This is a genomic window from Sphaerotilus sulfidivorans, assembly GCF_013426975.1.
Lineage (GTDB): Bacteria > Pseudomonadota > Gammaproteobacteria > Burkholderiales > Burkholderiaceae_C > Sphaerotilus > Sphaerotilus sulfidivorans.
In genome coordinates this window covers 1-55,710 of sequence record NZ_JACCPY010000008.1, presented here as the reverse complement: position 1 = coordinate 55,710, position 55,710 = coordinate 1, and the positions used below count along the sequence as shown (strand labels likewise).

The 55,710-nt window shown below is 72.0% G+C and carries 51 protein-coding genes, 1 tRNA gene, 1 pseudogene and 1 riboswitch (1 of these 54 only partly in view); of the genes and pseudogenes, 33 read left to right on the top strand and 20 right to left on the bottom strand.

The features are described from left to right. Positions 1-1,384: the end of a pilus assembly protein gene (locus HZU84_RS07385; protein WP_149503208.1), read on the top strand. It extends 2,072 nt beyond the left edge of the window; the window shows 1,384 of its 3,456 coding nt (coding positions 2,073-3,456); the start codon falls outside the window, past its left edge; it ends in the stop codon at positions 1,382-1,384. After that, positions 1,366-2,073, top strand: a complete 708-nt coding sequence (locus tag HZU84_RS07380) for an energy transducer TonB (RefSeq protein ID WP_149503207.1) — start codon at positions 1,366-1,368, stop codon at positions 2,071-2,073. The genes HZU84_RS07385 and HZU84_RS07380 overlap by 19 nt, the downstream gene beginning before the upstream one ends. A 107-nt stretch (positions 2,074-2,180) precedes the next feature. Here HZU84_RS07380 and HZU84_RS07375 read toward each other — a convergent pair whose 3' ends face one another. Then, the gene (locus HZU84_RS07375; RefSeq protein ID WP_149503206.1) at positions 2,181-3,119 is read right to left on the bottom strand and encodes a histone deacetylase family protein; all 939 of its coding nucleotides are present in this window, start codon (positions 3,117-3,119) and stop codon (positions 2,181-2,183) included. 90 nt (positions 3,120-3,209) lie between these two features. Here HZU84_RS07375 and HZU84_RS07370 point away from each other — a divergent pair, with 90 nt between their 5' ends. The 5 genes from HZU84_RS07370 to HZU84_RS07350 are packed head-to-tail and all read left to right on the top strand — an operon-like array spanning position 3,210 to position 12,047. Continuing rightward, on the top strand, positions 3,210-4,148 hold the full coding sequence (locus HZU84_RS07370; RefSeq protein ID WP_244954454.1) for an AAA family ATPase: 939 nt from the start codon (positions 3,210-3,212) through the stop codon (positions 4,146-4,148). Between the two features lies 1 nt (position 4,149). After that, positions 4,150-5,196: a DUF58 domain-containing protein gene (locus tag HZU84_RS07365; RefSeq protein ID WP_149503204.1), complete on the top strand. Its 1,047-nt coding sequence runs from the start codon at positions 4,150-4,152 to the stop codon at positions 5,194-5,196. Next, positions 5,193-7,271 carry a transglutaminase TgpA family protein gene (locus HZU84_RS07360; RefSeq protein WP_149503203.1) on the top strand — a complete coding sequence of 693 codons (2,079 nt, stop codon included), beginning with the start codon at positions 5,193-5,195 and terminating at the stop codon, positions 7,269-7,271. Before HZU84_RS07365 ends, HZU84_RS07360 begins: the two co-directional genes overlap by 4 nt. A gap of 16 nt (positions 7,272-7,287) precedes the next feature. Next, entirely contained in the window at positions 7,288-7,686 is a 399-nt protein-coding gene (gene gloA / locus HZU84_RS07355) for a lactoylglutathione lyase (RefSeq protein ID WP_149503202.1), read from the top strand. Positions 7,687-7,733: 47 nt separating this feature from the next. Further along, positions 7,734-12,047 (top strand): DEAD/DEAH box helicase, encoded by a 4,314-nt coding sequence (locus tag HZU84_RS07350; protein WP_149503201.1) that lies wholly within the window; start codon positions 7,734-7,736, stop codon positions 12,045-12,047. 122 nt (positions 12,048-12,169) lie between these two features. Here the strand turns inward: HZU84_RS07350 and HZU84_RS07345 are convergent, their stop codons facing one another. The 4 genes from HZU84_RS07345 to HZU84_RS07330 form a co-directional block, all read right to left on the bottom strand. Next, positions 12,170-13,576 carry a chemotaxis protein CheW gene (locus tag HZU84_RS07345; RefSeq protein ID WP_149503200.1) on the bottom strand — a complete coding sequence of 469 codons (1,407 nt, stop codon included), beginning with the start codon at positions 13,574-13,576 and terminating at the stop codon, positions 12,170-12,172. Further along, positions 13,573-15,228 carry a methyl-accepting chemotaxis protein gene (locus tag HZU84_RS07340; protein ID WP_219340884.1) on the bottom strand — a complete coding sequence of 552 codons (1,656 nt, stop codon included), beginning with the start codon at positions 15,226-15,228 and terminating at the stop codon, positions 13,573-13,575. The genes HZU84_RS07345 and HZU84_RS07340 overlap by 4 nt, the downstream gene beginning before the upstream one ends. 2 nt (positions 15,229-15,230) lie before the next feature. Beyond that, complete coding sequence (locus tag HZU84_RS07335; protein WP_149503198.1) at positions 15,231-15,989, bottom strand: PAS domain-containing protein; 759 nt, start codon at positions 15,987-15,989, stop codon at positions 15,231-15,233. Between the two features lie 107 nt (positions 15,990-16,096). Then, a complete protein-coding gene (locus tag HZU84_RS07330; RefSeq protein WP_149503197.1) occupies positions 16,097-17,416 on the bottom strand; it encodes an acetyl-CoA hydrolase/transferase family protein in 1,320 nt (439 codons plus the stop codon). A 140-nt stretch (positions 17,417-17,556) separates the two neighbouring features. Here HZU84_RS07330 and HZU84_RS07325 point away from each other — a divergent pair, with 140 nt between their 5' ends. After that, positions 17,557-18,414, top strand: coding sequence for a 23S rRNA (adenine(2030)-N(6))-methyltransferase RlmJ (locus HZU84_RS07325; RefSeq protein ID WP_149503196.1), 858 nt, complete (start codon positions 17,557-17,559; stop codon positions 18,412-18,414). Between the two features lie 36 nt (positions 18,415-18,450). Here HZU84_RS07325 and HZU84_RS07320 read toward each other — a convergent pair whose 3' ends face one another. Further along, positions 18,451-19,002 carry a cytochrome b/b6 domain-containing protein gene (locus tag HZU84_RS07320; RefSeq protein WP_244954453.1) on the bottom strand — a complete coding sequence of 184 codons (552 nt, stop codon included), beginning with the start codon at positions 19,000-19,002 and terminating at the stop codon, positions 18,451-18,453. A 7-nt stretch (positions 19,003-19,009) separates the two neighbouring features. Beyond that, on the bottom strand, positions 19,010-19,279 hold the full coding sequence (locus HZU84_RS07315; RefSeq protein WP_375139024.1) for a PepSY domain-containing protein: 270 nt from the start codon (positions 19,277-19,279) through the stop codon (positions 19,010-19,012). Positions 19,280-19,559: 280 nt separating this feature from the next. Between HZU84_RS07315 and HZU84_RS07310 the strand changes: the two genes are divergently transcribed. Next, a complete protein-coding gene (locus HZU84_RS07310) occupies positions 19,560-19,859 on the top strand; it encodes a hypothetical protein (RefSeq protein ID WP_149503195.1) in 300 nt (99 codons plus the stop codon). Between the two features lie 13 nt (positions 19,860-19,872). Here the strand turns inward: HZU84_RS07310 and HZU84_RS07305 are convergent, their stop codons facing one another. From HZU84_RS07305 to HZU84_RS07290, 4 genes are all read right to left on the bottom strand, one after another. Continuing rightward, positions 19,873-20,829, bottom strand: coding sequence for a cation diffusion facilitator family transporter (locus tag HZU84_RS07305; protein ID WP_149503194.1), 957 nt, complete (start codon positions 20,827-20,829; stop codon positions 19,873-19,875). A gap of 117 nt (positions 20,830-20,946) precedes the next feature. Next, the gene (locus HZU84_RS07300; RefSeq protein WP_149503193.1) at positions 20,947-21,570 is read right to left on the bottom strand and encodes a bifunctional 4-hydroxy-2-oxoglutarate aldolase/2-dehydro-3-deoxy-phosphogluconate aldolase; all 624 of its coding nucleotides are present in this window, start codon (positions 21,568-21,570) and stop codon (positions 20,947-20,949) included. Positions 21,571-21,601: 31 nt separating this feature from the next. Beyond that, positions 21,602-23,422: a phosphogluconate dehydratase gene (gene edd, locus HZU84_RS07295; RefSeq protein ID WP_149503192.1), complete on the bottom strand. Its 1,821-nt coding sequence runs from the start codon at positions 23,420-23,422 to the stop codon at positions 21,602-21,604. Positions 23,423-23,607: 185 nt separating this feature from the next. Then, complete coding sequence (locus tag HZU84_RS07290) at positions 23,608-24,138, bottom strand: OmpA family protein (RefSeq protein ID WP_149503191.1); 531 nt, start codon at positions 24,136-24,138, stop codon at positions 23,608-23,610. A 14-nt stretch (positions 24,139-24,152) separates the two neighbouring features. Here HZU84_RS07290 and HZU84_RS07285 point away from each other — a divergent pair. Continuing rightward, positions 24,153-24,758: pseudogene (locus HZU84_RS07285) on the top strand (gamma-glutamylcyclotransferase); the annotation flags it as partial. Positions 24,759-24,797: 39 nt separating this feature from the next. On the opposite strand, the gene HZU84_RS20260 reads toward HZU84_RS07285, so the two are convergent. Next, positions 24,798-25,460, bottom strand: coding sequence for a nucleotidyltransferase family protein (locus HZU84_RS20260; protein ID WP_149503189.1), 663 nt, complete (start codon positions 25,458-25,460; stop codon positions 24,798-24,800). Positions 25,461-25,621: 161 nt separating this feature from the next. Here HZU84_RS20260 and pdxH point away from each other — a divergent pair, with 161 nt between their 5' ends. Beyond that, positions 25,622-26,260: a pyridoxamine 5'-phosphate oxidase gene (gene pdxH / locus HZU84_RS07280; protein ID WP_149503188.1), complete on the top strand. Its 639-nt coding sequence runs from the start codon at positions 25,622-25,624 to the stop codon at positions 26,258-26,260. Positions 26,261-26,423: 163 nt separating this feature from the next. Then, positions 26,424-27,218: a YdcF family protein gene (locus tag HZU84_RS07275; RefSeq protein WP_244954452.1), complete on the top strand. Its 795-nt coding sequence runs from the start codon at positions 26,424-26,426 to the stop codon at positions 27,216-27,218. Here the strand turns inward: HZU84_RS07275 and HZU84_RS07270 are convergent. Further along, positions 27,215-28,810 carry a UbiD family decarboxylase domain-containing protein gene (locus HZU84_RS07270; protein WP_149503187.1) on the bottom strand — a complete coding sequence of 532 codons (1,596 nt, stop codon included), beginning with the start codon at positions 28,808-28,810 and terminating at the stop codon, positions 27,215-27,217. The two genes, HZU84_RS07275 and HZU84_RS07270, sit on opposite strands and share 4 nt — an antisense overlap. Positions 28,811-29,090: 280 nt before the next feature. Here HZU84_RS07270 and HZU84_RS07265 point away from each other — a divergent pair, with 280 nt between their 5' ends. The 19 genes from HZU84_RS07265 (at position 29,091) to HZU84_RS07175 (ending at position 45,481) form a co-directional block, all read left to right on the top strand. Next, a complete protein-coding gene (locus tag HZU84_RS07265) occupies positions 29,091-30,029 on the top strand; it encodes a lytic transglycosylase domain-containing protein (RefSeq protein WP_149503186.1) in 939 nt (312 codons plus the stop codon). A gap of 49 nt (positions 30,030-30,078) precedes the next feature. After that, positions 30,079-30,201, top strand: a riboswitch (ZMP/ZTP riboswitch). Positions 30,202-30,259: 58 nt separating this feature from the next. Beyond that, positions 30,260-31,513 carry a serine hydroxymethyltransferase gene (gene glyA / locus HZU84_RS07260; RefSeq protein ID WP_149503185.1) on the top strand — a complete coding sequence of 418 codons (1,254 nt, stop codon included), beginning with the start codon at positions 30,260-30,262 and terminating at the stop codon, positions 31,511-31,513. A gap of 23 nt (positions 31,514-31,536) precedes the next feature. After that, positions 31,537-31,980: a transcriptional regulator NrdR gene (gene nrdR, locus HZU84_RS07255; protein ID WP_037481268.1), complete on the top strand. Its 444-nt coding sequence runs from the start codon at positions 31,537-31,539 to the stop codon at positions 31,978-31,980. 114 nt (positions 31,981-32,094) lie between these two features. Further along, a complete protein-coding gene (locus HZU84_RS07250; protein WP_149503184.1) occupies positions 32,095-32,640 on the top strand; it encodes a prepilin-type N-terminal cleavage/methylation domain-containing protein in 546 nt (181 codons plus the stop codon). Then, positions 32,634-33,107, top strand: coding sequence for a type IV pilin protein (locus HZU84_RS07245; protein WP_180692843.1), 474 nt, complete (start codon positions 32,634-32,636; stop codon positions 33,105-33,107). The genes HZU84_RS07250 and HZU84_RS07245 overlap by 7 nt, the downstream gene beginning before the upstream one ends. 3 nt (positions 33,108-33,110) lie before the next feature. After that, entirely contained in the window at positions 33,111-33,818 is a 708-nt protein-coding gene (locus HZU84_RS07240; RefSeq protein WP_149503182.1) for a hypothetical protein, read from the top strand. Further along, positions 33,802-35,067: a hypothetical protein gene (locus HZU84_RS07235; protein WP_149503181.1), complete on the top strand. Its 1,266-nt coding sequence runs from the start codon at positions 33,802-33,804 to the stop codon at positions 35,065-35,067. Before HZU84_RS07240 ends, HZU84_RS07235 begins: the two co-directional genes overlap by 17 nt. Further along, positions 35,064-36,266, top strand: coding sequence for a hypothetical protein (locus HZU84_RS07230; RefSeq protein ID WP_149503180.1), 1,203 nt, complete (start codon positions 35,064-35,066; stop codon positions 36,264-36,266). Before HZU84_RS07235 ends, HZU84_RS07230 begins: the two co-directional genes overlap by 4 nt. A 57-nt stretch (positions 36,267-36,323) precedes the next feature. Next, positions 36,324-37,505: a bifunctional diaminohydroxyphosphoribosylaminopyrimidine deaminase/5-amino-6-(5-phosphoribosylamino)uracil reductase RibD gene (gene ribD, locus HZU84_RS07225; RefSeq protein WP_338054792.1), complete on the top strand. Its 1,182-nt coding sequence runs from the start codon at positions 36,324-36,326 to the stop codon at positions 37,503-37,505. Positions 37,506-37,562: 57 nt separating this feature from the next. Then, positions 37,563-38,660, top strand: a complete 1,098-nt coding sequence (ribBA, locus tag HZU84_RS07220; RefSeq protein WP_149503179.1) for a bifunctional 3,4-dihydroxy-2-butanone-4-phosphate synthase/GTP cyclohydrolase II — start codon at positions 37,563-37,565, stop codon at positions 38,658-38,660. Between the two features lie 45 nt (positions 38,661-38,705). After that, positions 38,706-39,170, top strand: a complete 465-nt coding sequence (gene ribH, locus HZU84_RS07215) for a 6,7-dimethyl-8-ribityllumazine synthase (RefSeq protein ID WP_149503178.1) — start codon at positions 38,706-38,708, stop codon at positions 39,168-39,170. Next, positions 39,167-39,685: a transcription antitermination factor NusB gene (nusB, locus tag HZU84_RS07210; protein WP_149503177.1), complete on the top strand. Its 519-nt coding sequence runs from the start codon at positions 39,167-39,169 to the stop codon at positions 39,683-39,685. Before ribH ends, nusB begins: the two co-directional genes overlap by 4 nt. A gap of 41 nt (positions 39,686-39,726) precedes the next feature. Beyond that, on the top strand, positions 39,727-40,941 hold the full coding sequence (locus tag HZU84_RS07205; protein ID WP_149503176.1) for a pyridoxal phosphate-dependent aminotransferase: 1,215 nt from the start codon (positions 39,727-39,729) through the stop codon (positions 40,939-40,941). A 32-nt stretch (positions 40,942-40,973) separates the two neighbouring features. Continuing rightward, entirely contained in the window at positions 40,974-42,266 is a 1,293-nt protein-coding gene (locus tag HZU84_RS07200; protein ID WP_149503175.1) for a serine/threonine-protein kinase, read from the top strand. 10 nt (positions 42,267-42,276) lie between these two features. Continuing rightward, positions 42,277-42,708, top strand: a complete 432-nt coding sequence (gene ybgC, locus HZU84_RS07195; RefSeq protein WP_149503174.1) for a tol-pal system-associated acyl-CoA thioesterase — start codon at positions 42,277-42,279, stop codon at positions 42,706-42,708. 31 nt (positions 42,709-42,739) lie between these two features. Next, positions 42,740-43,453 (top strand): protein TolQ, encoded by a 714-nt coding sequence (gene tolQ, locus HZU84_RS07190; protein ID WP_149503173.1) that lies wholly within the window; start codon positions 42,740-42,742, stop codon positions 43,451-43,453. Positions 43,454-43,466: 13 nt separating this feature from the next. Continuing rightward, positions 43,467-43,916 carry an ExbD/TolR family protein gene (locus tag HZU84_RS07185; RefSeq protein WP_037481243.1) on the top strand — a complete coding sequence of 150 codons (450 nt, stop codon included), beginning with the start codon at positions 43,467-43,469 and terminating at the stop codon, positions 43,914-43,916. 13 nt (positions 43,917-43,929) lie between these two features. After that, entirely contained in the window at positions 43,930-45,177 is a 1,248-nt protein-coding gene (gene tolA, locus HZU84_RS07180) for a cell envelope integrity protein TolA (protein WP_149503172.1), read from the top strand. Between the two features lie 13 nt (positions 45,178-45,190). Beyond that, positions 45,191-45,481, top strand: coding sequence for a GNAT family N-acetyltransferase (locus HZU84_RS07175; RefSeq protein WP_180692840.1), 291 nt, complete (start codon positions 45,191-45,193; stop codon positions 45,479-45,481). A 28-nt stretch (positions 45,482-45,509) separates the two neighbouring features. Here the strand turns inward: HZU84_RS07175 and HZU84_RS07170 are convergent, their stop codons facing one another. The 5 genes from HZU84_RS07170 to surE form a co-directional block, all read right to left on the bottom strand. Further along, a complete protein-coding gene (locus HZU84_RS07170; RefSeq protein WP_149503171.1) occupies positions 45,510-46,394 on the bottom strand; it encodes a transglutaminase-like domain-containing protein in 885 nt (294 codons plus the stop codon). A gap of 44 nt (positions 46,395-46,438) precedes the next feature. Then, positions 46,439-47,893, bottom strand: a complete 1,455-nt coding sequence (gene rlmD / locus HZU84_RS07165) for a 23S rRNA (uracil(1939)-C(5))-methyltransferase RlmD (RefSeq protein ID WP_149503170.1) — start codon at positions 47,891-47,893, stop codon at positions 46,439-46,441. Positions 47,894-47,989: 96 nt separating this feature from the next. Beyond that, positions 47,990-48,913, bottom strand: a complete 924-nt coding sequence (locus HZU84_RS07160) for a peptidoglycan DD-metalloendopeptidase family protein (protein ID WP_149503169.1) — start codon at positions 48,911-48,913, stop codon at positions 47,990-47,992. Between the two features lie 59 nt (positions 48,914-48,972). Beyond that, positions 48,973-49,830 carry a protein-L-isoaspartate(D-aspartate) O-methyltransferase gene (locus tag HZU84_RS07155; RefSeq protein ID WP_149503168.1) on the bottom strand — a complete coding sequence of 286 codons (858 nt, stop codon included), beginning with the start codon at positions 49,828-49,830 and terminating at the stop codon, positions 48,973-48,975. A 5-nt stretch (positions 49,831-49,835) separates the two neighbouring features. After that, complete coding sequence (surE, locus tag HZU84_RS07150; protein WP_149503167.1) at positions 49,836-50,591, bottom strand: 5'/3'-nucleotidase SurE; 756 nt, start codon at positions 50,589-50,591, stop codon at positions 49,836-49,838. Between the two features lie 156 nt (positions 50,592-50,747). Between surE and HZU84_RS07145 the strand changes: the two genes are divergently transcribed. Both HZU84_RS07145 and HZU84_RS07140 read left to right on the top strand, forming a co-directional pair. Next, the gene (locus HZU84_RS07145; RefSeq protein WP_149503166.1) at positions 50,748-51,395 is read left to right on the top strand and encodes a response regulator; all 648 of its coding nucleotides are present in this window, start codon (positions 50,748-50,750) and stop codon (positions 51,393-51,395) included. A 112-nt stretch (positions 51,396-51,507) separates the two neighbouring features. Continuing rightward, complete coding sequence (locus HZU84_RS07140) at positions 51,508-54,213, top strand: cation-translocating P-type ATPase (protein WP_149503165.1); 2,706 nt, start codon at positions 51,508-51,510, stop codon at positions 54,211-54,213. A 39-nt stretch (positions 54,214-54,252) separates the two neighbouring features. On the opposite strand, the gene HZU84_RS07135 is transcribed toward HZU84_RS07140, so the two are convergent. Then, a tRNA-His gene (locus HZU84_RS07135) sits at positions 54,253-54,328 on the bottom strand. Between the two features lie 76 nt (positions 54,329-54,404). Further along, positions 54,405-55,710 (bottom strand): peptidylprolyl isomerase (locus tag HZU84_RS07130; RefSeq protein WP_180692839.1); only part of this gene is annotated, 1,306 nt, incomplete at its 5' end.

Sequence of the window (55,710 nt, the reverse complement as noted above, 5' to 3'; positions counted from 1 at the left end):
GGACGCCGGCTACAGCGCCTTTGCCACCGCGCAGGCAAGCCGGCTGAAGATGATCTATGCCGCGGCCAACGACGGCATGCTGCATGCCTTCCGCGTCGGCGAGAGCACCACCGACAGCACCGGCGGCGAGGAGGCCTGGGCCTTCGTGCCGCGCGGCGTGATCAATGGCGAGTCGATGTGGCGCCTGGCCGACACCACCTACGAGGCCAACCACCGCAACCTGCTCGACGCCACCCCGGTGATCGGCGATGTGTACGACAGCACCACGAAGCAGTGGCGCACGATCCTGGTCGGCGGCATGGGCGCGGGCGGGCGCTACTACTACGCGCTGGACATCACCTCGCCGCTGCAGCCGCAGCTGCTGTGGGAGTTCACCGACGGCAATCTCGGTCTGACCTTCGGCAATCCGGTCATCACCAAGAACGCGGCCGGACGCTGGGTGGTGGCCTTCACCTCCGGCCTCAACAATGTCGGCGACGGCATCGGGCGCCTCTTCGTGCTCGATGCGGTCGACGGCCGGCTGCTGCAAAGGGTAGCCACCCCGGCCGGCAACGCCACCGCGCCGAACAATCTCGGCCGCCTGAATGCCTGGGTCGCCAGCGAGACCGACAACACCGCGCTGCGCTACTACGCCGGCGACATGCAGGGCAGCCTGTGGCGCTTCGATGCGGACGACCGGGTCGCGCCCTCGGGCACCGAGGCGGTGCGGCTGGGCCGCGCGCTCGACGCCAATGGCACGCCCCAGCCGATCGTCGGCATGCCGCTGCTGACCGAGACCACCACCAACGGCGTGGCCACCGCGATCATCAGCTTCGGCACCGGCCGCCTGACCAACATCGGCGATCTCGCCAGCACCGGCGTGCAGAGCATCTACGCCATCAAGGACACACTGCAGGCCACCGGCATCGGTGGCAGCGGCGACACCCAGGTCGCGCTGCGCCACAGGGACGCGAACCTGGTGCAGCAGACGCTGGTCACCAGCACCGGCACCCGCCGGGTCGATCCGGTCAATCCGGTCGACTGGTCGCTGCAGAACGGCTGGTACGTCGACCTGAGCCTGAGCAGCGGCGAGCGGGTGGTGCTCGACGGCGTGCCGCTGGGCTCGGGCGTGCTGGCCTATGCCTCGTCGATCCCGAACAGCGACCCGTGCAGCAGCGGCGGCAGCGCCTGGCTCTACCAGTTCGACATCGGCAAGGGCTCGGTGCTGGCAGCGACCAGCTATTCCTCGCTGCTGGTGGGCATCGGGCGAACCGTCGACAGCAAGGGCAACATCAGCGTGGTGGCCACTGCGCGCGACCAGAGCCTGTCGCTGGCTGCCTCCAGCGCCGGTGTCACCACCAAGTCCAACCGGGTGCGCCGCACCGCATGGCGGGAGCTGAACTGAGCCGGGCCGGCACCTGGCTGCCGGTCTCGCTGCTGCTGCATGCGGCGCTGCTGGCGGCCGCGCTCGCGCGTGGCGGCGAGCCGGCGACGTCAGGCGCTGCTGCGACGGCCCGGACGGCTGGCGGGCTGAGCGTGCGTCTCGCGGCCGCGCCGACCGCCCCGGCCCCGGCGCCCGCCACGACGCCGGCCCGATCCGAGCGCACTGCACGCGACAGGCCGCCTTCGATGCCGGAGCCAGCACCTGATGCGGCTCCTGAGGCGGCTCCTGATCCGCTTCCTGATCCGGTACCGCAGCCGCTGCCCCCGCCCGGGGCCGGCCAGCCTCAGGCGGCGGTCGAGCCCATGCCGTCGCCCGGCGAGACCGAACCGGACGACGACAGCACCTACCTCGCGCCCGATCAGCTCGACCGGCGCGCACATGCGGTCGCAGCGATCGATCTGCCCTACCCGGATCTCGCCCCGCCGGGACATTTCCGCGCCGCGCTGACGCTGTTCATCGAGCACGACGGCCGAGTCAGCCGGGTGCGGCTGGAGCCGGATCCGCACGCGCCAGGCGGCGGCGCGCTGCCGCCGGTGCTGGAGGACAGCGCCCGCCAGGCCTTCCTGGCCAGCCTGTTCGCGCCGGGCGAGCTTGGCGGCCGTGCGGTGCGCAGCCGGCTGCGGATCGAGGTGGAGTTCCGGGACGACTGAGCGGCCCGCCTGGATGCAGGAACGGTGGCGGCTGCGTGGGTGCCCGCCTGCGCGGGCATGACGAAGCCCCCCCGTCACCCTCGCGAAGGCGAGGGCCCACGCACCACTCAGACCCCGGCCAGCACCCGCAGATGCGCCGCGACGCTGCGCGCCAGCGAACTCAGCACATAGCCGCCTTCCAGGCAGGAGACGATGCGCCCCTTGGCATGGCGCTCAGCCAGATCGACCAGGCGCTGGGTGATCCAGGCGTAGTCGGCCTCGACCAGGCCGAGCTGGCCCAGATCGTCCTCGCGGTGGGCGTCGAAGCCGGCGGAGATGAAGATCATCTGCGGCCGGAAGGCCTCCAGCCGCGGCATCCAGTGCAGGTCGATCAGCTCGCGCACCTCCATGCCGCGGGTGTAGGCCGGCACCGGCACGTTGACCATGTTGTCGCCCATCGGCACGCCGCCGCTGTAGGGGTAGATCTGGTCCTGGAAGAAGCTCGCCATCAGGATGCGATCGTCGCCGGCGACGATGTCCTCGGTGCCGTTGCCGTGGTGCACATCGAAGTCGATGATCGCCACCCGCTCCAGACCGCGCATGTCCAGCGCATGGCGCGCCGCGATCGCGATGTTGTTGTAGAAGCAGAAGCCCATCGCCTCCGAGCGGGTCGCATGGTGGCCGGGCGGGCGGATCGCGCAGAAGGCGTTGGCATAGGTGCCGTCGATGACCGCGTCGGTGGCGGCGATCGCCGCGCCCACCGAACGCAGCATCGCCTGGCGGGTGGCCGGGCAGACGCTGGTGTCGGGATCGAGCGCGCGGTGCTCGCCGGTCTCGGCCGCCTGGCGCAGGAACTCGTCGAGCTCGACCAGATAGCGCTCGCTGTGCGCCAGCATCAGGTCTTCGTGGCGCGCCAGCGGCACCTCGTCGGGGCGGTGCAGCGCGATGTCCAGGCCGGTGGCCAGCAGATGGTCCTCGATCGCGTCGAGGCGCTGCGGACATTCGGGGTGTCCCGGGCCCATGTCATGGCCGCGACAGTCGGTATGCGTGTAGAAGGCGGTGCTCATGGTCTGTGTTCGCGTCAGTGCGACGGCTGTCCGCACTGCGTTGTCCCTCTCGCTTCAGGTATGGTGTTGATGATGACAAGCCCACATCACATGCAGCTGACGCAGCCGGCCGTCCTGTCCCGGCTGCTCGAGCGCCTGCTCGGACAGATCGGATCGGTGGTGGTCGGCAAGCCGGTCCAGATCCTCGACAGTGTCGCCTGTCTTCTCGCCGGGGGCCACCTGCTGATCGAGGACGTGCCCGGCGTCGGCAAGACCACGCTGGCGCACGCCCTGGCCGCCGCGCTCGGACTGCGCTTCGCCCGGGTGCAGTTCACCGCCGACCTCACGCCCAGCGACCTGATCGGAGTCAGTGTCTACGAGCGAAACCGCGAGAGCTTTGTCTTCCATCAAGGCCCGGTCTTCACCCAGGTGCTGCTGGCCGACGAGATCAACCGGGCCGGGCCGCGCACCCAGAGCGCGCTGCTGGAGGCGATGGAGGAGCATCAGGTCAGCGTCGACGGCGAGACGCTGCGCCTGCCCGCGCCCTTCTTCGTCATCGCCACCCAGAATCCGGCCGAGCAGATCGGCACCCATGCGCTGCCGGAGAGCCAGCTCGACCGCTTCCTGATGTGCCTGACGCTGGGCTATCCCGATCCGGCCTCGGAGCGTGCGCTGCTCGAGGGCCATGACCGCCGCGCCGCGGTGCGCGAGCTCGCGGCGGTGATGGGTGCGGCCGAGCTGCAGGCCGCGCAGGCGGCGGTGCAGCAGGTGCATGCGGCACCGGCCTTGCTCGACTACCTGCAGGCGCTGATCGCCGCGACCCGCGACGGGCGCTGGTTCGTGCAGGGCCTGTCGCCGCGCGCGGCGCTGGGGCTGCTGCGCGCGGCGCGGGCACGCGCACTGCTGGCCAGGCGCGACCATGTGATCCCGGAAGACCTGCAGGCGCTGGCGGTGCCGGTGCTGGCACATCGGCTGCAGCCCCGGCCCGGCGCCGGACGCAGCCGTGCCGCGCAGGTGCAGGCGATGATCGAGGCGGTCGGGCTGGTCTGACATGCGCCCTGGCCGCATCGGCGCGACGCTCCAGCGACGGGTGCACGACTGGCGCGAGGCCCGCCAGCCACGCACCGACCGGCTGGCGCTCACCCAGCGCAATCTCTACATCCTGCCGACCGCCTCGGGCTGGCTGTTCGCGCTGCTGCTGCTGGCGCTGCTGCTGGCCTCGATCAACTACCAGCTCAATCTCGGCCATCTGCTGACCTTCTCGCTGGCCAGCGCCGGGCTGGTCGCGCTGCATGCCACCCATGCGGCGCTGCGCGGGCTGGAGCTGGAGCTGGTGAGCGCCGAGCCGGTCTTCGCCGGCGAGCGCCTGGAGCTGCAGATCCGCCTGGACGACCGCCACCCCGCCCGCCGGCCATGGCGCTTCGGCCGCCACGGCATCCTGCTGCGCTGGCGCGAGCCGGCCGGCACCGAAACCGGCACCGACGCAGTGGCCCCGCGCAGCACCGGTGTGCCCGAGGGTGGCTCGGTCACCGTGCGGCTCGAACGCCCGACCCCGCGGCGCGGCGCGCAGACACTGCCGCCGCTGGAGATCGAAAGCCGCTTTCCGCTGGGCCTGTTCCGCGCCTGGGCGGTGTGGCGCATCGCGCGCGAGCCGCTGGTCTGGCCAGCGCCCGAGCCGGATGCGCCGCCGCTGCCCGAGCCGCTCGATCCCGGCGATCCCGGTCCGCGCCGTCTGGCCCGGCCCGGCGCGGAGGACGGCGAGAGCGGCATGCGCGCCTGGCGACGCGGCGACCGGCCCTCGCAGGTGCTGTGGAAGCAGTCGGCGCGCAGCCTGGCCGGCGGCGGCACGCTGCTGGTGCGCGACCCGCCGCCGCGGCCCGAGCCGGGCCGCGAGCTGCGGCTGGAGGCGGCGCAGCTGGCCGGCCTCGACGACGAAGCCCGGCTGCGCCGGCTCTGCGCCTGGGTGCTGGAGGCCGAGCTGCAGCAGCGCCGCTGGGAGCTGGTGCTCGGCGCGCTGCACATCGGCCCGGGCAGCGGCGCGGCGCAGCGGCGCGCCGCGCTCGACGCCCTGGCGCTCTGGCCGGGAACGGGGCGATGAACCTGCTGCCGCCCGCCCTGGCCGTCGCGATCGACAGCCGCCCGCGCGAGACCCGCGACACCCTGTTCCTGCTCGCGGTGCTGGCCTGGACCCTGCTGCCGCAGATCACCCAGGTGCCGGCCTGGTGCTCGGCCCTGGCCTATGCGGCGCTGGCCTGGCGGGCGCGGCTGGCCTGGCGTGGCGCGGCGCTGCCCTCGCGCTGGCTGCTGCTGCTGGCGCTGGTGGGTGCCTCGCTGGGCACGGTGCTCAGCCATCAGACGCTGCTGGGCAAGTCGGCCGGACTGACGCTGCTGGTGGTGCTGGCGGCGCTGAAGACGCTGGAGCTGCGCGCCCGGCGCGATGCCACCGTCGTGTTCTTTCTCGGCTTCTTCCTGGTGCTGGCGAGCTTCCTGCACTCGCAGTCGCTGCTGACCGCGCTGGCGATGGGCATCTCGGTCTGGACCCTGCTGGCCGCCCTGGTGCTGGCGCACATGCCCGAGGACCGCCCGCCGCTGACGCTCGCGCTCGGCCTGGCCGCGCGGCTGCTGCTGACCGGGCTGCCGCTGATCGTGCTGCTCTTCCTGCTCTTCCCGCGGGTCGCGCCGCTGTGGAGCCTGCCTGCGGACGGCAACGGCCGCACCGGCCTGTCCGACCGCATGCAGCTCGGCCAGGTGGCCGAGCTGGCGCAGGACGACAGCCCGGCGCTGCGGGTGCAGTTCGACGGCGAGCCGCCGCCGCCGGAGCTGCGCTATTTTCGCGGCCCGGTGCTGGCCGACCCCGACGGCAGCGGCTGGCGCATGCGGCCGGGCCTGACCGGCGAGCCGGCGCCGGCCCCGGCGCCAGGTGCACCGCTGCTGCGCTACCGCATGACGGTGGAGCCGCTGAACATCAGCACCCTGCCGCTGCTGGAGCGGGCGCGCTTCGCGCCTTTGCCTGCCGAAGGCCATCCCCGCTGGCTGCGCCATCGCGACGGCGCCTGGATGGCCGACCGACCGCTGGCCGGGCGGCTGCAGGTCCAGGCGCAGGCGGTGCTCGACATGCCGCTGCACCGCGCACCGGCCGGTGCGGGCACGGGCGCAGGCGCCGGCACGCCCGGGCCCGCCGAACCGCCCCCCGCGCTGCGCCAGGATCTGGCGCTGCCGGACGGTCGCCATCCGCGCACCCGGGCCTGGGCACAGGCGCAGCTCGATGCGGACGGCCGGGCCCGCCACGAGCCGGCCCGCGCCGCGCAGCAGCTGCTCGAGCACATCCGCCGCCAGCCCTATGTCTACACCCTGGCCCCGGGCGAAAGCGGCCCCGAACCGGTCGACGAGTTCTGGCTCGACCGGCGCAGCGGCTTCTGCGAGCACTACGCCAGCGCCTTCGTCATCGCGATGCGGGCCGTCGGCGTGCCGGCGCGGCTGATCACCGGCTACCAGGGCGGCCGGATCAATCCGGTCAACGGCATGCTGGAGGTGCGCCAGAGCGATGCGCATGCCTGGGCCGAATACCACGACCCGCGCCGCGGCTGGGTGCGCATCGATCCGACCGCAGCGGTGGCGCCCGAGCGCATCCTGCAGCCGGCACGCGCCGGCGGCGGGGGCGGCGCGATCGCCGACACCTTCGCCGCGCTCGATCCGCTGCTGCTCGAGCGCATGCGCGCGCTGTGGAGCGCGGCCGACCACCGCTGGAACCAGTGGGTGCTGGGCTACGGCAGCCAGGGCCAGCGCGAGCTGGCGCGCTCGCTGGGCTGGCAGATGCCCGACGCCACCACGCTGGCGCGGCTGCTGGCCGGGCTAATCGGCGGCTTCGCGCTGGTCGGCGCGCTGATGCTGATCGGCCCGCTGCGCCGGCGCGACCCGGACCGGCTGTGGCGCCAGGGCCAGGCGCAGCTGCGCGAGGGCCTGCGCCGGCGCGGCCTGCCGGTGGCCGATCATCACGGCCCCGACACCCTGGCGCAGCAGGTGCGCCAGCGCTGGGGCACCGCCGGCGAGCCCTTGGCCACACGGCTGCAGGACCTGGGGCAATGGCGCTACGCTCGACACGGCCAGCGCGGCGCCCTGCGTCCGCTGCTGCGACAGGCTCGCCAGGCCCTGCGCCGGCTGCCTCCCTCATGAACCCGGGTCTTTCACGATGAGAATCCTCCACACCATGCTGCGCGTCGGCGACCTGCAGCGCTCGATCGACTTCTACACCCAGGTGATGGGCATGACGCTGCTGCGCACCACGCACCGGCCGGAGCAGAAATACGACCTGGCCTTTCTCGGCTACGGCAGCAACCCCGAGCATGCCGAGCTGGAGCTGACCTACAACCACGGCGTCGACCGCTACGAGCTGGGCAGCGCCTACGGCCACATCGCCGTCGGCGTGGAAGATGCCGCCGCCACCTGCGCGGCGGTGCGCGAGCGCGCGCAGGCGCTGGGCGGCGCGGTCACCCGCGAGGCCGGTCCGGTCCAGGGCGGCAGCACCGTGATCGCCTTCATCACCGATCCGGACGGCTACAAGATCGAGCTGATCCAGCGCGGCACCTGAAGCCCCCGGCGCGACCGTCGCCACCGCAGCGGCACAATCGGTCCCCGATGAATGCCGTGCACCCCACCCCCGTCGCGCTTCCCGAGGATCTGACGCCGCTGCAGCGTGATGTGCTGCAGGCGCTGGCCGTGCTGACCGGCCACCGGCAGCGCGCCGTCATCCACAAGTTCCTGCAGGCCGCCAGCTGGCTCACCGACAAGGGCCGGCCGCCCACCAGTGACGCGGTGCGCCGTGCGGTCGACGAGCTGGCCGAGCAGGGCCGGCTTGCGGGCCATCCGAGCCGCAGCGGCTACTGGGCGGTGCCGCCCGAGCTGCACACCGCCGCCTGGCTGGGCGTGCTGGCGCGCGACACGCCCGAGCGGCTGGCCCGGGCACTGGCCGAGGTCGACGGCCTCGGCGAGGTGCCCCTGCCCTTCGGTGGCCGGGTTCGCATCGTGCCCTTCGTCAACATGGATGCGGCCTGCGCCGCGGTGCGGCTGACGCTGTTCTGCGGTGCCCCGCCTGCGCAGCTCGAGCCGCTGAGGCTGCGCTGTGGCTGGGGGCTGGAATGGCAGGCCGTGCTCGAGCGTGCGCTGTTCGATCGCCTGGACACCACGCTGCTGATGCGGCTGCATCCGCTGATGCGCATGGAGGCGCTGCAGTCCTGCCTGGAGCTGCGCCTGCGCCGCTGGAGCTGCCCGGACGGGCTGCCGATGCGCGAGCTGGTCGACACGCTGCTGAGCGACGCCGGCCGCGATCCGGCCCTGATGGCGCTGCTGTCCGGCCACTCGCTGCCGATGGCCATCGAGGAGTGGCGGCTGCTGGCCGAGTTGCCCGATGACCCGCCGCTGCCCCTGGTCGAGCCGGTCGATCCGGCCACGGATCCGATGCCGGCCCTGCGCGAGGCCCATGCCGGCCTGCGGCGGATGGCGGCCGGCCGCTGGGCCGAGGCGACCGGGCACTACAGCAACGCGCTGGAGGCTCTGCGCCGCGTGACCGGTCAGCGCAAGGCGCTGCTGCCGGCGTGGATCGCGCTCGGCCATGTGCTGGCGCTGATGGCGCAGGGCACGCCGGCGGCGCTGGCGCAGGCGCAGAAGTTCTGCCTGACCGAGAGCGGTCGCCGCCAGGCCGGCACCGACAGCCTCTGGGGCCTGCTGGCGCTGGCGATCCGCATGCGCCAGGGCGAGGAGCGCCGCGATCCCCGCGCGCTGCCGATCCGCAGCCGGCCGCCGCACCTGCACACGGACGATCTGGCCAGCTGGATCGGCCGGGCCTGGCTGCATGACCCGGCCAGCGATCCCGCCCTTGCCCCGGCCGAGCGCACGATCGCGCTGGAAACGATCACCCGCCTGCACCAGTGCGGCCTGACGCTGCTGGCCGGGCTGATGGCCTCGGCGCTGGCGGTGCTGGAGGGCCGCACGCCGGAGCGGCCCTTCATCACCGGCGAGCGTCTGCACCAGCCCGCCTGGCAGCGCGCGCTCGACGAGCTGGCCCGTCTCGGTCAGGACAGCGCAGCCCGCCCCGAGGAGGCCGGGCCGGCCACCCGCCTGATGTGGATGCTGTCGGTCAACCCGCACGGCGCGCTGGAGGCCATCCAGCCGATGGAGCAGCGCCAGGGCCTGCGCGGCTGGGGCAAGCCGCGCGAGCTGCCGCTGTCCCGGCTGCTGCGCGACGACAGCCTGCCGCCGCAGGACCTGCGGCTGGTGCGCTGCATTCGCGCCAGCGTGCATGAGCGCGGCGGCCAGCGCCTCGATCTGGCCCAGGCCATCGTCGCGCTGGTCGGCCATCCGCTGATCGAGTTCGACGACGCGCCGGGCGTGAGCGTGAATCTGGTCGAGGCGCCGGCCGAGATCGACGTGACCGATCTGGGCGCGCGGCTGCGGGTCACGCTGCTGCCGCCGCCGCGCTGGTGCGACCCGCTGGCCGATCGCAGCGAGCCGCAGCTGCCGATCATCAACGCCGCCGACCAGCGCGAGGCCGACCAGCTGCTGCTGACCAGCGTGCTGCGCGACGGGCCCGACCAGGCCCGGGTGGTGCGCTTCAGCGCGGCGCAGAAACGCGCCGCGCAGCTGATCGGCACCGGCCTGGAGGTGCCGCACGAGGCGATGGCGCAGCTCGACCAGGTGCTGCGCGGCCTGGGCGCGCATTTCCGCATCCACAGCGACAGCGCAGGGGCCGGCGCGACCGGTCCGGACGGCACGTCGCCCGCGCAGGTGCAGGAAGTCGAGGCCGAGACGCGGCTGCGCGCCGAACTCACGCCCGAGGGCGACGGACTGGCGCTGCGGCTCGCGGTGGCCCCGCTGGGCGCCGAGGGGCCGCGGCTGGAGCCCGGCCAGGGCCGGGTGCGCTTGATCGCCGCCTCCAGCGGCGGCACGCCGCGCGCGACGCGGCGCGATCTGCCGCGCGAGCGCGATCACCTGGAACGGGTGCTGGAGGCCTGCCCGATGCTCGAGCCGCTGCCCGACGGGACGCCGGCGCGCTGGTCGGTGGCCGAGCCCGAGCTGGCGCTGGCGCTGCTCGAGCGGCTGCACACGCTGCAGGCGGTCGAGGCGCTGGACTGGCCGCGCGGCCGCCCGATCCAGGTCGACAGCGCCGGACTGCAGCAGCTCAAGGTGCGGGTGCGCAGCGGTCAGGACTGGCTGGCGCTCGACGGCGGCGTCGAGATCGACGAGCAGCTGGTCTTCAGCCTCGGGCGGCTGCTCGACTGGAGCCGCACGCGGCGCAGCCGCTTCGTGCCGATGGGCGACGGCCGCTATCTGGCGCTGACCGAGGAGCTGCGCGGCCGGCTCGAGGAGATGGCCGGGGTGGCCGAGATCCGCCAGGATGCCGCACGGCTGACGCCGCTGGCCGCGCCGTGGCTGGAACAGACGCTCGAGGGCAGCCGGCTCGAGACCGATGCGCGCTTTCGCGAGCGCGTCGAGCGGCTGGCGCGGCTCGAGCGCCAGGTGCCGCGCCTGCCCGGCACGCTGCAGGCCGAGCTGCGGCCCTATCAGCAGGAAGGCTTCGAGTGGGCGATGCGCCGCGCCGGCGCCGGTCTGGGCGCGATCCTGGCCGACGACATGGGCCTGGGCAAGACGCTGCAGGCGCTGGCGGTGCTGCTGGCGCGCGGGCGCGGCGGCGCGGCGCTGGTGGTGGCGCCGACCTCGCTGATCGGCAACTGGCTGGCCGAGGCGCACCGCTTCGCGCCGGCGCTGCGCCTGAGCGACTTCGGCGCAACGCCGCCGGCCGAGCGCGAGGCGCTGCGCGCGGCCGCCGGCCCGAACGAGGTGCTGCTGGTGTCGTACACGCTGCTGCAGCTCGACGCCGAGGGCTTCGCCGGCCGCGACTGGCACACGCTGGTGCTCGACGAGGCGCAGGCGGTCAAGAACGCCGCGGCACGGCGCAGCCAGGCGGTGCATGCGCTGCGCGCGGACTTCCGGCTGGCGCTGTCGGGCACGCCGATCGAGAACCGGCTGGCCGAGCTGTGGTCGATCATGCAGATCTGCAATCCCGGCCTGCTGGGCACGCAGGCGCAGTTCTCGGAGCGCTTCGCGGTGCCGATCGAGCGCGACCGCCACCGCGGCCGCCAGCGCACGCTGCGCCGGCTGGTCGGGCCCTTCATCCTGCGCCGCACCAAGTCGCAGGTGCTGGAAGACCTGCCGCCGCGCACCGAGCTGATCCTGCCGGTCGAGGCCGAGCCGGCCGAGCAGGCGCACTACGAGGCCCTGCGCCGCCAGGCGCTGAAGGAGGCCGAGGAGGCGCTGCAGGGCGACGCCGGCAGCGGCAGCGCCCAGCTCCACCTGCTGGCGCAGCTGACCCGGCTGCGCCGCGCCGCCTGCGATCCGCGCCTGGTCACGCCGGAGCTGTCGCTGGCCGGCGCCAAAGTGCGTGCCTTCGGCGAGCTGGCGCGCGAGCTGGCCGCCAACGGCCACCGCACGCTGGTCTTCAGCCAGTTCGTCGATTTCCTGCAGCTGCTGCGCGCCACGCTCGACGAAGCGGGTCTGGGCCATCAGTACCTGGATGGCGCGACACCCGCGGCCGAGCGCAGCCGCCGTGTCGCCGCCTTCCAGGACGGCGAAGGCGACTTCTTCCTGATCAGCCTGAAGGCCGGCGGCTTCGGCCTGAACCTGACCGCGGCCGACTATGTGGTGATCGCCGACCCGTGGTGGAACCCGGCCGCCGAGGACCAGGCCTCGGGCCGCGCGCACCGCATCGGCCAGCAGCGCCCGGTCACCGTCTACCGGCTGGTGCGCCAGGGCACGCTGGAGGAGCGCATCGTCGCGCTGCACCACGACAAGCGCGAGCTGGCCGCGCAGGTGCTCGACGGCGGCGACGGACCGGCCCAGACCCCGCTGGCGCCGCAGGAGCTGCTGGCGCTGATGCGCGGCGACGATCCGCAGTGAGGCGGTTCAGGCCACGCGCTGCTGCAGCGCCCGGGCAATGCGCTGCAGATCGACCACCTGCAGCATGCGGCGTGAATCGCCCTGCCCGACCTGCACCAGCTGGCGCGAGTGGATCGCCTGCGTCAGCGGGTCGCGGCTGTCGCCAGCGCCGGCAGCGCGGGCTCCCAGTCGGCGGGCTCGATGCTGCGCAGCATCGGCACCGCGAAGCCCAGCTGCTCGCCCGCATCGGCCTCGACCACCAGCACGCTGACCGCCGGACCGACCTCCGGCGGTGGCAGGCCATGCAGCCGGCTCAGGCACATCACCGGAATCGATCGGCCGCGGTGCGCGACCAGCCCGAGCATCGCGCCGCCCACCTCGAGCACCGCGATCTCGCAGCCGAAAGGCAGGATCTCGCAGATCTGGCCGATCGGGGTGGCCACCTCGCGGCCGAGCTGGTAGGTCACCATCGCGCGCTGGCCGGCGGCCTGCAGGGCGGCGGTGGCCGCGCCATCCATCGCCAGCGATGTATCGACCCCGCGCAGCGCCGCCACCGGCCGGCCGCTGGCGGCCAGCGCCTGCAGACCGGCATGGCCCTGCAGCCCCTGCGGGCTCAGCACCAGGAACTGCTGCACCGAAGATGGCAGCAGCGCGCGCACCTCGTCGGTCAGCGCCTGGATGGCCAGCCCCCCCTCGAACAGCTCGCGCCGCGGCAGTGCGAACGCCGGCACCGGCAGCACCGCATCGTCATCGACACGCACCACATCGAGCACCCGGTCGATCAGGAAAGCCACCAGCCCCGCCTCGAGCCGCATCAGGAAGGCCTGCTGCAGCGCACCTGCCGGGCGCTCCAGCCGGCCGAGCCCGCACAGCGCCGGCAGATCGACCACCGGCACCTCCTCGCCCGCATGCTCGAGCACGCCGACGCAGGCACCGGATCCGGCCAGCACCGAGGCACACACCTGCGGCGAGGGCAGCGTCGCATGCACCGCCATCGCCGGCAGCGCCAGCGGCACGCGGCCGCACAGCAGCAGCAGCATCGGCAGGCCGGAGGCCAGCGGCTCGTCGCCGATGCTGCCGTCATGCACCCGCTGGCGCTGCGGCTCCGGATCCTCGACGCGCGGCAGCCCCGGCAGCGCCAGCAGCGCCGCCGGCGACAGCACGCTGAGCAGGCTGCCGTCATCGGCGCGGCGCAGGCTGCCGGCCATCAGCCCGTCCTGCGCCGCACGGTTCAGGCGCTGGCCCTCGCTGCGGAACACGCCCGTCACGCCCTCGCACAGCAGGCCCAGGATCAGGCCGTCATGGATCACCAGCACGACGCAGGGCCAGTCGAGCGGATCGGCGGCCAGCCCGATCAGCGGCCGCAGATCCAGCACCGGCACCAGCACGCCACGCAGGTCGATCGCGCCGAGCAGCCCCTCGGCCCGTGCCGGCAGACGCTCGAGCCGGCCGCAGGGCACGACCTCGCGCAGCGCGCTCATCGGCAGCGCCAGCTGCAGCCCGCCGATCCGCAGGCCGCCGAAGTCGCCGGCCGGATCGATGCCGCTCACGACTTGACCGATCCGGTCAGCGAGACGATCAGCCCGGAGACCTCGCCGGCCAGACGCCGCTGGCCCTCGGTGGCCTGCGCGATCTCGGACACGCTGGTGCGGGTGCGCCCGACGCTGCTCATGATGCCCTCGAAGCTGCGTGCAGCCTCCTTGCTGACCTCCGCGCCCAGGCCGACCTGCATCACCGACTCCTCGATCAGCTTGGCGATCTCGCGCGCGGCCACCGAGCTGCGCTCGGCGAGCTTGCGCACCTCGCCGGCCACCACCGAGAAGCCCACGCCGTGCTGGCCGGCGCGCGCCGCCTCGATCGCGGCATTGAAGGCCAGCAGATTGGTCTGGCTGGCGATCTCGCCGATGACACGCACGATCTCGGAGACCCGTACCGAGCTGGCCTGGATGCTGCCGATGGTCTCGATCGACTTCTGCAGCGCCGTGAAGCCGCCCTGGGCGGCACAGGCGGCATCGCCGGCCATCTCGGCGGCAACGCCGGAGTTGCGCGCGATCTCGGTGATGCTGGCGGCCAGGCTGGCCACGCTCTCGCTCATCTCGGCCGACTTGGCGGCGATGCGCTTTTCCAGCTGCACCTCCTTGGTCACGTCGAAGGCGTACTTGACGATCTTCACCACCCGGCCGTTGAGGTCGAGAATCGGGTTGTAGGTCGCCTGGATCCAGACATCGCGGTTGTACTTGCCCACCCGGTGGAAACGGCCGCTGAGGAACTGGCCCTCGCCCAGTCTCAGCCAGAAGTCGCGGTATTCCTCGCCCTGGGTGTATTCCGGCGTGCAGAACATGCTGTGGTGCATGCCCTGGATCTCGCGCAGCGTGTAGCCCATCGCGGCGAGAAAGTTGCGGTTGGCGCCCAGCACCCGGCCGTCGAGATCGAACTCGATCACCGCCTGGCCCAGGTCGATGGCCTGGACCTTGGCGACGAACTCGGCATTGCGCAGCTTGGCCTCGGTCACGTCGCTGGCGAACTTGACCACCTTCACCGGATGGCCGCGCCGGTCGAGGATCGGGTTGTAGGTGGCCTGGATCCAGATCTCGCGCCCGTCCCGGCCGATGCGCTTGTACTCGTCGGCGAAATACTCGCCGCGCGACAGCCGCTCCCAGAAGATCTGGTACTCGCTCGAGCTGACCTCGGCCGGGGCCACGAACATGCGGTGATGGCGCCCGATGATGTCCTCGGCCTTGTAGCCGAACAGGCGCAGGAAGTTGTCGTTGGCCTGCAGCACATGGCCCTGCAGGTCGAACTCGATCACCGCCTGGGCACGATCGATCGCGCCGATCTTGCCCGTGGCATCGAGCCGCGAGAGCTGCTCCTGGGTGATGTCCTGGGCCACGACCAGCACTTTCTGCAAGGTGCCGTCGATGCCGGTGACCGGGCTGCGCGTCGAGGAAAACCAGACCTCGCGCCCACCCGCCGCGCGCCGGCGGAATGCGCCCTGCGCCATGCGTCCGGCCCGCAGGCCCTGCCACATCGCCTCGTAGTCGGCACTGCGGAAGTCCTCCTCGAACAGGATGCAGCTTTCATGTCGTCCGACCAGATCCTCTGACGGGGTGGACAGGGCCCGGCTCATGCCCTCGTTGACCGACAGGATGATGCCCTCCCGGTCCAGCACCAGCACGCAGCTGGTGGCGGAAACCGCCGACATCATCACCTGGGTCTCGACCCCTTGAGCTTGCTCTCGGTGATGTCGCTGCAGTACTTGATGACCTTGGCCGGCTGACCGTCCGGCGAGAGGATCGGGTTGTAGCTGGCCTGGATCCAGAGGCGACGGCCATTGCGCCCAAACCTCAGGTACTCGCCCGAAGCGGTCTCGCCCCGCCCCAGCCGCTGCCAGAACTGCCGGTACTCGGGCGAGCGCTGCTCCTCGCTGTCGACGAAGAGCCGGTGGTGCTGGCCCCGGATCTCGTCGAGCCGGTAGCCGGTCAGCTTCAGGAAGGTCTCGTTGGCATCCAGGATGTTGCCCGACAGATCGAACTCGATGATGCCGTGGGAGCGCGAGATCGCATCGAGCTTGCACTGGTTCTCGACCGACTGGGTCTTGGCCTCGGTCACGTCGCGCGCCAGGATCAGCACGTGGCTGGCGTGGCCGAGCGCGTCCTTCACCGGCAGCATCGACAGCGCCATCCAGGTGGTGCGGGCCTGTGGTCCGACATGCTCGAAGGTGCGCATCACCGGCTCGCCGGCGGCCAGCCGGGCCAGCACACCGTCCACCCCGACCTCGTCGGCCCGGATGCTCGAGCAGAAATGCCGATAGGGCTGGCCCAGCACCTCCTCGCGGCGGCTCTCGAAATGCGCGAGAAAGCAGTCGTTGACGCTGCGGATCGTGCCGTCGAAGTCGATCTCGACCAGCATCAGGCTGGCATCGATCGCGGCAAAGCTGGCTGCGGTGAGGTGGGGGGTGTTCATCGGCGGGGCGGACGGAGTCGTTCGAGGGCTCGAGGATTCTTCGCAGCCCTCGACACCCTCAATCGGTGGATCAGCCCCCGGTTTTTGCCGCTGTCAGGTCAGGGATGTCAAAACAGCGCCATGCGCCGCGCCGCCTCGCGCAGTTCGCTGCGGAAGTCCGGATGCGCGATGGCGATCAGCGCGGCGGCACGCTCGCGCAGCGAGCGCCCGCGCAGCTGCGCCACCCCATGCTCGGTGACGACATGGTTCACATCGTTCTTGCCGGTGGAGACGAAGCTGCCCGGCGAGAGCACCGGCACGATGCGCGAGACGGTGCCCGAGCGGGCGGTCGACGGCAGCACGATGATGCCGCGCCCGCCCTCCGAGCGATTGGCCGCGCGCATGAAGTCGCCCTGCCCGCCGGTGCCGGAAAACGGCGTCGGCCCGAAGCTCTCCGAGCAGCACTGCCCGGCCAGATCGATCTGCAGCGAAGCGTTGATCGCGACCAGGTTGTCGTTGCGCCCGGCGATCGCCGGATCGTTGGTGAAGTCGACCGGGTGCATTTCCAGCATCGGATTGCGGTGCATCGCGCGGTAGAGCCGCGCGGTGCCCATGCCGAAGGTGGCGACGATGCGCCCGGGCATGAAGTTCTTGCGCCGGCAGGTGACCGCACCGCTCTCGACCAGCGACCACAGGCCGTCGCCCATCATCTCGGTGTGGATGCCCAGGTCGCGCTTGTCGTGCAGCTGGGTCACCACCGCGTCCGGGATGCTGCCGTAGCCCAGCTGCAGCGTGTCGCCGTCGCGCACCAGGCCGGCCACATGCGCGCCGATGGTGCGCTGCACCTCGTCGATCTGCGGCAGGCCGACCTCGCGCAGCGGTGCGCTGCTCTCGACGAGCGCGCTCACCTGCGAGATGTGCACATGGCAGGCCCCGAAGGCGAAGGGCACGTTCGGGTTGACCTCCAGAACCACCTCGCGGGCACGCTCGATCGCCGCCATCGTGAAGTCCGGGCTCAGGCTGATCGAGAAGAAGCCGTGCTCGTCCATCGGCGAGGCCAGCGTCATCACCACATCGCAGCGCTGCTCGCCACGGCGGATCAGTCGCGGGATCTCCGAGAAATGGCAGGGCACCTGATCGACCCAGCCGGCGGGAAAGCCGGCGCGGATCGCCGCGCTCAGGAACAGCGAGCGCGCCCGCAGCCGCGACGGATCGGGCTCCTGCATGTAGCCCTGCGGCGCCAGCGGCAGCAGCTGGCTGATCGTCACGTCGGAGAGCCGGTCACGCCGCGCCGACAGCGCGCGCAGCAGCTCGGGCGGCTCGCCGACGGCGGACGCCGCCAGCACGGTGTCGCCATCGCGCACCCGCGCGGCGATCACCTCGTCGGCCCGGCCCAGCCGGTCCCGGTAGAGCGACTGGGGCGATGCAGGGGTGGGGACTCGGTTCATTCGCTGTTTCTCCTGGCTCCGAGGCTGGGCCGTCCGGCCCATTCTAGGAAGCACCTGCCTGCAGCAGGGGGCCGGACAGTCACCCTTGCGTCACCGGTTACATCGGTGTTTCATGCGGCGATCCCGGCGACAATCGCACCATGCTCGCCTATCGCCACGCCTTTCATGCCGGCAACCATGCCGACGTCCTCAAGCACCTCGTCCTGACCCAGGTGCTGCGCTACATGACGCAGAAGGACAAGCCCCTGACCCTGATCGACACCCACGCCGGCGCCGGCGGCTACGGCCTCGACAGCAACCATGCCCGCAAGCATGCCGAATACGACGACGGCATCGGCCGCCTCTGGGGCTGCAACGACCTGCCTGCCGGCCTGGCCGACTATGTGAGCCTGGTGAAGTCCTTCAACCCGGACCCGGCCCGGCTGATGCGCTATCCCGGCTCGCCGACGCTGGCGAAGATGCTGCTGCGCGCCGATGACCGCATGCGCCTGTACGAGCTGCACTCGACCGACTTCCCGCTGCTGCAGGAGACGATGGCCGAGCGGCGCGAGACCGCGGTGATGAACCGCGACGGCTTCGGCGCGCTCAAGGCCGACCTGCCGCCGCCCTCGCGCCGCGCGGTGGTGCTGATCGACCCGTCCTACGAGATCAAGACCGACTACGCCAAGGTGGTCACCGCGGTGCGCGAGGGCCTGGAGCGCTTCGCGGATGCGGTGATCCTGGTCTGGTACCCGCAGCTGCAGCGCCTGGAGCCCCGGGAAATGGTCAGCCGGCTCAAGGCCGCGGCCAACCAGGGCGCTCGCCGCGGCTGGCTGCATGCCAGCCTGACGGTGGCCGCGCCGACCAGCGACGGCTTCGGCATGCTGGGCTCGGGCATGTTCGTGATCAACCCGCCCTTCGTGCTGCAGCAGACGCTGGCCGAGTCGCTGCCGCTGCTCAAGCGCGAGCTGGCCCAGCATGACGGCGCGAGCTTCGCGCTGGAGCACGGCGCGCGCTGAACGCGGCGCGGCACAGGCCGCCCGGGGGGCGGCCGCTCAGTGCGGTCGGCGCCGCTTGATGCCGCTGACCATCGCGGCGACCAGGTTGGTGCGCTCGACCACGCTCATCAGCAGCGCCGCGGCCACATGCACGCCGGCCAGGCCCAGCAGGGCCTCGGCCAGCTCCTCATGCAGCTCCTGCAGCCACTCCTCGCCCCAGAAGGCATCGGTGGTCTGCAGCCAGCCGCTGGCGCCCAGCGCCAGCACCACCGCCAACAGCGCCAGCATCATCAGCGCGCCCAGCGGGTTGTGCCCGGCCTGCGCGCCGTGGCGGCCGGCCAGCAGATCGGCCAGATGGGCGCGCAGCCGCGCCGGCGTCGGCCAGAAGTCGGCGAAGCGCGCATGCCGCGTGCCGACGAAGCCCCAGACGATGCGCGCCAGCACCAGCGCGCTGGCCGCGTAGCCGATCCACTGATGGACCTGCTCGCCATCGTCGATGACGAACTCGTTGAGCGCGATGCAGGCCACCAGGCCCCAGTGGAAGATCCGCACGAACGGATCCCACACCCGGACCTCGCCGGGCTCCAGCTCGGACGGCAGCGTGCTCACCTTGACCTCACTTGGACTCGAGCACCGCGGCCGTGGCCGGGTCGAAGTAGATCTCGACCTTCTTGCCGGCCTTGTCGAAGCCGTAGATCTCGTAGCACTCGCCCTTGGTGACCTTGAAGTTCTTGATCTTGTAGCCCTCGGCCTCGAGCTTGGCGCGGAAGTCGGCCTCCTTCATCCAGGTCTCCTTGGGCACCTTGCAGGTCGGGCCGGCCACGGCAGCGGTGGAGGCAAAGGCGGCCAGCACGGCCAGCAGGGACAGGGAACGCAGCATCGTCATGGAATCGTCCTCGGAAGGAATGAGAGGGTTTCTGGAGCCCTCATTGCATTCGCCCGGGGTGAAGCGGAACTGAAGCTGTCGGAAGAAATGCGAAGCCCTGCCGACACCCCCACACAAGCACGCCGACGGCGCGACGACCCCCATGAACAGAGGGGCTCCCTTTGCTCTTTTTGACAGCCCTGACGCTGGATTCGGCAAATTTACACATTTATCATCAAAGCAACCATGAAATGCGGTTCGGTACCTTACCCGTCCGATCCACACCCCAGAGGAGCCTGTGATGAACCTCGTGCTTGGACCGATCGCCCTGCCCGCCGTGCGCCAGGCCATCTGGCTGCTCGTGCTGCTGCAGGGGGTGGCGATGATGCTGCTGACGCTGCTGATGATCCATCTGCCCGGCCTGAGCCCGGGCGTCGAGAAGTCGCTGTTCGGCGCGTGGGTGATGCTGGTGGGCGTGCCGATCGCCTTCACCCCGCTGCTGCACCCGCATCGGCAGGCCTCTCACCTGCTCGCCTTCGGCCTGGGGCTGCCGCTGCTGCAGGTGCTGGCCTCCTGGCTGGCGCAGATGCTGCTGATCTGAGCCGCCGCGGACCTCAACGCCCGGACAGGGGGCCGGTGTCGTGATCGCGGTCGGGGCGCCGCCACGGATCGACATGGATCATCAGGCTCAGCACCGGATGGGCCTGCATGACACGGCGGCGCGCCTCGACGGCGATGTCGTGGCCCGCCTCGACGCTGAGGGTGGCCTCGACCTCCAGATGCACATCGGCCGCGATCAGGTCGCCCATGCGGCGGGTGCGCAGCTCATGCACCCCGATGACGCCGGGCGTGGCGGCCAGCGTGGCGTGAATGGCCTCGATCTGGTCGGCCTCGACCGCGCGGTCCATCAGATCGTTGATCGCATTCCAGCCGAAGGTCCAGCCCATGCGGGCCACCAGGAAGCCGACGATCAGCGCCGCGACCGGATCGAGCAGGGGATAGCCGGCCAGGTTGCCCGCGATGCCCAGTCCCACGACCAGCGAGGACGCCGCATCCGAGCGCGAATGCCAGGCATTGGCCGCCAGCATGCTCGAGCGCACCCGGCGCGCCACCGCCATCAGGTAGCGGAACAGCGCCTCCTTGGCCACCAGCGTGGCCACCGCGATCCACAGCGCCAGCGGCGCCACCGGCTCGATCGCGGCGGGCTGCTGCAGCCTGGCCGCCGCCGAGCCGACCATGCCGAGTCCGACGCCCAGCAGCAGCAGACCCAGCGCCAGAGAGGCAGCGGTCTCGAAGCGCTGGTGGCCGTAGGGATGGTCGGCGTCGGCGGCCTTGCTGCTCTGCCGTCCGGCCAGCAGCACGATGAAGTCCGACAGCAGGTCCGACAGCGAGTGGATCGCGTCGGCCACCAGCGCCTGGGACTTGGCCTGCACACCGACCACCAGCTGCAGCACCGTCAGCGCCAGGTTGACCGCGACGCTGATCCAGGTGCTGCGCGAGGCCGCCAGGGCACGGGCCTCGCGCAGCGTGGCCTCGTCTTCATGATCGTCGGGCGGGGGAGAGATGAGCATCAGGCGCCTGACCGGGAGGGCCCCGGCCTTGAAAACAGGAAGGCCCTGATTCTCGCGCCCGCACTGAAGCGCGGGTGAAGAAGCGCTGCGGATCCGGTGTCCACAGCGCGCGACGGATCAGCCGCGCAGCGCCTGGGCCTCGGCCGCCAGCCGGGTGATGCGCGCCCAGTCGCCGGTCTTGACCGCGTCGGCCGGCGTCAGCCACGAGCCGCCACAGACCTTCACGTTGGGCAGCGACAGGAACTGCGGCGCGGTCTCCAGCGTGATGCCGCCGGTCGGGCAGAACACCACATCGTGGAAGGGGCTGGCGAAGGCCTTGAGCAGGTTCACGCCGCCGACCGCGGTGGCCGGGAACAGCTTCAGGAAGCGGTAGCCGTCGGCATTGGCCATCATGACCTCGCTGGCGGTGGACACACCCGGCAGCAGCGGCAGGCCGATGTCCAGGCAGGCGCGGCCGATCTCGGGGGTGTAACCGGGGCTGACCGCGAACTGGCAGCCGGCGTCCTTGGCCGCCTGCGCGTCGGGGATCGAGCGCACCGTGCCGGCGCCGACGATGGCCTCGGGCACCTCGGCGATCATCGCCTTGATGCAGTCCAGGGCGGCGGGCGTGCGCAGCGTCACCTCCAGCACCTTGACACCGCCGGCGACCAGCGCGCGGGCCAGCGGCACCGCGTCCTCGACGCGGTCGATGACGATGACGGGAATGACGGGGCCGTGGCCGGCCAGATCGAGGGTGTTCATGGGCAGGACGCGCAATGCGTGTTCGTGGGAATCAAAGCCAGGTGACGGCGCCTTCCTCGGCGCTCAGCACGTTGCGGCGCATGCCGCCGAAGAGTTCACGGCCCAGGCCGTGCGCGGCGTCGTCGGCCAGGTCGGCCGGGCGATCCTCGATGGCGCGCGCAGCCCATTCGTCGGCGCCCACCAGCGCGTCGAGCGTGCCGGCCACCGCGTCGACGCGCACGATGTCGCCGCTGCGCACCTTGCCCAGCGGACCGCCGCCCAGCACCTCGGGGCTGACATGGATCGCCGCCGGCACTTTGCCGGAGGCGCCGCTCATGCGCCCGTCGGTCACCAGCGCGACGCGGAAGCCCTTGTCCTGCAGCACCGCCAGCGGCGGCGTGAGCTTGTGCAGCTCCGGCATGCCGTTGGCGCGCGGGCCCTGGAATCGCACGACCGCGACGAAGTCGCGCTCGAGCTCGCCGCGCTTGAAGGCCTGCTGCAGCGCCTCCTGGCTGTCGAAGACGATGGCCGGCGCCTCGACCACATGGCGGTCCTCGGGCACGGCGCTGACCTTCATGACGCCGCGGCCGAGGTTGCCGGCCAGCAGCTTCAGGCCGCCGCTCTCGCTGAAAGGCGCGTCGGCGGTGCGCACGATCTGGTCGTCGATCGGGGTGGCCGGCAGGTCGCGCCAGGCCAGCCTGCCGTCGGCCTGCGACTGCGGTACGCGGCCGTAGGCGGCCATGCCGCCCTCGGCCACCGTCATCACGTCGCCGTGCAGGCAGCCCGAATCGAGCAGCTCGCGCAGCACGAAGCCGGGGCCGCCCGCGGCCTGGAACTGGTTCACGTCGGCCTTGCCGTTCGGATAGACCCGCGCCAGCAGCGGCGTGGCGGCCGACAGCTCGGAGAAGTCGGTCCAGTCGATGACGATGCCGGCCGAGCGCGCCACCGCCACCCAGTGGATCAGGTGGTTGGTCGAGCCGCCGGTGGCCAGGAGCGCCACCATCGCGTTGACGATGCAGCGCTCGTCGACCAGCTCGCCGATCGGGGTGTAGCGGGCACCGCCCTGGCGGATGGCCAGCACGCTGCGCACCGCCTCGCGGGTGAGCTGCTCGCGCAGGCCCTCGTGCGGATGGATGAAGGCAGCGCCCGGCACATGCAGGCCCATCGCCTCCAGCAGCATCTGGTTGGAGTTGGCGGTGCCGTAGAAGGTGCAGGTGCCGGCGCCGTGGTAGGCGGCGGATTCGGCCTCGAGCAGCTTGTCGCGCCCGACCAGGCCTTGCGCGAACTGCTCGCGCACCTTGGACTTCTCGCTGTTGGACAGGCCGGTCGACATCGGCCCGGCCGGCACGAACACGCAGGGCAGATGGCCGAAGTGCAGCGCACCGATCAAGAGGCCCGGCACGATCTTGTCGCACACGCCCAGCAGCAGCGCCGCGTCGAACACATCGTGCGTCAGGCCCACCGCGGTGGCCATCGCGATGTTGTCGCGCGAGAACAGGCTCAGCTCCATGCCCGGCAGGCCCTGGGTGACGCCGTCGCACATCGCAGGCACGCCGCCGGCGACCTGCACCGTGGCGCCGAGGCGGCGCGCCTCGTCGCGGATCACCGCCGGGAAGCCCTCGTAGGGCTGGTGCGCCGACAGCATGTCGTTGTAGGCGGTGATGACGCCGATGTTGGGTGCCTTCTCGGCCACGACGCGGAACTTGTCCGATCCGGGCAGCGCCGCGAAGGCGTGGGCCACGTTGGCGCAGCCCATCCGGTCGGCTCCGCGCGGGCGCGCCGCCAGTGCCCGGGTGCGCTGCAGATAGGCCTGGCGCAGCGGCTGGCTGCGTTCGCGGATGCGGGCGGTGATGTCGGCGATCTGGGATTTCATGGCGTTGGGCTGGCCTGGAACGGCCGTGAAACTTTCGGACGATTACATCGTAACCGGGTTACATCGTCAAATCATTCGCCACCCGACCACGCAAGAAAAAGGCCCGGTGCCGCATGCATTTGCGGCACCGGGCCTGTGCAGGCCGTCAGCGCATCAGGTTCGGCGCGGCGGACCCGCGCGCCGACTCAGGGCGCATCGACGATGCGGATCTCCACCCGACGGGCCTCGCGGTCGGTGCCGCTGCCGGTGGTGCTCTCGGGCTTGCGCATCAGCACCTGCTGCAGCGGCACGCCCGCGACCACCAGCGCGGCGCGCACGGCCTTGGCGCGCTGCTTGGCCAGTTCGGCGTTCATCGCCGGATCGCCGGTCGAGTCGTGATAGCCCGACAGCAGCACCCGGCGGGCGCCATCACCGGCCAGGGCCTTGACGACTTCGGCCAGCGCGGCCGCGTCCTCGGCGCCCACCGAAGCGGAGCCGGTCTCGAAATACAGCACCGCCAGCGCCGGGCCGGTCGGGGTCAGGTCGACCAGCACATCGGCGGCCTCGGCGCTCGCGCCGGAAGCCGCGGCCACGGCCGTCGGAGCGGCCGGCGCCGACGGGCTCTTCAGGCTGCGGGTCACCGCGAAGCCCAGCACGCCCAGCAGCAGCACCGCCACGCTGGTGAACACCACCCACAGACCGACCTTGCGGCTGTCGTCACGATCGTCGTCACTCATTCGGAATCTCCTCGATGTTGATGGACGAGGCAGTTTACGGTGACAAACATCACGCTTTCTTGACTTTGGGAGGGGTCGTCTCGGCCTTGTGGCAACAGCACCACTGCCCCGACACTGTCCGCATGGACCTCGCTCGCCTTCACGACGATCTGGATGATCTGCTGACCCGCGGCCTCGGTTTCCGGGTCTTCGCCTATGGCTCGCTGCTGTGGCGGCCCGCCTTCGCGCCGGTCGAATGCCTGACGGCCCGGGTGCAGGGCTGGCACCGGGCGCTGCGGATGCGCTCGCGGGTCAACCGCGGCACGCCGGGCTGCCCCGGCCTGGTCTTCGCGCTGCTGCCTGGGGGTTCCTGCCGGGGCGAGCTGCACCGGGAAGAGGCCGGGCGCGCCCATGCAACGCTCGATGCGCTGTGGGAGCGCGAGATGCCCGGCGGCGGCGTCTACCAGCCGCGCTGGCTGCAGGCCCTGACCCCGCAGGGCCGGCTGCCGGCGCTGGCCTTCACGCTGCCCCCGCGCCATCCCAGCCATGTCGGCCGGCTCGACGACGCCGCGCTGCTGCGCATCCTGGCGCAGGCGCGCGGCCGCTACGGCAGCACGCTCGACTATCTGCTGCGCACCGCCGAGCGGCTCGACCAGCTCGGCATTCGCGATGCCGAGGTCTCACGCCTGGTCGACCTGGCCGAGCGGCACGGGCTGACGGACCGAGAACGCCGGCTCGGCCGCGATCAGCCGCTCGAGATCCTCGCGGGTGTCGATGTCGATCAGCACGCCGGGGTCGCCCGTCTCGACCGGGAATGAGGGATAGCGGGCCAGCAGCCGGCGCAGCCCCTGGTCGCCGCTCAGGCGCGACAGCTCGTTGTACATCTCGGCGGCCAGACCGATGGGATGACCGGCACGGCCCAGGTGCTGCGCGCAGGCGATCGGCGCCGCGCCCTGCCCGACCGCACGGGCCATCAGCTGCAGCGTCTGGGGGCGCACGCGCGGCATGTCGCCGGGCAGCACCAGCCAGCCGCAGGCCTGGGCCCGGGCGGTCACGCCGGCGGCGATCGAGTAGCCCGCGCCCAGCGGCTCGCGGCTGGCCGAGCCGACCGGCGGCAGCAGCACGATGTCGCGCGAGGCCACCACCTCGCGCACCAGCCCGACCAGCGGCGCCACCGTCACCACCACCAGTGGCAGCCCCGAGCCCAGCACCGCTTCCAGCGTGTGCGCCAGCACGCTGGCCCGGCCCAGCGGACTGGCCAGCTTCGGCGTCGTGCCGGCAAAGCGCCGGCCGGCCCCGGCCGCCAGCACCACCACCGTGGGCAGCGTGCGTGCCGGACTCATGGCCGGCCCCCACGGCCGCGTCGAAAATGCTGCACTGCGATCATGACCGCTATCGGACCCGACAAGCGCCGCCACAGGAAGTGGTGCCTTCACTTAAGGAGGATCACTAGCCGCTCGGGCCGCGACCGCGGCGGCGCTCCAGGTTGGCGCATACTGGCGCCATGAAGGACATCGCCCATCTGCGCAAGAGTTACGAAAGCGGCGAACTCGACGAGGCCCAGGCCGGATCGGAGCCGCTGCAGCAGTTCGAACAGTGGTTTCAGGCGGCGCTCGACGCCGGCGTGCCCGAACCCAACGCGATGACGCTGGCCACCGTCGGACCGGAGGGACGGCCGTCGACCCGCATCGTGCTGATCAAGGACTACGACGCCCGCGGTCTGGTCTGGTACACCAACTACGACAGCCGCAAGGGCCGCGAACTCGCCGCCCACCCCTGGGCGGCGCTGCAGTTCCACTGGGTCGAGATGGAGCGGGTGGTGCGCATCGAGGGCCGGGTCGAGCGGGTCGCCGAGGCCGAGTCGGACGCCTACTACGCCTCGCGGCCGCTCGATTCGCGCCTGGGCGCCTGGGCCTCGCCGCAGAGTCAGCCGATCACCTCGCGCGCGGTGCTGGTGAGCAACGCGGCCAAGGCGGCGGCGCAGCATGGCCTGAACCCGCCGCGGCCGCCTCACTGGGGCGGCTTCCGGCTGGATCCCGACCGCTGGGAGTTCTGGCAGGGCCGCAAGTCGCGCCTGCACGACCGGCTGGTCTACCAGCGCGAGCCCGACGGCCGCTGGCAGCGCCAGCGTCTGGCGCCCTGAAACCACCTGGTCCGCGGTGCGCCTTGCCACCGACAGCGCAGCGGATCGCAGTGAATAGTTGGCGTCGAGCTTGTTGTGAATTGTTGATTGCCGGATCCTGAAGCGGGGCTGAGCTTGGAGAATCGCAGCGTTACCAGACCTGCATCACTCCCACGTCACCTCCGTGCTCGATCCCTCCTGGAAACCGACCCTCTCCGCGCTGCTGCAACCCCCGGCCAGCCTGCTGCTGATGATTCCGGCCGGCCTGTGGCTGCAGCGCCGCCCGGACTGGCGGCGCTGGGCCGGGCGGCTGATGATCGGCACGGCCCTGCTCGGGCTGTGGCTGATGTGCTCCAGCGGCACCGCCCTCTGGCTGCAGGATCGGGTGCTGCGTCCGCCGCCGGCACTCAGCCCGCCCGAAGTGCGTGCCCTGATGCGCAGCCCGAAGACCCCCCCCAGCGCCATCGTGGTGCTGGGCGCCGGCCGCCATCGGCTCTCGCCGGAATACGGCAGCTCGATGCTGACGCAGCAGGCGATGGTGCGACTGCACTATGGCGTGTGGCTGGCGCGGCGCACCGGCCAGCCGCTGGCCTACAGCGGCGGCGTCGGCTGGGGCCAGTCCGGCGAGGTCACCGAGGCCGAGACCGCCGCGCGCATCCTGATGGACGACTACGGCAGCCGGCTGCGCTGGACCGAGTCACGCTCGCGCGACACCCGCCAGAACGCCCGGCAGCTGGTGCCGATGCTGGAGGCCGACGGCGTGCGACGCATCATCCTGGTGACCCATGCCGTGCACATGCCCCGGGCGCTGCGCGCCTTTCGCGATGCCGCCGGCACCCGCCTGGTGATCGTGCCGGCCCCGGTGGCCTTCATCGTCCCGGACGAGTCCGGCCTGCTTGACTGGATGCCCAGCGCGCACGGCTACCGGCTCACCCATGACGCGCTGCACGAGCTGCTCGGGCTGATCACCCGGAACTAGCCCCGCGGGCCCGCCGGCTGGCCGATCGTCGGCGCGACCAGCCGGCCCCAGAGCGCATCCATGCGTGCGGTCACCGCGCGATCCATCTCGATCGTGCGGCCCCACTCGCGGTCGGTCTCGCCGGGCCACTTGTTGGTCGCGTCCAGCCCCATCTTGCCGCCCAGGCCCGACACCGGCGAGGCGAAATCCAGATAGTCGATCGGGGTGTGCTCGACCAGCGTGGTGTCGCGCACCGGGTCCATGCGGGTGGTGATCGCCCAGATCACCTCCTGCCAGCTGCGGATGTCGACGTCGTCGTCCACCACCACGATGAACTTGGTGTACATGAACTGGCGCAGGAAGCTCCAGAGGCCGAACATCAGCCGCTTGGCGTGGCCCGGATAGGCCTTCCTCATGCTGATGACCGCCATGCGGTAGCTGCAGCCCTCCGGCGGCAGGTAGAAGTCGACGATCTCCGGGAACTGCTTCTTCAGGATCGGCACGAAGACCTCGTTGAGCGCCACCCCCAGCACCGCCGGCTCGTCGGGCGGCTTGCCGGTGTAGGTCGAGTGGTAGATCGCGTCACGCCGCATCGTCATGCGCGAGATCTCGAACACCGGGAACCAGTCCTGCTCGTTGTAGTAGCCGGTGTGGTCGCCGTAGGGACCTTCCAGCGCGTGCAGGTAGCCGTCCTTCTCCTTCAGCCGCACGCCGTGCTCGCTGACGCCCTCGAAGCCGGGCTCGGCCGGCGGGATGTGGCCCTCCAGCACGATCTCGGCGCTGGCCGGCACCTGCAGCATCAGGCCGCCCTCGCCCACCTGGCTGTCGGCCAGTTCGGTGCGGCCGCCACGCAGCAGGCCGGCGAACTGGTATTCCGAGAGACTGTCAGGTACCGGGGTCACCGCACCCAGGATCGTCGCCGGATCCGCCCCCAAAGCCACCACGATCGGAAAGGGCTTTCCACGATTTGCATGAACGAATTCGCGGAAATCCAACGCTCCGCCGCGGTGAGCGAGCCAGCGCATGATGACCTGACGCCGCCCGATCACCTGCTGGCGGTAGATGCCGAGGTTCTGGCGCCGGCGCGGCCGGGGCACCGACTGCGGACCACGGGTCACCACGAGGCCCCAGGTGATCAGCGGTGCCACGTCGCCGGGCCAGCAGTGCTGCACCGGCAGCCGGCCCAGATCGACCTCCGGCCCCTCGATCACCTGCTCCTGGCAGGCGGGCCGGCGCACCACCGCTGGCTTCATGTCCCACAGGGTTCGTGCCATCTGCCACAGCTGGCCGGCATCCTGCAGCCCCTTCGGGGGCTCCGGCTCCTTCAGACGGGCCAGCAGCTCGCCGATGTCACGCAGTGCAGCCACGCTGTCGGCCCCCATGCCGAAGGCGACACGCTCCGGTGTGCCGAACAGATTGGTAACTGCAGGTGTCGTGAATTTTTGTGTACCGCGCACCGGATGGGTGAACAGCAGCGCCGGACCGCCGGCGCGCAAGGTGCGATCCGAGAGCCAAGTCATTTCCAGATCGGTCGAGACGGGTTCTTTCACTTCCAGCAGCTGCCCTCGGGCTTTCAGGGCGGCGAGGAAGTCTCTCAGGTCACGGTATTTCATGATCTACGGTTATGAAGAATGAGTCTTTTATTGTTGACCGGTTATTTTGGCGACTTCTAGAATCCAGCCGTTCATTGACGAAGGGGCTTGTGGCCTGCCGCGCAACGCGCAGCTGCCCCGGACAATCGCACCGTCAGGTCAGGGGAGAAGGTCGCCGCAAGAGCGACTGGCGACAGGAAGGCACCGCGCGACTGCGGGCCCTGGAACGCGGGACCGTCGACGGATTATCAAGGCGCCAGCCCATGGCCACACGGCGCCTGCAGAAATGGGAAGGAGTTGCATGAGTGCATCCCGCTCTTGGGCACGCGTTCGCGCGGGCGCCCTGAATTCGGCACGGGTGTTCGTCAGCGATCTGGGCAACGGACTGATGGTCGTCAGCCACAGCAGCCTGGCCGTCATCGGTCTGGCGGTGCTGGCCGCGGCCTTCGTGATCGGCGGTCGGGCCGATGTGCGCGGCCTGCTCGAGGAACGTGCGCTGGACTGGCTGGTCTCGCGCCAGGAAGCCCGCTCCGCGGATCCGTCCGAGACGCTCGACACCGCCAGCCTGCTCGGCCCGGGCGACATCTCGGCGGTCGACCGTGCCACCGCGATCGATCCGAGCGAACTCAACCGCCAGCAGGCGGTGGTCGCGCAGTGGCTGTCGCGCCGCTACAGGGTCGCGCCGGAGCCGGTCGGCCGGCTGGTCCAGGAAGCCTGGTCGCTGGGCCAGCGGGTCGGCCTGGAGCCGACGCTGATCCTGGCCATCGTGGCGATCGAATCCTCGTTCAATCCTTTTGCGCAGAGCTCGGTCGGTGCCCAGGGTCTGATGCAGGTGATGACCCGGGTGCATGACGACAAGTACGTCGCCTTCGGCGGCAACCATGCCGCCTTCGATCCGCTGACCAATCTGCGCGTGGGCGTGCAGGTGCTGAAGGACTGCATCGCCAAGGCCGGCTCGGTCGAGGGCGGCCTGCGCCACTACGTCGGCGCCGCCAATCTGGCCAGCGACGGCGGCTACGCCTTCAAGGTCATGGCCGAGCAGGAATTCATGCAGCAGCTGCTGCGCGGCCGCTCGGTGCCCACCACCGCGCGACTGCCAGTGCCGCCGGTGGCGCCGCCCGAGGCCGCAGGCAGCAACGGTGCGCCGATGACCCCGGTGCAGCCCGGTGTGCAGCCGGGCGGCTCGCCTTCGGCCGCAGCCACCGGCACGATCCCCCGCCTCGCCGCGCTGGGCTACTGAGTGGGCGGCCGCCCCAGGCGCCAGCCTGAGGCCGTCTTCCTGTAAACTCGCCCGACCACGCAACTGGCGTTCAAGGTCCGCATCGGGCCGAGGTGGGCAACCACCGGGGAGCGTGGTCGCCGCAGGCGCATCGGCTTGCGGCGGTTTCTTGCCGTGCGCCTGGGCAGCCCGATCCGACCTCCGAAGCGGGCCGGAACGGGTCCAGAATCTCCCGACAGGACTGCCGCATCATGTTTGACCGCGCCATTCACTCGCTGGCCGCCATCGACCCCGAAATCAACGCCGCGATCGAAGCCGAAGTGCTCCGCCAGGAAGAGCACATCGAGCTGATCGCCAGCGAGAACTACACCTCGCCGGCCGTCATGGCCGCGCAGGGCAGCCAGCTCACCAACAAGTACGCCGAAGGCTATCCGGGCAAGCGCTACTACGGTGGCTGCGAGCATGTCGACGTGGTCGAGCAGCTCGCCATCGACCGCGCCAAGCAGCTCTTCGGCGCTGAATTTGCCAACGTGCAGCCGAACTCCGGCTCGCAGGCCAACCAGGCGGTGTTCTTCGGCCTGCTGCAGCCCGGCGACACCATCATGGGCCTGAGCCTGGCCGAAGGCGGCCACCTGACCCACGGCATGCCGCTGAACATGTCGGGCAAGTGGTTCAAGGTCGTCTCCTACGGCCTGAACGCCCAGGAAGACATCGACTACGACGCGATGGAGCGTCTGGCCCACGAGCACCGCCCCAAGCTCATCATCGCCGGCGCCTCGGCGTTTGCGCTTCGCATCGACTTCGAGCGCTTCGCCCGGGTCGCCAAGGCGGTCGGCGCCTACTTCATGGTCGACATGGCCCACTACGCCGGCCTGATCGCCGCGGGCGTCTACCCGAACCCTGTGCCGCACGCCGATGTGGTCACCACCACCACGCACAAGACCCTGCGCGGCCCGCGCGGCGGCCTGATCCTGATGCGCGGAGAGGAAGTCGCCAAGAAGATCAACTCGGCGATCTTCCCCGGCATCCAGGGCGGCCCGCTGATGCATGTCATCGCCGGCAAGGCGGTGGCCTTCAAGGAAGCGCTGAGCCCCGAGTTCAAGGCCTACCAGGAACAGGTGGTCAAGAACGCCGCTGCGCTGGCCGAGACGCTGACCGCGCGCGGCCTGCGCATCGTCAGCGGCCGCACCGAGAGCCATGTCATGCTGGTCGACCTGCGCCCGAAGGGCCTGACCGGCAAGGAAGCCGAGGCGCTGCTGGGCCGTGCCCACATGACCTGCAACAAGAACGGCATCCCGAACGACCCGCAGAAGCCCTTCGTCACCAGCGGCATCCGTCTGGGCAGCCCGGCCTTCACCAGCCGCGGCTTCAAGGAAGAGCAGTCGCGTCTGGTCGCCAACCTGATCGCCGACGTGCTGGACGCACCGAACGACGAGGCGGTGATCGAGCGCGTCAAGGCGCAGGTCGCGCAGCTGACCCGCGACTTCCCGGTCTACCGCGGCTGAGGCCGGGCGGCGACGCCCTCCCGATGCGCTGCCCCTACTGCGGTCACCAGGAAACCACCGTCGTCGAGACCCGCGCGTCCGACGAGGGTGACGCGATGCGCCGGCGACGGCGCTGCAGCGGCTGCGACAAGCGCTTCACCACCTACGAGCGCGCCGAGCTGGCGATGCCGGCGGTGGTGAAGAAGAACGGGGCACGCAGCGAGTTCGACCGCGCCAAGCTGCGCGCGTCGATGATGCTGGCGCTGCGCAAGCGCAATGTCAGCGTCGACCTGCTCGACGCGGCGATCGCCCGCATCGAGAACACCCTGTTCACCAGCGGCGAGAGCGAGGTCGGCACCTCGCAGATCGGCGAGCTGGTGATGCGCGAACTCAAGCGTCTCGACAAGGTCGCCTATGTGCGCTACGCCTCGGTCTACCGCCAGTTCGAGGATGTCGACGCGTTCAGCCAGCTGATCCGCGAGATCTGATCGCTGCGCGGCGTGCGGCGCCGCTCATCCCGACCGCCGCCATCCCCCCACGGCGGGATCGTCGCATGCGGTCCCTCGCACGCAGACTGGGCCTTCCTTCTCAGGGAGGTCCGCATGACATCTCGCCCCGCCCCGGGCCTGACGCTGCCCGAGCTGCTGCTGGTGCTGGCCCTGCTCGGGCTGCTGGCCGCGCTGGCCCTGCCCTCGCTGGCCGAGCAGCTGCATCGGCGCCGCCTGATGGCCGCCTCGACCGCGCTGCTGGCCGACCTGCAGCTGCTGCGCGAAGCCACCACCGCACGACACCGGCTGCTGCGCCTGAGCCTGCACGACCTGCCCGAGGGCAGCTGCCGGCTGATCCATGACGGCGATGCCGCCGACTGCCGCTGCGAGGCCGATGCGCGCCATCAGCCCCAGGTCGAATGCCGCGCCGGCACCCAGCTGCTGCGCGCCACGCTGCTGCCGCGCAGCCAGGGCCTGGTGCTGCGCGCCAATGTCGCCAGCCTGCGCGCCGAACCCCGTCACGGCACCATCACCCCGACCGGCACGATCGAGCTGACCGGCAGCCGCGGCGGGCCGGTGCTGCGCCATGTGGTCAACATCCTGGGCCGCACCCGGCTGTGCACGCCCGCCTTGCCGCTGCCCGGCGTGCCGCGATGCTGAGCGCGCAGCCCCGACCGCCCGCACCCGTCCGCGGACTGACGCTGATCGAGATGGTCGTGGTGCTGACCCTGCTGGCCCTTCTGGCCGCGATCGCGCTGCCGTCCTGGCAGCAGCAGCTGCAGCGCGGCCGCCGTGGCGACGCCATCGCCGCGCTGGCACGCATCGAGCTGGCCCAGCAGGACTGGCGCAGTCGCCATGCGCAGTTCGCGCAGACGCTGGCGGCCGACGGCCTGGCGCTGCCCGCCCTGAGCCCCGCAGGCCACTACCGCCTGTCGATCGCGACCGAGGGGCCTGACCCGGCCAGCGGCTACCGTGCGGTCGCGCAGGCGATCGGCGCCCAGCAGGGCGACAGCGCCTGCCTGTGGATGGCGATCGAGCTGTCGCAGGGCGAACTGCGACCGCGCTCCGGCCCGGACCCGCGCCTGGGCAACGCCGCCGCCGAAAACCGCGACTGCTGGAGGCCCTGAGCGATGCGATGCCGGGGTGTCGCGCTGATCGAGCTGATGCTGGCCTGTGCGCTGGCGGTGGCGCTGGGCGCCTCCGCACTGCATCTGGTGGTGGCGCAGATCGACGAACAGCGCCGGCTGCAGCGCATGATCCGCATCGAGCAGGAACTGCGCGCCGCCGCCGACCTGATCGTGCGCGACCTGCGCCGCGCCGGCTACCGGGGCGATGCCGCCACCGCGGTGCTGCGCGCGGCGGACGGACAGGCGGTGCCGCCCAATCCCTATGCCGGGCTGGAGCGCGGCCTCGAAGCCGGCGCGAGCGCGCTCGGCCATGCCTACAGCCGTGACATCGCCGAGGACGGGCAGGTGGCCAACCATGAGCGCTTCGGCCTGCAATGGCTGCCGGCCGAAGGTCTGCTCGAGTGGCGGCTGTCGGGCAGCGCGCTGCAGCCGGCTGCACGCGATCACTGGCAGGCCCTGGTCGATCCGGCGCTGCTGCAGGTGACCGCGCTGGCCATCGATCTCATCGAGGAGCGCCACTCGCTGCTGGCGCTGTGCGGTGCGGCGGCGGGCGGCTGCGGCGGCCAGGCGGGCTGCCCGCCCGAGCGCATCCGTCGCCAGGTGCGACTGCGCATCGAGGCCCGCGACCGGCAGGATGCCAGCCGGCGCCACCAGCTCGAGAGTCGGACCAGTCTGCGCAATGACGAGGTGCGCGGTGTCTGCCCGGCCTGAGCATCATGTCGGCCGGCGCTCGCAGCGCGGCCTGGGGCTGCTGGCGCTGGTGATGGTGCTGCTGCTGTGCGCGCATCTGGCGGTGCTGGGCGGGCAGCGGGCAAGGCTGTCGCAGCAGGCCGCCGCCGAGGCCCACCGCCAGGCGATCCAGGCCCGCGAGGCCGCCGAGGCCGGCCTGGCCTGGGTGCAGGCGGCGCTGAACGAGAGCAGGCCTCTGGACGAACACTGCGAGCCGGCGGCGACCTCCTCCGCCACCCGCCCGCTGCTGCGCGAGCGCTGGCTGACCGAGGTGCTGCGCACCGGCCCGGACAGCCTGCGGCCGGCCTGCCGTCTGAGCGCCGGCCGCTGGCACTGTCACTGCCCCGCGCTGGGCGCAGGTCGCCCGGCCGGGGCGGGAGACGGCCGGCTCGCGCCAGCCTTCGGCGTGCAGCTCGAGGCCGAGAACAGCGCGCGCAGCCTGTGGCGGGCCACGATCGACGGCTGCAGCCATGCCGCGCCCGACTGCGGCGCCCCCGATGCCGCCGAGCTGGCCGCCCGGCACCGCCTGCAGGTGCTGCTGGCCCCGCCGGGCGGCGCCGGATCGCCGCCTGAAGCCGCCGTCAGCGCGGTCGGGCGACTGCGGCTGGCCGGCACGGCGCTGGCCCTCCAGGGCGATCCGGCGCAGGCCGGCCCGGCGCTGCAGGCCGGCGGCGACATCCAGGTCGAGCCGCCAGCCCGCAGCCTCGGCCCGTCGGGAACGCCGGACGAAGCCAGCCGCCGCGCCGGCGATCCGCGCCTGGCCGAGGGCGCGGCTGCGCTGTGGCCGCGCCTGACCGGCCTGCCGGCCGAGGCACTGGCCAGCTCGCCGGGCTGGACGCGCATCGCCTGCGGTGGCGGCAGCGACTGCAGCACCGCGACCGCCGCCGCGCTGGCCACCGGACAGCGACGGCTGTGGATCGACGGCGATCTGGACCTGGGCGGGCGCGACTGGGGCTCGCCGCAGCAGCCGGTGCTGCTGGCGGTCAGCGGCCGGCTGAGCGCCAGCGGGCCGTTCACCGCGCACGGCCTGCTGATCGGCGGCCGGGTCGATGTGGCGCCGACCGGCGGCGGGCGCAGTCGGCTGCAGGGCGCGCTGATCAGCCTGGGCGAGGCCCGCATCGACGGCGCGGTCGACCTGCGCCATGACCGCACATTGCTCGAGCGGCTGATGCCGCTGCCCGGCGCGCTGCTGATGGTGCCGGGCAGCTGGTTCGACCCGCCACGCCGATGAGCACGCACACCCCCCGGATCCGCCCGCACGGCCTGGCGCTGATCGAGGTGCTGGTCGCGCTGCTGCTGCTCGGCCTGGGCAGCCTGTCGCTGCTGCGGCTGCAGGGCGGACTGCGACTGGGCGCCGACCTGAGCCGCCAGCAGGCCGAGGCGGTCCGCCTGGCCGCCGACGACCTGGAGACACTGCGGGCCGGATCCGCGGCCGCTGCGCCACCGGCCGTCCTCGACGGCGGCGCCTCGCCGATGCGGCTGCAGCGTCGCATCGAGGCAAGTGCGCTGCAGCGGCTGGCATCGGTGAGCAGCCGCATCGACTGGCACGACCGCCACGGCCAGCCGCAGACGCTCGAGCTGGCCAGCCTGCGACTGCAGCCCCAGGCCGACCTGGCTGCGGCCACGCTGCTGGCACGCTCCAGCGGTGGCAGCGGTGGCACTGGCCGCAGCAGCGGTGCCGTGCCCGGCATCGCCAGCCCGGCCCGGCTGCCGCCGGGCAGCCAGGACCTGGGCGATGGCCGCCAGGCCTGGCGCGTGCGGCCGGACTCGACGCGGATCTGGGTCTTCGACAGCCGCAGCGCCACGGTGACGCAGCGCTGCGACCGGCCCGCTCCGCCGCCCGGCACGCCGGAGCGGCTCGATGCCGGCAGCCTGGGCGATTGCCGGGCCGTGTCCGGGCTGCTGCTGTCGGGCCATGTGCGCTTCGCCACCGGCACCGACATGCCGGGAGAAACCCAGGCCGAGCAGCCGGACAGTGCGATCCTGCCACTGGACCTGCGGCTCACGCTGAGCAGCACCGGCCACCCCACGCCCGCCTGGGAGTGCGTTCATGACGGACCGGACGGCAGCAGCACGGCAGGCCGCGCGATCGCCTACCACTGCCTGGTGCAGCCGGTCGCGGCCGCCTCGGGCGGCCTGCCGCGCTGGTCCGGCCGGCTCGATCTGGTGCCCCTGGGCTGGCTGCTGGCCGAGGGCAGCGCCACCGCCGGCCAGTCCGGACGCTTCCGGGTCTGCCGCTACAGCGCCGACCGGGACGGCAACGGCCGCATCGACGCGGCAGAGCATCCGGCCGTCTACAGCGCGGTGACGCTGCCGCTGGCCGGGCAGAACTTTCTCGTCGTCCGCGGCAGCGCACGCTGCCCGGTCGACACCGGCCCCTGGCCCTGGCCGGACCCGCTCGACGACAGCACGGTGGCGCACCAGCCCTGAGCCGAGCGCGCCTGTCGTGCCTGCACGCGCAGCAATGATGCGGTGCACAATCCCGTCATGGATGCCCTCGACCCCACTCCGGACGACCTCCTCCCGGCCCCGCTGGCGCAGTTCAGTGCCCGTGACCAGATCGCGATGGCCGAGGCGCTGGACCTGGCCGCCCAGGCCATCGGCCTGACCGAACCCAATCCGCGGGTCGGCTGCGTGCTGACCGCGCCCGACGGGCAGGTCATCGGCCGCGGCCATACCCGCGAGGCCGGCGGCCCGCATGCCGAGGTGGTCGCGCTGCGCGAGGCCCGCGCCGCCGGCCACGATCTGCGCGGCGCCACCGCCCATGTCACGCTCGAGCCCTGCAGCCACCACGGCCGTACGCCGCCGTGCGCCGACGCGCTGGTCGAGGCCGGCCTGGCACGGGTGGTGATCGCCGCGCTCGACCCCAATCCGCTGGTGGCCGGCCGTGGCGTGCGCCGGCTGCGCGCAGCCGGCATCGAGGTGACCCACGGCCTGATGGCCGAGGCCTCGCGCGAGCTCAACATCGGCTTCTTCTCGCGCATGCTCCGCGGCCGGCCCTGGGTGCGCATGAAGGTCGCCGGCAGTCTGGATGGCCGCAGCGCCTTGCCCGACGGACGCAGCCAGTGGATCACCGGCGCGGCCGCGCGTGCCGACGGCCATGCCTGGCGGCGGCGCGCCGGCGCGATCCTGACCGGCGCGGGCACGGTGCTCGACGACGACCCGCGCCTGGACACCCGCCTGGCGACCGATCCCTGGGGCCGGCTGCCGCTGCGGGTGGTGCTCGACAGCACGCTGCGCACGCCGCCGACCGCACGCCTGCTCGACGCCCCGGGCCGCGCGCTGCTGCTGTGCCTGCCTGCCGCCCTCGAGAACGAGGCGCGCGTCGCGGCGCTGCGGCGCGAGGGCGTCGAGATCGAGGCGGTCGCACCCGGCGCCGACGGCCGCCCCGATCTCGCTGCGGTGCTGGCGCTGCTGGCACGGCGCGGCATCAACGAGCTGCATGTCGAGGCCGGCGCGCGGCTCAACGGCGCGCTGCTGGCCGCCGGCCGGGTCGACGAGCTGCTGGCCTATGTCGCGCCGGTGCTGCTCGGCGAGGGCCGCGGGCTGGCCGCCTTCGGGCCGCCGGCCTCGCTCGACCAGGCCTGGCGGCTGGCGCTGCACGACGTCGCACGGGTCGGCGAAGACGTGCGACTGATCGGCCGGCCGTCGGGTGCGTCCGCGCCCTAGGGGACAGACTCGCGCCGGCTTCAGGGTGGCAGGCCGCCGAACGCCTACAATCCCGGAATGTCGATTTCTCCGATACCCGAGCTGGTGGCCGAGCTTGCGGCCGGTCGCATGATCATCCTCGTCGACGAGGAGGACCGCGAGAACGAGGGCGATCTGGTCCTCGCCGCCGATCTGGTCACACCGGAAGCCATCAATTTCATGGCCAAGCATGGCCGCGGCCTGATCTGCCTGACGCTGACCCGCGAGCGCTGCGAATACCTGCAGCTGCCGCCGATGGCTGCGCGCAACGGCACCAAGCACAGCACCGCCTTCACCGTCTCGATCGAGGCGGCCACCGGGGTGACCACCGGCATCTCGGCGGCGGACCGCTCCCGCACCGTGGAGGTCGCGGTCGCCCGCGACACCCGACCGGCCGATCTGGTCCAGCCCGGCCACATCTTCCCGCTGCAGGCCCAGGACGGCGGCGTGCTGATGCGCGCCGGCCACACCGAGGCCGGCTGCGATCTGGCCCGCATGGCCGGCCTGTCGCCCGCCTCGGTGATCTGCGAGATCATGAAGGACGACGGCACGATGGCGCGCCTGCCCGATCTGCAGGAGTTCGCCCGCGAGCACGGCCTGAAGATCGGCACCATCGCCGACCTGATCAGCCACCGCAGCCGCAATGAATCGCTGATCGAGCCGCTGCACCAGGCGCCGCTGACCACGCCCTGGGGGCAGTTCGACAGCCGCGTCTACCGCGACCGCACCGGCCAGGTCCATCTGGCGCTGTCCAAGGGCAGCTGGACCCCCGACGACGAGCTGCTGGTGCGGGTGCACGAGCCGCTGTCGGTGCTGGACCTGCTCGATGTCGGCCGCGCGCGCCACTCGTGGGCACTGCCGCATGCGCTGGCGACAATCGAGTCGGCCGGGCGCGGCGTGGCGGTGCTGCTCAACGTCGGCCAGGACGCGCAGGCGCTGCTCGGCCTGGCGCAGCCGCAGCCGGCCGAGCCGGCCCGCACCGCCATGGACCTGCGCACCTACGGCGTGGGCGCGCAGATCCTGCGCGACCTCGGCGTGCGTCGCATGAAGCTGATGAGCAACCGCCGCCGCATGCCGAGCATGGTCGGCTACGGCCTGGAAGTCACCGGCTTCCTGCCCTCCGAGCCCCAGGCCTGAGCGCCAAAACGCCAACACGCCGACCCTCACCACGGAGTCATCGCCATGCAAGGTGCCGACAAGGGCCAATCCACCCGTCTGGACGGCAGCGACCTGCGCGTCGCCATCGTCCAGGCCCGCTTCAACGCCGAGCTGACCGACCGGCTCGCGCAGAGCTGCATCGCCGAGCTGCAGCGCCTGGGCGTCGAGGCGCGCCACATCCGCAACATCAGCGTGCCCGGCGCGCTGGAGGTGCCGGTGGCGCTGCAGGCGCTGGCCGAGGCCGACGAGCATGACGCGCTGATCGCGCTGGGCTGCATCATCCGTGGCGAGACCTATCACTTCGAACTGGTCGCCAACGAGAGCGGCGCCGGCGTCACCCGGGTGTCGCTCGATCATGGCGTGCCGATCGCCAATGCCATCCTGACCGTCGAGAACGAGGCCCAGGCCTGGGCCCGTGCCGAAGACAAGGGCGCCGACGCGGCCCGCGTCGCGGTCGAGATGGCGAATCTGCTGGAAGAATTGTCTTGAACCCGAATCAGAAAAACCGTCCCCAGTCCGCCACGCAAGCCGCCGCCGGCACGCCGCGGCCGAAATCCGCCCGCCGCCGCTCGCGCGAGCTGGCGCTGCAGGGCCTGTACGAATGGCTGATCAGCCGCGCCGATGTCGGCGTGGTGATGGCGCACATGCGCGAGCAGGACGAGCACGGCCGCTGCGACAGCGCCCATCTCGACGCGCTGCTGCAGGGCTGCATCAGCCAGGTGGCCGAGCTGGACGGCGTGATCGCGCCGCATCTGGACCGCGGCGTGGCCCAGCTCTCGCCGGTGGAGCATGCGGTGCTGCTGATCGGCACCTACGAGCTGCGTCACTGCGTCGAGGTGCCCTACCGGGTCGCGATCAACGAGGCGGTCGAGCTGGCCAAGGCCTTCGGCGGCACCGACGGCCACAAGTATGTCAACGGCGTGCTCGACAAGGCCGCCGCCGCGCTGCGTCCGGCCGAGGTCGCGGCCCAGCGCGCCGCCCGCAGCGCACCGCGCCCGTCCTGATCCTGCCGTCTGCTGCCTGCCGTCGAGACCCGCCACTGCTCATGGACCGACTCCCCAGCGCCTCCCCCGATCCGTTCCGGCTGGCGCCGCGTGTCGCCGGCATCGAGCCCTTCTGGGTGATGGAGTGCGCCAAGGCCGCCGACCTCATCGCGCGCAGCCCGGCCTGCGATCCGGCCCAGGGCGGCGAGCCGATGATCTACCTGAACATCGGCGAGCCCGACGCCACCGCCCCCCCGGCGGTGGCCGAGGCGGCACGGCGCTGCATCGACGCCGGTCGCACCCAGTACACCCCGGCGACCGGCCTGCCGGCCCTGCGCGAGGCGATCTCGCGCTGGTATGCCGAGCGCTGGCAGGCGGATGTGCCGGCGCGGCGCATCGTCGTGACCGCCGGCGCGTCGGCGGCGCTGCAGCTGCTGACCACCGCGGTGGTGGGCTCGGGCGACGAGATCCTGATGCCGGATCCGAGCTATCCGTGCAACCGCCATTTCGTCACCGCCGCCGGCGGCATCGCCCGGCTGCTGCCGGCCGGTGCAGCGCAGCGCTTCCAGCTCGATGCGGCCTCGGTCGAGGCGGCCTGGAGCGAGGCCACCCGCGGCGTGATGCTGGCCTCGCCGTCGAACCCGACCGGCACCTCGATCGCACCCGACGAGCTCGCCCGCATCGCCGCCGTGGTGCGCGAGCGCGGCGGCCTGACCCTCGTCGACGAGATCTACCTCGGCCTGAGCTACGACGGCCAGGCGCGCAGCGCGGTGACGCTGGGCGACGATGTGGTGGTGATCAACAGCTTCTCCAAGTATTTCGGCATGACCGGCTGGCGGCTGGGCTGGATGGTGCTGCCCGAGGCGCTGGTGCCGGCGGTCGAGAAGCTGGCGCAGAACCTCTACATCTGTGCCTCGACGGTCGCGCAGCATGCCGCGCTGGCCTGCTTCGAGCCCGACACGCTGGCGCTGTGCGAGCAGCGCCGTCGCACGATGCAGGCCCGGCGCGACTTCATCGTGCCGGCGCTGGAATCGCTCGGCCTGACGGTGCCAGTGCGCCCGGACGGCGCCTTCTATGTCTGGTTCGACACCCGGGCCCACGCGCCCGACAGCTGGACCTTCTGCATGGAGATGATGCAGCGCGCCCACATCGCGCTGACGCCGGGGCGCGACTTCGGCCATGCGCAGACCGCGCACCATGCCCGGCTCTCCTTCGCCAGCTCGATGGACGACCTGCACGAGGCGGTGCGACGCCTGCGGCGGGTGCTCGGGCGCTGACGGCCACGGTCACGCGAGTCCCCGCCACCGCCATGACCACCACCTCGACCCCGCACCGCCTGCCCCCGCCGCCCGGTCCGGCCGAAGCCGGCTGGCTGCCCACCGATCCGGGCGCGCTGACCGAGACCCTGCCGCCCGACAGCCTGCCCTTCGAGCAGCAGATCGGCGCGGCGCTCGATCTGAGCCTGCCGGGCGAGCTGACCACGCCGGTGCCGCCGATGCCGGCCGCGCCGGTGCTGATTCCCGATGCCCAGGCCCTGCTGAACCAGAACCAGATGGGCCGCTATGTGCTGGAGCGGCCGCTGGGCGCCGGCGGCCTGGGCACCGTCTGGTCGGCCTACGACACCGTGCTGACCCGCCGGGTCGCGGTCAAGACGCTGCCGCTGGCGGTGCCGGACGGCGAACGCGAACCGCTGGTGGCGCGGGTGCTCGACGAGGCCCGCGCGGCGGCGCGCCTGAGCCATCCGCACATCGTCACCGTGCATGACGCCGGTGTCAGCCCGGACGGTGCCTACATCGCGATGGAGCTGCTGCGCGGCAAGGACCTGTCGCAGATGCTGCGCTCGGGCTGGCATCCCAGCGGCGCCCAGGCGGCGCTGATCGTGCGCCGGGTGGCCGACGCGCTCAGCTACGCGCACGGCAAGGGCGTGGTGCACCGCGATGTCAAGCCGGGCAACATCTTCATGGTCGGGCGCACCCGGCCGGTGGTGCTGGACTTCGGCATCGCGCAGCTGCTGCATCAGGCCGAGGCGATCGGCGGGCCGGCGCTGGGCTCGCCCTACTACGCCGCGCCGGAGCAGTTCGACGGCCGCGAATGCGATCCGCGCACCGATGTCTACTCGCTCGGCGTGGTGCTCTACGAGCTGCTGTGCGGCCAGCGGCCCTTCCTGGGCGGCACGCTGGCGGAGATCCGTGCCTCGGTGCGCGCCGGGCGGCCCCGCCATCCCTGCGAGATCGATCCCGGCGTGCCGCACGAGCTGGCCGAGATCGCGCTGAAGGCGATCCGCATCGATCCGGAGCAGCGTCACCGCACCGCCGGCACGATGGCGCGCGAGCTGCGCGCCTGGCTGTCCTCGCAGCCCGAGGCCGGCGAGCCGGCCAGCCCCGTCGCGCCGGCTCCGGCCGCCGCGGCGCAGACCCTGCCGCCGCCGGCCTCCACGCTGCCCGGTCCGCTGGGAACAGCGCCGGCCGTGCCCCGGCATCTCGCTGTTCCCACGGCGCCCTCGCCGACCGGACGGCCGCCAGGCTGGATGCTCAGCACGCTGCTGGCGGTGGTGCTGGTGCTGCTGCTGCTGGTGGCCACGCTGCTGTGGGCCCGCACCTGATCCCGATCCGATGACCTCTGCGAACCCGAACCCGCTCCTCGACGAATTCCGCTGGCCGCTGCGCATCTACTGGGAAGACACCGACGCCGGCGGCGTGGTCTTCTACGCCAACTACCTGAAGTTCTTCGAGCGCGCGCGCACCGAATGGCTGCGCACGCTCGGCTTCTCGCAGCAGGCGATGCGGCTCGAGGACCAGGCGATGTTCGTGGTGACCGACACCCAGGTGCGCCACCGCCAGCCCGCACGGCTCGACGATCTCGTCGAGGTGACGGTGCGGGTGGCCGAGAGCGGCCGCGCCAGCCTGGTGCTCGAGCAGCAGGCCTGGCGCGACGGAACGCTGCTGGCCGAGGGCCGCATCCGCATCGGCTGCGTGGATGCCGCCTCGCTGCGCCCCCGGCGCATGCCCCCTGCCCTGCTGTCCGCCCTCGGACTGCAGCCCTGACTCCCTTCCGATTCTTCCGAGGCTTGATGCCATGAACCAGGACCTGAACATCCTGCAGCTGGTGCTGCAGGCCAGCATCGTCGTGCAGATCGTCATGGCGGTGCTGCTGCTGGTGTCGCTGGCGAGCTGGGCGGTGATCGTCGCCAAGATCACCGGCCTGCGCCGGGTGCGCGGCGGCAACGACCGCTTCGAGCGCGACTTCTGGTCGGGCCGCCACATCAGCGAGCTCTACCAGCAGAGCGAGCGCAACGCCCACCAGTCCGCACCGATGGAGCGCATCTTCACCGCCGGCATGCGCGAGTTCCTGAAGCTGCGCGAGCGCCGCGTCGGCGACCCCGGCGCCCTGCTCGACGGCGCCCGGCGCGCGATGCGCGCGAGCTTCCAGCGCGAACTCGACGTGATCGAGTCCAACCTGTCCTTCCTGGCCACCGTCGGCTCGGTCTCGCCCTATGTCGGCCTGTTCGGCACCGTCTGGGGCATCATGCATGCCTTCACCGGCCTGTCGAATCTGCAGCAGGTGACGCTGGCCACCGTCGCGCCGGGCATCGCCGAGGCGCTGGTGGCCACCGCGATCGGCCTCTTCGCCGCGATTCCGGCGGTCATCGCCTACAACCGCTTCGCGCGCGACATCGACCGCCTGGCGATCCAGCAGGAGACCTTCATGGAGGAGTTCTCCAACATCCTGGCGCGCAACGCCGGCCAGATGGCCGCCGCGCAGCCCTCGGCGACCGCCGCCACGCTCTGAGCGGAGTCCGACGATGCCCGCGATGCAGTCCCGCTCCGGATCGGGGCGCCGCCGCACGATCAACGAGATCAACATGGTCCCGTTCATCGACGTGATGCTGGTGCTGCTGATCATCTTCATGGTCAGCGCTCCGCTGATGACGCCCGGCGTGGTCGACCTTCCCACCATCGGCCAGGCGCAGCGCCAGCCCGACCGGGTGATCGAGGTCATCGTCGACGCCGACGGCCAGCTGCGGCTGAAGGTCGACGGCCGCACGCCCGCCGGCAGCGATCCGGACGAGCGGGTCGCGATGGGCCGGCTGGCCGCACGCGTCAAGGCGCTGGCCGAAGGTGCCGCGCAGGTGCCGGTCATCATCGCCGCCGACAAGGGCGTGCGCTACGAGCTGGTCGTCAAGGTGATGGACACCCTGCAGCGCGCCGGCGTGGCCCGCGTCGGCCTGGCGGTGCGCACCACCGGTGGCTGAGCGAGGTCGGCCGATGACGCTCCCGCCCTCGCCGCCGCGCGCGCAGATGGTGCCGCCGCCGCCCCCAGCGGACCCGGCCGACGATCCGGTGCGCCGTCCCCCCTCGGCCGACAGCCTGGGGCTGGGCTCGACGGTGGCGCTGATCGCGCACGCCGGGCTGATCGCCGCGCTCGCCTGGGGCGTGGCCTGGAAGCGCGAGGAGATCGCCACCGTCAGCGCCGAGCTGTGGTCGGCGGTGCCGCAGGCCGCCGCACCTGCTGCGGCCGCCGCGCCAGCCGCCCGCGTGGAGGCGCCCGTCGAGGCGGTGCCTCCGCCCCCGCCACCCGCACCGCCGCCGCCTCCTCCGGCACCGGCGCCAGAGCCGATGCCGGTCCCCGTGCCGGTTCCGAAGCCCAAGGCCAGCCCGCCCCCGCCTGCAGCGGCCGAGCAGCGCGAGGCCGACATCGCCCGCGAGCGCGCCGAGAAGCGCCGCCGCGAAGCCGAGGAAGCCGCGCGCGAGAAGGCAGAGAAGGCCGCCCGCGACAAGGCAGCCCGGGAAAAAGCCGAACGGGAAAAAGCGGAAAAGGAGGAGAAGGCCGAAAAGGCCGAGCAGCAGCGCGCCGAGAAGGAGCGCGCCCGCAAGGAGCAGGCCGAGAAGGAACGCCGCGAGCGCGAGAAGGCTGAAAAGGCCGAGAAGGCGGAAAAGGAAAAGGCCGCCGAACGCAAGGCCGAGAAGGAACGTGCGGACAAGGAGCGCGCCGAGAAGGAAAAGGCCGAGAAGGCCGCCCGGGAAAAGGCGGACAAAGCCGCCCGGGAGAAGGCCGAGAAGGCGGAAAAGGCCGACCAGGAGCGCGCCGCCAGGCTGCGCGAGGAAAACCTGCGCCGTCTGCAGAAGCAGCTCGGCGACGGAGACGGCGGCGAAGGCGACGGCAGCGGCCGTGCCGGCGCCGGCAGTCGCGGCGGTCCGGCCGGATCGGGCGGTGGCGGCACGGCGGCGCAGTCCTCCGGCCCGTCGGCGGGCTATGCCGGCCGGCTGCGTGCCTACCTCAAGCCCAAGCTCACCTTCACCGGCGAGATCCGCAGCAGCGCGCCCGCGGTGGTGCGGGTGCGCGTCGCGCCCGACGGCACCATCATCTCGCGCGAGCTGCTGAAGTCCAGCGGCCAGCCCGAGTGGGACCAGGCGGTGATCAACGCGATCGACAAGGCCGGCATGGTGCCGCGCGACATCGACAACCGCGTGCCGCCGGTGATCGACATTCCCTGGACCGCCACTGAGCGCTGAGCCGAGACCGCCCATGACGACGCCCCCGACCGATCTGACCATCGTCCACAACCCGGCCGCATCGCGCTTCGAGGCGGTCGTGGACGGCCTGAGCTGCGTGGCCGCCTACCACCGCAGCGGCGACCTGATCGACATGCACCACACCGGCGTGCCGCGAGCGCTCGAGGGCCGCGGCATCGCCGCCGCGCTGGTGCGGGCCGCGCTGGACTGGGCCGCCGCCGAGGGGCTGAAGGTGCGCCCGAGCTGCTCGTATGTGCGGGTCTACATGCAGCGGCATCCGCAGACGCAGGCGCTGCGGGTCTGAGGCTGAGGCCCAAGCCCCGCCCCGACCCTCATTGCCGCACCGGCGGCCCGTCGTCGGTCGACAGCGCCTGGGTGCAGTGCACCGGCAGCGTCAGATCGGGCGTGCCGGTCAGCGCCTCGATGCGCAGGCGCGGCGGCAGCGGCGGCGACTGCACGCCGCCGAAGATGGTCGCGAAGGCGGCATCGGCCGCGTCGCGCCCGGTGCCGAAGCGCACGAAGCCCATCGGAATGGCCGTGCCCGACGGATCGAAGATGTACCAGTGGTCGCCCAGGTAGACCTCGACATAGGCGTGGAAGTCGGTCGGACCCAGCGCCGGGTCGGCGCCGTAGTCGATGCCGGTGGCGAAGCGCGCCGGAATGTTGAGCGCGCGGCACAGCGCGATCATCAGGTGCGCGAAGTCTCGGCACACGCCCACCCGCTCGACCAGCGTGTCCAGCGCCGAGGTGGTCGAGTTCGTGCTGTTGGACTGGAAGAGCACCCGGCGGTGCACCCAGTCGCGGATCGCCTGCACCCGTGCGTAGCCCGGCGGCAGATGGCCGAACTCGGCGAAGGCCAGCCGCAGCAGCCGGTCGGACTGGCAGTAGCGGCTCGGGTAGACATAGGGCAGCACATGCACCGGCAGCCGCGACACCGGCACCTCGCCGATCCTGGCCGGATCCTCCATGTGGTGGCGGATGTCGACCGTGGCCTGGTAGGACACCCTGAGCGGCCCGGCCGCGGCATGCAGGCGCATGTAGCGGCTGCCGTGCACCGGGTCGAGCTGCACCTCGGCGCGCTGGCAGGGATCGAGCGTCAGCGCCTCCTCGCGCACCGTCTGGCGGCTGGTGTGCGCCACATGGATGTTGAAGACGAAGTCGCACGAGGGCGACAGGACGAGGTAGTCAAGCTCGATGGACAGCCGGAGGCGGATCATGAATCTTTCCGTGAAGGGGCGCCCGGATCAAGCAAGAACGGTGCTCATGCCGGATCGGCCGTCTCGGGCGCAGCGCCTTCAGGGGCCATGGCCTGCGGCTCGGCCTCGACCGGCGCCGGCAGCGTCCAGCCGTCGATGCGCTCGAACACCGCGATCGACTCGACGTGCGCGGTGTGCGGGAACATGTTGACCACGCCCGCGGCGGCACAGCGGTAGCCGGCCTGGTGCATCAGCAGCCCGGCGTCGCGCGCCAGTGTCGAGGGATTGCAGCTGACGTAGACGATGCGCGCCGGCGGCTCGTAGCCCGCGATCGGGTTCTGGCGCACCTCGGCCAGCGCCTTGGCCAGCGCGAACGCGCCTTCGCGCGGCGGATCGACCAGCCAGCGCGCGGCCGAGCCGTAGGCGGCCAGGTCCTGCGCCGACAGCTCGAACAGGTTGCGCGCCGCGAAGGTGGCGTTGTCGCGGCGGTTGACGATCGCGTTCTCGCGCGAGCGCTGCACCAGCGCCTCGCTGCCCTCGATGCCCAGCACCTCGCGCACCTGGGTGGCGATCGGCAGCGTGAAGTTGCCCAGGCCGCAGAACCAGTCGATCACCCGCTCGTCGGGCTGGGCGTCCAGCAGCTTGAGCGCCCGCGCCACCAGCACCCGGTTGATCTGGTGGTTGACCTGGGTGAAGTCGGTCGGCTTGAAGGGCATGGTCACGCCGAACTCGGGCAGCGTGTAGGCGAGCTGGGGCCCCGCGCCCTCGCCGGCGTCGAGCAGATGCACCGTGTCCGGGCCCTTGGGCTGCAGCCACCACTGCACCCGGTGCTGGGCGGCGAAGTCGCGCAGGCGCTGCAGGTCGGCCGCGCCCAGCGGCTCCAGATGACGCAGCACCAGCGCATTGACCAGCCCCTCGGGCGATTCGCCCAGCGCCAGCTCGATCTGCGGCAGCGTGTCGCGCGCGTCCATCGACATCACCAGCGCGCGCAGCGGCAGCAGCATCGCGCTGATGTGCGGCGGCAGGATGCGGCATTCGCTCATGTCGGCGATGTAGCGCGACTTGCGCTCATGGAATCCCACCAGCACCGTGCCCTTCTTGACCACATGGCGCACCGACAGCCGCGCGCGGTAGCGGTAGCCCCAGGTGGGGCCCTCGATCGGGCGCATCACCCGCTCCGGGCGCACCTTGCCGAGATGCCAGAGGTTGTCCTCCAGCGTGCGCTGCTTGACCGCGACCTGCGCCGACGCATGGAAATGCTGCATCTTGCAGCCGCCGCAGGCGCCGGCATGCAGGCCGAAGTTCGGGCAGCCGGGCGTCACGCGCTGCGAGCTTTCGCGGCCGATCTCGACCAGCTCGCCCTGCTCCCAGTTGTTCTTGCGCCGGCCGGTCTTCACGCGCACCGTCTCGCCGGGCAGCGCGCCCTCGATGAAGACGACCTTGCCTTCGCTGTTGCGGGCCACGCCCTGGGCCTCGAGGTCGAGCGCGTCGACCTTCAGCCATTCGTTGATGTCGGTCATGGGAGGAATTGCGGGGGATGAAAGCGAGACCGCCGCGACCGGCATGCAGGTGCCGGAGCGGCGGTCAGAGGAATGGAGGCGCGGTGGCGAGCGGCCTCAGCGCGCCGGCAGCACCTTGACCGGATCGACCGGCTTGCCCTTGCGGCGGACCTCGAAATGCAGCTTGACGCGGTCGGTGTCGCTCGAGCCCATCTCGGCGATCTTCTGGCCGCGACGCACCATCTGGTCCTCGCGCACCAGCAGCGCCTTGTTGTGCGCGTAGGCGGTCAGCAGCGTGTCGTTGTGCTTGATGATGATCAGGTTGCCATAGCCGCGCAGGCCCGAGCCGGCATAGACCACCCGGCCATCGGCCGCAGCCAGCACCGGATCGCCTTCCTTGCCGGAGATCGCCACGCCCTTGCTGCGGGTGCCCTCGAAGCCGGTGACGATCGGACCCTGGGACGGCCACAGCCAGTTGACATCGTCGTCCGCATCGCGGCCGGCCGAGGCGGCCGGGCCGGCGGCAGGCGCCGGCACCGGGGTGCTGGCCACCGGCGGGGTGGCCGGCGCCGAGGCGGCCGGCGTGGCCGCGGTGGCCGGCGGCGTCGCGGGCACCGGCGCCGTCGCCACCGGGGCCGGCGCGATCGGACGCGGCTCGATGCGCGGTGTCACCACCGGTCGCGAGGCGACCTGGCTCGGATCCTGGCCGGGCGACACCACCCGCAGCACCTGGCCGACCTCGATCAGGTCGGCGTTCTCGAGCTGGTTCCAGCGGCTGATGTCCTTCCAGTTCTGGCCGGTCTCCAGACCGATGCGGATCAGCGTGTCGCCGGGCTTGACGGTGTAGTAGCCGGGCTTGCCGGCATTCTCGTGGCCGGGGGGCAGACGCTCGGGCTCGGCCGGCTTCGAGCTGCTCGAAGGGCTGCGGTTCTCGAGCGGAGCCGGCGGGCGCAGATGCGAGGCGCAGCCGGTCAGGAGCAGTGCGAAGGCGCCGCCGAGCAGGAACCTGATGCCGGGAAGCGTGGAATATGGAGTCGTCATGGAGTGTGATGGAGGCCCGCAGCCGCTGATGAGTCCGGACGGGGCGTGGGAGCCTCACCTCAGGAGTGTCCGAATTCGCTGATCCCGGATTCTAAGGGGACGAAGCGCACCGGCTCGTGAATGCGCTGCACGATGCTGCCGTCGGCCAGCCGGTCCACCACCATCAGCACCTGCGACTTCAGCGCCGCGTCGTGCACCGGCGCGACCAGCCGCCCGCCGCGGGCCAGCTGCTCCAGCCAGGCCGGCGGCAGCTCATGTCCGCCGGCGGCGGCGATGATGGCGTCGAAGGGTGCGGCAGGCGCATGGCCCAGCCGGCCGTCGCCGTAGACCAGCTGCAGATTGGCCAGCGCCATCGGCGCCAGCCGCGCCAGCGCCCGCTCGTGCAGGCCGCGCAGCCGCTCGATCGAGATCACCCGCTCGGCCAGGCCGGCCAGCACCGCGGCCTGGTAGCCGCAGCCGCTGCCGATCTCCAGCACCCGGCGCAGCGCCGGGCCGCCCGGACGCTCGCGCAGCAGCTCGATCATGCGCGCCACCACCGAGGGCTTGGAAATGGTCTGGCCCAGGCCGATCGGCAGGCTGGTGTCCTCGTAGGCCTGGCCCTGGAGCGCGGCATCGACGAAGAGATGGCGCGGCACCCGTGCCATCACCGCCAGCACCGCCTCGTCGCGGCAGCCGGCCTGGCGCAGCCGGTCGACCATGTGCTGGCGCAGCGGTGCGCAGTCGCCCGGCGCCGGCCGGACCGGCTCGGCCATCCGGCGCACCGGAAAGGCGACCCGGGGGGTCGCGGGCGCCTGCTCATGGCGGATCACCGAGTCGGTGCCGGGCGCAACCAGCCGCCGCGGCGACGGCCGGGCCCGCTCCAGCCGCAGCGGCCAGCGGCCCGAGGGCGGCCGGGAGGCGTCGTCCTCGTCGGCCATCAGGCTCAGCCGGACGGCCCGGCCAGCCAGCGCTGCCAGCCCGGCAGGCCGGCATGGTCGGTCAGATCGACCTGCAGCGGCGTGACCGAGACGATGCCGGCGGCCACCGCATGGAAGTCGGTGCCCTCGCCGGCCTCGCGGACCTCGCCCTGCGCGCCGATCCAGTAGATCGGGTCGCCGCGCGGGCTGAACTGGCGCACTACCGGCTCGCTGGCATGGCGCCGGCCCAGCCGGGTGACCTGGCGCGGCAGATCGGCCGCATCCGGTCGGGCCGGAATGTTGACATTGAGCAGCCAGGCGCCGGCCGAGGGCGGCCGCGCCAGCACCTCGGCGATGATCTGTCGCGCGGTCTCGGCCGCCGCGTCGAGATGGCGCCAGCCATGCTCGGCCTGCGAGAAGGCGATCGCCGGCACGCCGAACAGATAGCCCTCGGTGGCCGCGGCGACCGTGCCGGAGTAGATGGTGTCGTCGCCCAGGTTCGGGCCGTTGTTGATGCCCGAGACGATCAGATCGGGGCGGTGCTCGAGCAGGCCGGTCAGCGCGACATGCACGCAGTCGGAGGGCGTGCCGTTGACCACCCTCACCCCGCTGTCGGCCCGCCAGGCCGACAGCGGCCGGTGCAGCGACAGCGAGTTGGAGGTGCCGCTGGCATTCTGCTCGGGCGCGACCACATCGACCTCGCCGAAGCTTCGGCAGACCTCGACCAGCGCATGCAGCCCCGGCGCAAGGTATCCATCATCATTGGCCACCAGTATTCTCATGAGGTCGATTGTAGGCACCGGCCGGCGCACCCGCGCATCCGGGGGCGACAGCCCGGACCCGGGGGATGGGGTACTGCCGCTTCCCGGTGCCTGCGCCGATAATCCTGAACTTGCACACTCCAGCGCCCGAAGGCGCCCTGCCAGGAACCGCACCCCATGCCCATCCGCGTGCTGATCGTCGAGGACAATGCCGTCGCCCGAGGCTTCCTGGCGCGCGTCGTGCGCGAGAGCTTCAGCGACGAGCTGAGCTTCGTCGAGGCGGCCGGCATCGAGGCCGCCAGCGCCGCGCTCGACCTGCAGGGCGACGGCACGGAGGCCTTCCGGCTGATCCTGTGCGACCTGGAGCAGCCCGACCAGGCCGGCCTGACGCTGCTGGCCCGGCTGGCCGGCTATCCGGCCATCCGCATCGCCACCACGCTGCATTCCGACGACGACCATCTGTTCCCGGCGCTGCAGTGCGGCGCCAGCGGCTACCTGCTCAAGGAAGACCGCTTCGAGGTGCTGGTCGAGGAGCTGCAGCGCATCGTGCGCGGCCAGCCGCCGCTGTCGCCGTCGATGGCGCGGCGCATGCAGGCCTTCCTGCGCGCCCAGAACCTGCCCGAGGGTGACGCACGCGCCCTCACCCCCCGCGAGAGCGAGGTGCTGCTGCAGATCAGCAAGGGCTTCACCGTCAAGGAAATCGCGCGGCTGATGGGCATGAAGGGACAGATGGTCAACGAGCACATCCGCGGCGCCTACCGCAAGCTCGCGCTGGCCAGCGCGCCCCAGCAGGCCCTGCTGGCCGGCGCCACGCTCGATACCTGACACCTGTCTTGACCCAGGTCAAGGCACTGTCCGATCCCCCTCGCGCCGACACGCCCACGGCAGAACTTCTCCCCACCATCCGGGAACCATCCGGAGCAAAGGAGAACCTGGCGTGCCCGCACCGACACCCGTCCGCCCCGACCGTCCGCCCCCGGACTCGCCCGCCTGGCATGCGCTTGCGCCCGATCAGGCGGTCCGGCATCTGGAGAGCCATGCCGAGCGGGGCCTGCCGGCCGGCACCGCCGCGCGGCGGCTCGCCGAGCACGGCCCCAACGCGCTGCCCGAGGCGCCGCACCGGCCGCTGTGGCGCACCTTCGCGCGGCAGTTCGCCAGCCCGCTGATCGCCATCCTGTTCGTCGCCGCGGCGCTGGCGGTGGCGCTCGGCCACCAGGGCGACGCCGGGGTGATCCTGGCGGTGGTGCTGGTCAACGCGCTGATCGGCACGCTGCAGGAAGGCCGCGCCGAGCGCTCGATGGCCGCACTGCGCCGGCTGTCGGCCCTGCAGGTGCGGGTGCTGCGCGACGGCGCCGAGCAGGTGGTGGCCGCGCGCGAGCTGGTGCCCGGCGACCTGATGCTGCTGGCCGCCGGCGATGCGGTCGCCGCCGATGCCCGGGTGCTCGATCATGCGCTGCTGCAGGCGGCCGAGGCGGCGCTGACCGGCGAGTCGGTGCCGGTGGCCAAGTCGGCCGCGGCGGTGCCGGCCGAGGCCGGCCTGGCCGACCGCAGCGGCATGCTGCATGCCGGCACCCATGTGACCGCAGGCCGCGCCCGCGCGCTGGTGGTAGCCACCGGCAGCCGCACCGAGGTCGGCCGCATCGCCGGCCTGACCGAGGGCGCCGAGGAGCCGAAGACCCCGCTGGAGCGGCGCCTGGAGCGCTTCGGCCGGATGCTGGTGGCGGCCTCGCTCGGCCTGTTCGTGCTGGTGGTGCTGCTGGGACTGTGGCGCGCACTGCCGCTGCCCGAGGTGCTGATGGTCGCGATCAGCCAGATGGTATCGATGGTGCCCGAGGGCCTGCCGGTGGCGATGACCATCGCGCTGGCGGTGGGCATGCAGCGCATGGCCGGGCGTGGCGCGATCATCCGCCGGCTCTCGGCGGTGGAGACGCTCGGCTCGGTCACCGTGATCTGCACCGACAAGACCGGCACGCTGACCCGCAACGAGATGACGGTGATCGGCCTGTGGCTGCCCGACGGCCGCGAGGTGCGCGTCGAGGGCATCGGCTACCGGCCGCAGGGCCGGCTGCGGGTCGGCGAGTCCTCGATCGACGCCGACGACACGGTGCTGGCGCCGCTGCTCGACGCGGCGGTGCTGTGCAATGACGCGGAGCTGGTCGCACCGCCCCCGGAGGCGGGCGAGCACGGCGGCTGGACGGTGCTGGGCGATCCGACCGAGGGCGCGCTGCGGGTGCTGGCCGCCAAGGCCGGCCGGGACGGCGCGGCGCTGCGGGCGGCCGCCCCGCGCCATGCCGAACTGCCCTTCGACGCCGACACCCAGATGATGGCGACCTGGAACGGCGCGCAGGTGTGGATCAAGGGCGCGCCGGAGGCGGTGCTGCGGCTGTGTCGTCCCGAGGACGAAGCCCTGCACGCACGCGCCCGCGCCCAGGCGGAGGCAATGGCGGCACGGGCCTGGCGGGTGCTGGCCTTCGCGGTGGTGGAGGATGCGGCGCCCGACGCCTCGGGCGGCTTCGCGGCGCTCCAGGGCCGGGCCCGGCTGCTCGGCCTGGTCGCCCAGATCGACCCGCCGCGCGAGGACGTGCGCGAGGCGGTGGCGCAATGCCGCCGCGCCGGCATCCGCACCGTCATGGTCACCGGCGACCATCGCCTGACCGGTCTGGCGATCGCCCGCGATCTGGGCATCGCACGCGACGGCGACCTGGCGGTCGACGGCCGCGAGCTCGAGCGCATGGACGCGGCCGCGCTGCAGGACGCGCTCGGCCGCGTCGCCGTCTTCGCGCGGGTGCAGCCGGCGCAGAAGCTGCGCATCGTCGAGGCGCTGCAGACCCGCGGCGAGGTGGTGGCGATGACCGGCGACGGCGTCAACGACGCACCGGCGCTGGCCCGGGCCGATGTCGGCGTGGCCATGGGCGTCACCGGCACCGAGGTGGCCAAGAGCGCCGCGCGCATCGTGCTGACCGATGACAACTTCGCCACCCTGGTCGGCGCGGTCGAGCAGGGCCGGGTGGTCCATGCCAATCTGAAGAAGGTGATCCTCTACCTGTTCTCCACCTCGATGGCGGCGCTGGCGGTGCTGCTGCTGGCGCTGCTGGCCGGCCTGCCGATGCCGCTGGCGGCGGTGCAGATCCTGTGGATCAACATCGTCACCGAGGGCACGGTCACGGTGAACCTGGTGATGGACCCGCCCGACGGCCACGAGATGCGCCGCCGGCCGGTGCCGCGCGACGCGGCCCTGCTCGACCGCGCGCTGCTGGGCCGGGTGGCCCTGATGGCGCCGACGATCGCCGCGCTCACCTTCGGCTGGTTCGCCTGGCGGCTGGCCGCGAGCGCGCCCGAGGCCCTGGTGCGCAGCGAGACCTTCACGCTGCTGGCGATGTGCTGCTGGTTCAATGTGCTCAACTGCCAGTCGGCCACCGCCTCGGCGCTGGGCCCGCGGCTGCTGGCCAACCGCTGGCTGGCCGGCGGCCTGGCGCTGAGCATCGCGCTGCAGATCGCGGTGCTCCAGGTGCCGGCGCTCGGCGCGCTCTTCCATGCGCAGCCGCTGCAGGCCTCGACGCTGCTGCCGCTGGCCGCGTTGGCCAGCACGGTGCTGTGGGTGGAGGAGCTGCGCAAGCTGCGGGTGCGACGGCGCGCACCATGAAAAAAGCCCGGTCGACTGACCGGGCTTTCTTTTCTTGTCTGGGGTGGCTGATGGGACTCGAACCCACGACGACCAGAATCACAATCTGGGACTCTACCAACTGAGCTACAGCCACCGTCGCTGAGCGAAGAATTGAATTGTAGTACGGCTATTTCTGTCTTCGCAAGAGATTTCAGCGAATATTTTCGATGTCACTTCGAGGCCGCCGCTGCCGGCTCCTCGGCCGGCCTGGCCTTGGCGGTGATCTCGCTCTTGTAGCGCTTGCGCAGCGCGGCGCGGTAGGCCTCGGTCTCGGCCTGGGCCCACATCGCGGCGTACTGCTGACGCACCTGCTCGATCGGGCCGGTGTCGGCGGCATCGGCGGCCTGCACCTTCTCGATCATCACCACCGCATGGCCGTCCTGGCCGAGATCGACGCCGATCCAGGCCGGCAGCGTGTCGACCGAGGCCTTCAGCACCGCGTCGACGATCGGGCGCGGCAGATCCTGGCTGCGTGCACGCGAGATCGTCTGTGCGGCCGGCAGCTCGGCCAGCGGCGGCGCGCTCGCCTTCCACTTCGCCAGGCGGGCCTCGCCCTCGGCGCGGGCGGCCCGGGCGGCCTTGTCCTGCTGCACCGCAGCGCGCACCGCATCACGCACATCGGCCAGCGGCTGGCGACGCGAAGGCTGATGCTCCAGCACCCGCACCGCGACCATCTGGTTGCCGCCGATGTCGGTGGCCTGCGAGTTGTGCTTGCCGGCGAGGTTGTCGGGCAGGAAGGCCAGCTCGGCCAGCTTCGGGTTGGCCAGCACCGCCGCGCCCTCGGCCTGCGCGGCCGGGCGGTAGGCGCGGGTGAAGCGCTCGACACGGCGCAGCGTCAGCTTGAGCTGGGCGGCCACCGGCTCGAGCGTGTCTTCCTGCTCGACCAGGTTGGAGAACTGCTCGGCCGCCTCGGCGTAGCGCTTCTGCGCCAGCGACTTGCGCACCTCGGCCTCGATCTCGGCGCGCACCGACTCGAAGCTGCGACGCTCGCCGCCGCGCAGGTCGGTCAGCTCGATGATGTGGAAGCCGAAGTCGGTCTCGACGATGCCGCTGATCTCGCCCTTCTTCATGACGAAGACGGTGTCCTCGAAGGGCTTGACCATCGCGCCGCGCGGGAACCAGTCGAGGTCGCCGCCGTTCGGCGCCGAGCCCGGATCCTCGGAGCTCTTCTTCGCCAGCTCGGCGAAGCCGGCCGGATTCTTCTTCACCTCGGCCAGCAGCGCCTCGGCCTTGCTGCGGGCAGCGGCCTTGACGTCGGCCGGGCTGCCGGCCTCGGCCTTGATCAGGATGTGGCGGGCACGGCGCTCCTGGGCCTGCTCGTAGCGCGAGGCGTTCTCGCTGTAGTACTTGCGCAGGTCGTCCTCGGCGATGCTGATGCCGCGCTCGACCGAGGGCAGATCCAGCACCAGGTACTCCATCGTGACCGACTCGGGCGACTGGAAGCGGCGGGCGTTGGCCGCATCGTCGTAGTAGGCC

Bases quoted from the DNA above. Each gene is read 5' to 3' on its own strand.
- HZU84_RS07230 (WP_149503180.1), top strand. From the start codon at position 35,064: ATGAGCACGCACACCCCCCGGATCCGCCCGCACGGCCTGGCGCTGATC.
- pdxH (WP_149503188.1), top strand. From the start codon at position 25,622: ATGAAGGACATCGCCCATCTGCGCAAGAGTTACGAAAGCGGCGAACTC.
- HZU84_RS07340 (WP_219340884.1), bottom strand. From the start codon at position 15,228: ATGTCGGCGGTTTCCGCCACCAGCTGCGTGCTGGTGCTGGACCGGGAG.
- HZU84_RS07370 (WP_244954454.1), top strand. From the start codon at position 3,210: ATGCAGCTGACGCAGCCGGCCGTCCTGTCCCGGCTGCTCGAGCGCCTG.
- ribH (WP_149503178.1), top strand. From the start codon at position 38,706: ATGCAAGGTGCCGACAAGGGCCAATCCACCCGTCTGGACGGCAGCGAC.
- HZU84_RS07305 (WP_149503194.1), bottom strand. From the start codon at position 20,829: ATGCTCATCTCTCCCCCGCCCGACGATCATGAAGACGAGGCCACGCTG.
- HZU84_RS07365 (WP_149503204.1), top strand. From the start codon at position 4,150: ATGCGCCCTGGCCGCATCGGCGCGACGCTCCAGCGACGGGTGCACGAC.
- ybgC (WP_149503174.1), top strand. From the start codon at position 42,277: ATGACCTCTGCGAACCCGAACCCGCTCCTCGACGAATTCCGCTGGCCG.
- HZU84_RS07160 (WP_149503169.1), bottom strand. From the start codon at position 48,913: ATGACGACTCCATATTCCACGCTTCCCGGCATCAGGTTCCTGCTCGGC.
- HZU84_RS07315 (WP_375139024.1), bottom strand. From the start codon at position 19,279: ATGACGATGCTGCGTTCCCTGTCCCTGCTGGCCGTGCTGGCCGCCTTT.
- tolA (WP_149503172.1), top strand. From the start codon at position 43,930: ATGACGCTCCCGCCCTCGCCGCCGCGCGCGCAGATGGTGCCGCCGCCG.
- HZU84_RS07300 (WP_149503193.1), bottom strand. From the start codon at position 21,570: ATGAACACCCTCGATCTGGCCGGCCACGGCCCCGTCATTCCCGTCATC.
- tolQ (WP_149503173.1), top strand. From the start codon at position 42,740: ATGAACCAGGACCTGAACATCCTGCAGCTGGTGCTGCAGGCCAGCATC.
- HZU84_RS07330 (WP_149503197.1), bottom strand. From the start codon at position 17,416: ATGAACCGAGTCCCCACCCCTGCATCGCCCCAGTCGCTCTACCGGGAC.
- HZU84_RS07185 (WP_037481243.1), top strand. From the start codon at position 43,467: ATGCCCGCGATGCAGTCCCGCTCCGGATCGGGGCGCCGCCGCACGATC.
- HZU84_RS07265 (WP_149503186.1), top strand. From the start codon at position 29,091: ATGAGTGCATCCCGCTCTTGGGCACGCGTTCGCGCGGGCGCCCTGAAT.
- edd (WP_149503192.1), bottom strand. From the start codon at position 23,422: ATGAAATCCCAGATCGCCGACATCACCGCCCGCATCCGCGAACGCAGC.
- HZU84_RS07375 (WP_149503206.1), bottom strand. From the start codon at position 3,119: ATGAGCACCGCCTTCTACACGCATACCGACTGTCGCGGCCATGACATG.
- ribD (WP_338054792.1), top strand. From the start codon at position 36,324: ATGGATGCCCTCGACCCCACTCCGGACGACCTCCTCCCGGCCCCGCTG.
- HZU84_RS07155 (WP_149503168.1), bottom strand. From the start codon at position 49,830: ATGGCCGACGAGGACGACGCCTCCCGGCCGCCCTCGGGCCGCTGGCCG.
- rlmD (WP_149503170.1), bottom strand. From the start codon at position 47,893: ATGACCGACATCAACGAATGGCTGAAGGTCGACGCGCTCGACCTCGAG.
- HZU84_RS07325 (WP_149503196.1), top strand. From the start codon at position 17,557: ATGCTCGCCTATCGCCACGCCTTTCATGCCGGCAACCATGCCGACGTC.
- HZU84_RS07290 (WP_149503191.1), bottom strand. From the start codon at position 24,138: ATGAGTGACGACGATCGTGACGACAGCCGCAAGGTCGGTCTGTGGGTG.
- glyA (WP_149503185.1), top strand. From the start codon at position 30,260: ATGTTTGACCGCGCCATTCACTCGCTGGCCGCCATCGACCCCGAAATC.
- HZU84_RS07310 (WP_149503195.1), top strand. From the start codon at position 19,560: ATGAACCTCGTGCTTGGACCGATCGCCCTGCCCGCCGTGCGCCAGGCC.
- HZU84_RS07380 (WP_149503207.1), top strand. From the start codon at position 1,366: ATGGCGGGAGCTGAACTGAGCCGGGCCGGCACCTGGCTGCCGGTCTCG.
- HZU84_RS07350 (WP_149503201.1), top strand. From the start codon at position 7,734: ATGAATGCCGTGCACCCCACCCCCGTCGCGCTTCCCGAGGATCTGACG.
- ribBA (WP_149503179.1), top strand. From the start codon at position 37,563: ATGTCGATTTCTCCGATACCCGAGCTGGTGGCCGAGCTTGCGGCCGGT.
- HZU84_RS07250 (WP_149503184.1), top strand. From the start codon at position 32,095: ATGACATCTCGCCCCGCCCCGGGCCTGACGCTGCCCGAGCTGCTGCTG.
- HZU84_RS07270 (WP_149503187.1), bottom strand. From the start codon at position 28,810: ATGAAATACCGTGACCTGAGAGACTTCCTCGCCGCCCTGAAAGCCCGA.
- HZU84_RS07200 (WP_149503175.1), top strand. From the start codon at position 40,974: ATGACCACCACCTCGACCCCGCACCGCCTGCCCCCGCCGCCCGGTCCG.
- HZU84_RS07335 (WP_149503198.1), bottom strand. From the start codon at position 15,989: ATGAACACCCCCCACCTCACCGCAGCCAGCTTTGCCGCGATCGATGCC.
- HZU84_RS07205 (WP_149503176.1), top strand. From the start codon at position 39,727: ATGGACCGACTCCCCAGCGCCTCCCCCGATCCGTTCCGGCTGGCGCCG.
- HZU84_RS07240 (WP_149503182.1), top strand. From the start codon at position 33,111: ATGCGATGCCGGGGTGTCGCGCTGATCGAGCTGATGCTGGCCTGTGCG.
- gloA (WP_149503202.1), top strand. From the start codon at position 7,288: ATGAGAATCCTCCACACCATGCTGCGCGTCGGCGACCTGCAGCGCTCG.
- HZU84_RS20260 (WP_149503189.1), bottom strand. From the start codon at position 25,460: ATGAGTCCGGCACGCACGCTGCCCACGGTGGTGGTGCTGGCGGCCGGG.
- HZU84_RS07360 (WP_149503203.1), top strand. From the start codon at position 5,193: ATGAACCTGCTGCCGCCCGCCCTGGCCGTCGCGATCGACAGCCGCCCG.
- HZU84_RS07175 (WP_180692840.1), top strand. From the start codon at position 45,191: ATGACGACGCCCCCGACCGATCTGACCATCGTCCACAACCCGGCCGCA.
- surE (WP_149503167.1), bottom strand. From the start codon at position 50,591: ATGAGAATACTGGTGGCCAATGATGATGGATACCTTGCGCCGGGGCTG.
- HZU84_RS07170 (WP_149503171.1), bottom strand. From the start codon at position 46,394: ATGATCCGCCTCCGGCTGTCCATCGAGCTTGACTACCTCGTCCTGTCG.
- nrdR (WP_037481268.1), top strand. From the start codon at position 31,537: ATGCGCTGCCCCTACTGCGGTCACCAGGAAACCACCGTCGTCGAGACC.
- HZU84_RS07245 (WP_180692843.1), top strand. From the start codon at position 32,634: ATGCTGAGCGCGCAGCCCCGACCGCCCGCACCCGTCCGCGGACTGACG.
- HZU84_RS07145 (WP_149503166.1), top strand. From the start codon at position 50,748: ATGCCCATCCGCGTGCTGATCGTCGAGGACAATGCCGTCGCCCGAGGC.